Source organism: Burkholderia sp. MR1-5-21 (assembly GCF_053427715.1).
Window position 1 is genome coordinate 1 of record NZ_JBSAXD010000054.1, and the last position, 43,248, is coordinate 43,248.

The window sequence follows — 43,248 nt, forward strand, 5'->3', positions numbered from 1 at the left end:
TCGGGAGATGCTGGCGCTGGGCGCCCTGGAAGCGGACGCCAGAGAGGTGGCCGCAAATAGCAGACGCTGGTGGCGCAACAGCCGCCTGCGGCTAAACCGGGTGATGCCCATCGCCTACTTCGACCGGCTCGGTTTGCCCCGGCTCTCATAACCTCAACTGCTCGAACCGCCCGGTGCGGACCCGCATGCCGGGTGGTGTGGGAGGGGATCGGTCAGTCTTCCTGACCGCCCCTATCCCGATTCTGCGCGGCAGTATCCGGTGGCGTGGCTGTGGCTGTCGCGCCGACCGCCGACCGCCGACCGCTGGGCCGCCGACCGCCGACCGCAGACCGCAGACCGCCGGCCGCAGACCGCAGACCGCTGGACCGCCGGCTGTAGCCTGCACCCCGCAGTGCGGCCGCCGCGTCGTCAACCGTCCTTCAGCGCCAGCGCGCGCGCATACAGCGCGTTGCGCGGCGCGCCCGTCAGCGCGGCCGCGAGTTTCGCCGCGCTCTTCACCGGCACTTCCTCCAGCAGCAGCTTGAGCAGCGCATCGTGGGCGGTGTCGTCGGCCGTGCCGTCGTCGGCCGGCGCGCCTTCGACGACGAGCACGAACTCGCCGCGCTGCCGGTTCGCGTCACCTTCGAGCCATGTTATCCCTTCGGCCAGGGTGCCCTGGAACAGTTGCTCGTGTAGCTTGGTCAGTTCGCGCGCGATCAGCAGCCGGCGCGCGGGGCCGAATGCGTCTGCGAGCGCGGCGACCGTCTCGACGATCCGGTGCGGCGCCTCGTAGAACACGAGCGCATACGGATGCGTGGCCAGCGTCTGCAGTTCGGCGGCGCGCTGCTTTGCCTTCGGCGGCAGGAAGCCTGCGAACGTGAACGTGCCGGCCCAGTCGCCCGCGACGCTCACCGCGGTCACGGCCGCGCTCGCGCCCGGCAGCGGAATCACCGCGAAGCCGGCCGCGCGCACCGCGTCGACGAGCCGCGCGCCCGGATCCGAGATGCCGGGCGTGCCGGCATCCGACACATATGCGATGCGCTCGCCGGCGCGCAGGTGCTCGATCACGCGCAGCGCCGCTTCGCGTTCGTTGTGTTCGTGCGCGGCGACGAGCGGTTTCGAGATGCCGTAGCGGGCAAGCAGCTGGCCCGTGTTGCGGGTGTCTTCGGCGGCGATGCGGTCGGCGAGGCCGAGCACGTGGAGCGCGCGCAGCGTGATGTCGGCCGTGTTGCCGATCGGCGTCGCGACGATGTAGAGCGCGGCGGCCGGGTAGTGCTGCGTGTGTGCAAGTTCGAGGAGGGCAGTCATGGCGGCGGGCAACGCGCGCGAGCGCGGCGCAAGCGGAACAAGGTCGGCATTGTGCCACGGGGCGCGCGCCGGATCGGGCGGCGGCGGGCGCGATCCGGTGCGCGCCGGGGCGCAGGCGGCTGCGCGGAACGCCAACGGCGACGACAAATTTTCCGGCGCGGCGCGATCCAAGTCGGTCGGTGCGGCGTTCGAGGCACGGGCGCGGCAGTTTCTCGAACGCCGCCGGCTCGCATTCGTCGCGGCGAACGTGACGATGCGCGGCGGCGAACTCGATCTCGTGATGCGCGAGCCGGACGGCACGCTGGTGTTCGTCGAGGTGCGCGCGCGGCGCAGCGTCAGGCACGGCGGTGCGGCCGCGAGCATCGGCTGGCGCAAGCGCCGTCGGCTCGTGGCGGCGGCGCAGCGATACTGGGTGCGGCATGGGGCCGGCGCGCCGTGCCGCTTCGACGTGGTCGCGTTCGAGGCCGGGCAGCTGGTCTGGCTGCGTGACGCATTCCGTGCCGACGACGGATAGCCGCGCTTGCCAGGATGGCCGAGAGCTGTGACGAGATGTAAAGAGTTCTTGCAGCGCCACCGGACGAGGCCCCGGAGTACGGTAAACTCGCCGCACTCATGATGCCGCGCGATGTCCATCACGCGTTGTACCCGATCAGGAATCGATGTCAGTCGAACGTATTCAGCAACATTTCCGCGACAGCACCGCGCTTCACGTCGAAGCAGCCGACGCGTTGTCGCTGCCGATCGCAGCCGCGGTCGACGCGATGTTCGCCGCGCTGGCGAACGGCAACAAGATCGTCGCGTGCGGCGACGGCCCGTCGGCCGCCGCCGCGCGATACCTCGCCGTGTCGCTGGTCGGCGGCTTCGAGCGCGAGCGGCCGGGCCTGCCCGCGATCGCGCTGGCCACCGATGCGTCCCATGCGGGCCTGACCGGCGCGATGGCACCCGAGCAGCTGTTCGCGCAGCAGGTGCGCGTGCTCGGGCAGACCGGCGACATCCTGCTGGTGCTCGACCCGACCGGCGCATCGCCGCGCGTGCTGGCCGCCGTGGACGAGGCGCACGAGCGCGAAATGACGGTGGTCGCGCTGACGGGCGGCAGCAGCCATGCGCTCGCGGCCGCGCTGTCCGACACCGACATCCCGATCAGCGTGCCCGCCGAACGCGCGGCGCGCATCCACGAAGTCCATCTGCTGACCATCCACTGCCTGTGCGACGGCATCGACGCGATGCTGCTGGGCGAGGATTGAACGAAGGAGAGCCGTCGATGAAGAAAAGCCGCGTCAAACAGACGCTCGTCAGAACCACGCTGCTGGCCGCGCTGGCGGCGGGCGCCGCGATGTCGCTGCAGGGCTGCGTGCTCGGCGTGCTGGGGGCGGCAGCCGGCGGCGGCGCGCTGATCGCGACCGATCGCCGCACGCTCGGCGCGCAGACGGAGGACCGCGAGATCCAGGTCAAGGCGCTGTCGCAGATCAAGAGCGGGCTGCCGGACGAGTCGCACGTGAACGTGACCGTGTTCAACCGCCGCGTACTGCTGACGGGCGAGGTGCCGAACGACGCATCGAAGCAGCGCGCCGAGGAAATCGTGCGCGGCATCAACAACGTGAACGGCATCATCAACGAGCTGTCGGCCGAGCCGGCCGCATCGCTGTCGTCGCGCGCGAACGACTCGTACCTCGAAGGGCGCGTGAAGACCGCGCTGATCGCCGAGAAGGACATCTCGGCGAACAACTACAAGGTCGTCAGCGAGCGCGGCAACATCTATCTGCTGGGCCTCGTGACGGTCGACGAAGGCAATCGCGGCGCGGAAGTCGCGAGCCAGGTGCCGGGCGTCGAGAAGGTCGTGAAGGTGTTCCAGTACATCAAGCCGGCGGACGCACAGGCGCTGCAGGTGGCGATGCCCGCAAGCGGCACCCCGGCGGCGTCGGCTGCGCCGGCGGACAACGCGACGGTCGGCGCAGTGCCCGATACGTCGGTGACGGCGACGCCGCTGCAGCCGCCCGCGCCGATCTCGAACTCGTCCAGCGTGCACCCCGGCAATCCGAAGGCGACGCCGCAATGATGGTCAGGCAGATGAAGCAGATGAAACACTGGATGGTGCAGGGCGCCGCGGCCGCGGCGCTCGTCGCCGGCACGTTCGGCGCGGTCGCGCACGCGGACGTCGGGGACGGTATCAAGGTCGCGCGCAGCAATGCGTGCATGGGCTGCCACGCGGTCGACCGCAAGCTGGTCGGCCCGTCGTTCAAGGACATCGCGGCGCGCTACAAGAGCGACCCGCAGGCGGTGGCGAAGCTGTCGAAAAAGGTGAAGGAGGGCGGCTCCGGCGTATGGGGCGCGATCCCGATGCCCGCGCATCCGCGGATGAGCGACGCGGACATCCGCTCGGTCGTCGAATGGGTGCTGGCGGGGGCGCCGACGAAGTAACGACCCCTATTGCCAAGCGCGCAAATGCGTGTGTATGATCTGTGTTTGTTGGGGCGGTAGCTCAGCTGGGAGAGCGTCGCGTTCGCAATGCGAAGGTCGGGAGTTCGATCCTCCTCCGCTCCACCAACAGTATTCGAAGGGCTCGATCACAAGATCGAGCCCTTTTTGTTTGTGCATCGGCAGACGAGCCGGGCAGCAAGCCGGCGGCCGAACGGCGACCCGCTCAGCAGCGAGTGGATTGTCGTGAACGCCGGAACCGACAGCGCGGCGCCGCGCTGTCCGTCGTCACCATCCATCACCCCCGCCCGAAACTCGGCCGCTTCGGATCGTACGTCCACCCCGGCACGAGGTAGCGCATCGCGATCGCATCGTCGCGCGCCGTGCCGCCGACCTGCCGGTACAGCGCATGCGCCGCTTCCACCTGCGCCATGTCGAGCTCGATCCCGAGGCCCGGCCGTTCCGGCACCGCCACCTTGCCGCCGACGATGGCCAGCGGCTCGCGCGTGAGCCGCGCGTCGCCTTCCTGCCAGATCCAGTGCGTGTCGATCGCGGTGATCGTGCCAGGCGCGGCGGCCGCCGCGTGCGTGAACATCGCGAGCGACACGTCGAAGTGATTGTTCGAGTGCGAGCCCCACGTGAGCCCCCAGTCGCGGCACAGCTGCGCGAGCCGCACCGAGCCCTGCATCGTCCAGAAGTGCGGATCGGCGAGCGGGATGTCGACCGCCTGCAGGCGCACCGCGTGATCCATCTGCCGCCAGTCGGTCGCGATCATGTTGGTCGCGGTCGGGATGCCGGTCGCGCGGCGGAATTCGGCCATCACCTCGCGTCCCGAATAGCCGGCTTCCGGCCCGCACGGGTCTTCCGCGTACGCGAGCAGGTGGCCCTGACCCCGGCACAGGGCCACTGCCTCGTCGAGCGACCACGCGCCGTTCGGGTCGAGCGTCACGCGCCCGTCCGGAAAGCACGACTTGATCGCGGCAATCGCCTCCATCTCGTCGGCGCCCGCCATCACGCCGCCCTTCAGCTTGAAATCGGCGAATCCGTAACGCTCGACTGCCGCCTCCGCCTGCCGCGCGATCGCCGCGGGCGTCAGCGCTTCCTCGTTGCGCAGCCGGAACCACGCGTGCTGCGCGCCGGTTTCGCCCCGATACGGCAGGTCGGTACGGCGCCGGTCGCCGATGTAGAACAGGTAGGCCAGCATCGGCACCGCGTCGCGCTGCTGGCCTTCGCCGAGCAGCGCCGCGACCGGCACGTCGAGGCACTGGCCGAGCAGGTCGAGCAGCGCGGCCTCGATTGCGGTGATCACGTTGTCGAGCCGCAGGTTGATCTCGTGCGGCTGCCGCAGCACCGCCGCTTCGCCGGCCGACGTCACCTCGTGCCGGATCGTGCGGCCGGCCGCCGCGCCGTTGCCGGACAGCGCCGCGCGGACCGTGTTGAGCGTCGCCTGGTAGCGCCCGATCGGCTGGCCGACGACGAGATCCGTCATCCGCTCGAGCGCCTGCCGGATCCCTTCGCCGCCCGGGACTTCGCCGACGCCCGTGCGTCCGCTGCTGTCCGCGAGGATCACGAGATTGCGGGTGAAGAACGGCGCATGCGCACCACACAGGTTGAGCAGCATGCTGTCGCGACCGGCGACGGGGATCACCTGCATGCGCGTGACGCGCGGGGTGCCCGGCGGGGCGCCGGCACTGCGGGATTCGGACATCGATTCGCTCCTGGCTGGCGGCCGGGCCGGCCGGACGCGCCGGCGCGGCCCGCCGCGTTCAATTCAGCTCGACGCGGCGGATCTCGCCGACGACGAACACGTAACAGATCACCGCGACGAGCGCGTGCGCGACGACGTAGACGAGTGCGCCGTTGAACGAGCCGCTGCGGTCGACGATGTAGCCGATCGCGATCGGCGTCGTGATGCTGGACAGGTTCCCGCAGGTGTTGAGCAGCGCGCCGCTCAGGCCGGCGATCTGGCGCGGCGCGGTGTCGGCGTTGACGGCCCAGCCGAGCGCGCCGAGCCCCTTGCCGAAGAACGACAGCGCCATGAACAGCACGACGAGCACGTGCGAGTCGGTGTAGTTGCAGATGACCATCGACATCGACAGCAGCATGCCGACGACGATCGGCACCTTGCGCGCGATCGACAGCGACTGGCCCTGCTTCAGCAGCGCGTCGGAGATGATCCCGCCGAGAATGCCGCCGAGGAACCCGCACACGGCCGGGATCGACGCGACCAGTCCCGCGTTCAGGATCGACATCCCGCGCGCCTGCACGAGGTAGACGGGAAACCACGTAATGAAGAAGTAGGTCAGCGCGTTGATGCAGTATTGCGCGACGTAGACGCCGATCAGCATCCGGCTCTTCAGCAGCGCCTTCACGTGGCGCAGTTGCGGGCCGCCGTCGCGCTGGCCGGTCGCCTGGTCGATGTTGACGAGCGCACCGCCTTCGGCGAGGTAGTCGAGCTCCGCGCGGTTGATCTGCGGATGATCCTTCGGGTCGTACACGGTGCGGTTCCACACCAGCACGAACGCGAAGCCGAGCACGCCCATCACGGCGAACACCGATTGCCAGCCGAACGCGTGCACGAGCCAGCCCATCAGCGGCGCGAACAAAACGGTCGCCGCGTACTGCGCGGCGTTGAAGATCGCCGACGCGGTGCCGCGCTCGGGGGCCGGGAACCACGCGGACACGATCCGGCTGTTGGCCGGGAACGACGGCGCTTCGGCCGCGCCGACGCAAAACCGCAGCGCGAACAGCAGCGCGAACGCGGCGCCGCCGCCGAAGAACCCGATCGCGCCCTGCAGCAGCGTGAACAGCGACCAGAAGAAGATGCTGAATGCATAGACGACGCGCGACCCGTAGCGGTCGAGCAGCCACCCGCCCGGCAACTGCGCGATCACGTATGACCAGCCGAACGCGGAGAAGATGAAGCCGATCTGCACGTGGCTCAGGTGCAGCGCGCGGGCGAGGCTCGGGCCCGCGATCGCGATCGCGGCGCGATCCGCGTAGTTGATGGTCGTGACCGCGAACAGCACGGCCAGCACGAGCCAGCGCACACGGGTGCGCCGGGCCGTTGCCGACGCGGACGCCGGCAACGCGTGGAGCGGATTCATGTCGTCTCCTCCGAGAGCGGAAGGTGCCGTCGTGCGGCTGGCGCGTCGGGCGCGCTCGATGTGGTGTCGGGTGCTGCCGGCCGGGGGCGGATCAGGCGGAACGCTGTCCGCCCGCTGGCCGGACGCCGTCACCGCCGTCGCGAGTCACGGCGATGCTGGTCGTCCAAGGCATTCTTGCATGGCGAAATCGCGCGTTTCATGCCAATTCCTGACTTGATCGATGCAGGTTTTGAATCGATGCGTCACCGCGCGCGCAGCGCGTCGACGATGTTCATCCGCGCGGCACGCATCGCCGGCAGGAACCCGCCGATCAGGCCCATCGTCACCGAGAACAGCAGCGTCTTCACGACGATGCCCGGCGTGAGCACGAAGCGGAACGACAGATCCGAGAACGTCTGGAAGTTGGTCGTGGAAAACGACACGAAGCCCATCAGCGCCGCGCACGCGAGCCCGGCGACGCCGCCGACGAAGCCGAGCAGCAGCGCCTCGAGCAGGAACGCCGCGAGCACGTTGGCGCGCTTGAAGCCGAGCGCGCGCAACGTGCCGATTTCGGCGACGCGGTTCGCGACCGACGCATACATCGTGATCATCGCGCCGATCATCGCGGCGATCGAGAAGATTGTCGACAGCGTCATGCCGAGGATGTTGATGAACCTCGACAGCGTCTTCGACTGGTCGCCGTAGAAGGTCTGCTCGCGCTTGGCCTCGTCGGTGAGGCGCGGGTCGACGTCGATGTCGGCCTTGAAGCGCGCGAACGCGTCCGCGCCCGGGATGCGCACGACCATCGACGAATAGCTGGTGCGGCGAAACGACTGCATCAGCTGGTCGACGTCGCCCCAGATCTCGGAGTCGAAGCCGCTGCCGCCGGCGTCGAAGCGGCCGACGACGGTCCAGTCGCGCTGCGCGAAATGCAGGCGGTCGCCGATCTGCGTGCCGCTGAAGCCTTTCGCGATCGCGCTGCCGACGACGATCTCCGACGAGCCGGCGGTGAACATGCGCCCGGCGACGAGGTTCACGCGCGGCCGCAGCCCGAGGCCCGTCTGCGACACGCCGCGAATCACGACGTTCGACGGCTTGCCCGTCGAGCGCTTCACGAGCGAGATCAGCACGACGGTTTCCTTCGACGCCATCGGCCGGCCGCCGGCGCCGAGCGCGACCGACGGATGCATTTCCAGCGCGTTCGCCTGCTGGTGGTCGATCGCGCTCTGCACCTCGGTTTCCGCGCCCTTGCGGATGATCACGACGTTGTCGGGCTCGCCGGTCGACACCAGCGTTTTCGTCAGGCCCGCGTCGAGCATCAGCACGGTCGCGAACACGAACACGACGAGCGCGAGGCCGCCCGCGGTGAGCACGGTGGTGAGCCGGCGGGCCCACAGGTTGCGCGCGATGTACGTGAGCGGGATCGCCATGGCGGGCTCAGCCGATCGCCCGCAGGCCTTCGACGACGCGCACCCGCGAGGCCTGCCAGGCCGGCACGATCGCCGCCGCGACGCCGACCGCGAGCGTACACGCCGCCTGCAATGCGAGCGTCTGCGCGGACACGTTGAACACGGGGAACACGCCGCCCGTCGCCTGCTTGAACAGGTGCGCGGCCGGCGGCATCGCGAGCATGCCGAGGCTGCCGCCGATCGCGGCGATCACGAGCGACTCGCCGAACACGAGCAGCGCGAGGAACCCGGGGCCGAAGCCGAGCGCCTTCAGCGTCGCGTATTCGACGGTGCGCTCGCGCGCACTCATCGCCATCGAGTTGGCCATCACCGCCATGATGATCAGGATCACCACGTACGACACGACGCGGATCGCCGCGATGATCTGGTTCGACATCGCGACGAAGCCGAGCTGGAACGCCTGTTCCGTTTCGGTGAGGGTCTCGGCGAGCGAGTTCCTGAAGATCGCGTCGACGTTGCGGGAGATCGAGGCGGCATCGTCGGGGTTCGCGATGCCGAGCACGTACACGCCGACCTGGTTGGCCTGGCGGGGCGTCGTCTTGCGCATCGACTCGTTCAGGTAGTCCCAGTGGAACACGAGCTGGCGCGTGATCGTCGATTCGTCGCGGCCGTCGAGGATGCCGCGCACGACGAAATCCCAGGTGCCCGGGTAGATCGTGCCTCTCAGCGGAATCACGTCGCCGACCTTGAAGCCGAACTGGGTCGCGAGCTGCCGGCCGATGAGGCAGCCCTTGCGGTCGCGCTGGTAGTCGTCGCGCTGCTGCGCGCCCAGGATGAACTCCGGGTACAGGTCGAGATAGTTGTCCGATACCGCGAAGCTCGCGAAGAAGTTCTTCGGGTCGCGGTAGATGCCGCCGAACCAGTTCGAGCGGACGACGGCCGTCACGCCGTCCACGCCGCGAATCCGGTTCTCGTAGCTCACCGGCAGCGGAAACACGAGCGAGATCGCATTGCGCGTGACGAGCCGCGCGCTCGATGCCGCGGCGGCGCCCGCGTACCACGCGTCGACCACCGTGTGCAGCAGCCCGTATGCGAGCACCGCGATCGTCAGCCCGAGCACGGTCAGCAGCGTGCGCAGCTTGTGCCGCAGCGCGTTGCGCGCGATCAGCTTCAGCACGTACATCGCGCGGCTCCGCGACGGCGCTCAGCCGGGCTGCCCATCGATCAGCTCCCCTTTTTCCAGATGCACGAGCGCTTTCGCCGCGGCCGCCGCGTGCGCGTCGTGGGTCACCATGATGATGGTCTTGCCGAGGTCCGCATTGAGCCGCTGCAGCATCGACAGCACTTCGCTCGCGGATGCGCGGTCGAGGTCGCCGGTCGGCTCGTCGGCGACGATCAGCGCGGGGTCGGTGATCAGCGCGCGCGCGATCGCGACGCGCTGCTGCTGGCCACCCGACAGCTCGGACGGGTAATGGCTCGTCCGGTCGCCGAGATTCACCATGTCCAGCACGAGCTCGACGCGTTCGCGCCGCTCCTTGCGCGGCAGGTTCGTCAGCATCAGCGGCAGCTCGACGTTCTCGTACGCGGTGAGCACCGGCATCAGGTTGTAGAACTGGAAGATGAAGCCGACGTGCGCGGCGCGCCACTCGGCGAGCGCCGCTTCCGCGAGCCGCGTGATGTCGAGGCCGCCGACGCGCAACTCGCCGCTGTCGGGCCGGTCGATGCCCGCGACGAGGTTCAGCAGCGTGCTCTTGCCGGAGCCAGACGGCCCCATCAGCGCGACGAAGTCGCCTTCGCCGATGTCGAGCGTGATGTCGGTCAGCACCGGCACGGTCTGCACGCCGCGCCGGTACGACTTCGCGACGTGGCTGATCTCGACGAGCGGGGCGGGCGGCGCGTTCACGCTACTTTTTCGCGACGGTCACTTTCGCGCCGTCCGCGAGTTTCGGGCCCGGTGCGAGCACGAGCGTGTCGCCGGGCTGCACGCCGCGGATCGCGACGAGTTCGCCGATCCGCGCGCCGGTCGTCACGGCCGTTTCGCGCACCGTGTCGTCCTTCACTGCGAACACGAGCTGCCGGCCGCCGCGCTCGACGACGGCGCTCGCCTGCACGGCCGTCACCGGCTGCCGGTCCTGCGCGGACACGGGCTTCGACAGGAACGCGATCTTCGCGCTCATGTCCGGCAGCACGCGAGCGTCGCGGTCGACGAAGCGCACCTTGACCAGCACGGTCGCCTTCGACCGGTCGACGGTCGGCACGATGCGCGACACCAGGCCGGCGAAACGCTGGTCGGGCAGCGCGTCGAGCTGGATCTCGCACGGCTGGTTCGCGCGGATCCGCGCGATGTTCGATTCGGCCACGTCCGCTTCGACTTCGAGCGTGTCCATGTCGGCGATCGTCACGACGGCGCCCTTGCTGTCCGACGCGGACGAGAACGGCGTGATGTTGTCGCCGACGTTCGCGTGCTTTTCGAGCACGACGCCGTCGAACGGCGCGCGGATCGCGGTCTGGTCGACGGCGACCTGCGCGGCCTGCGCATTGGCCTCGGCCGACACGATTGCGGCCTCGTCGCTCGCGACCGACGCACGGGCCTTGTTCACGCGGGCGACGTCGGAATCGTATTGCGCGGCCGGCAGCGCACCCTTCGGCACGAGGATTTCGCTGCGGTGCAGGCTGATCAGCGCGTCCTTCAGTTCCGCCTGCTGCAGCGCGAGGTTGGCACGGGCGACGCCGACCTGCGCGACCGCCTGCGCGAGGGCCGCCGCGACGTCGCGGCTTTCGAGGCGCGCGATGATCTCGTCCTTCTTCACGTGCGTGCCTTCGAGCACGCCGAGCCACTCGACGCGTCCCTGCGCCTTCGACGCGACCGCGGCCTTGCGCTGCGGCACGACATAGCCGGTCGCGTTGAGCATCGTGTCGTTCTGGAACGGGTACGCGGTGGTCACGGCCGTCGTCTCGACCGCCGGCCGGCCGGTCAGTACGATGCCCGCGCCGATCGCCACGGCGACGAGCGCGGTAACGGCCGCGTAGCGGAGCCACGGGCGCCGTCGCGGGGCGGTTGCGGTCGGCCGCCGGTCGATTTTCAACCTGTCCAGATTGTGATCAGGCAATTTGGGGTGCCTCGTGCCGGCGGCGCGTTCGCGGCGGCACCGTGCGGCATGGGCCACGACCGATCGCGATCCGGTTTCCGGGGTTCCGAGGAAAGGGACGGAAGAAGGCCAGTATAGCGTCGCCGCGGCCGCGCGCGAGCCTGCTTCCGGCGTGTATCTTCATACCGGTCATGGCCCGGCGGACGCGGTCGCGCGGGCATGTCAGGTGCGCATCAGGGAAAGCCCGGATCTCGCAAGCAGGCTGTCAACTCAGCGCGAACGCGGTGCGTTATGGAGCCAGTACGTCAGTTTTCGCTGCGACAGGAATGCGCAAGCCGACCTGCCGGGCAGCGACCGGAAACCCCGGCGTGGCTGGCGTTCCGATGCGAATGCCTCGCATCTTTTCACCGGTACGTTTGATTTTTTCCCTGTTAAAGGAAGAACAATGAAGAAGACGCTCGCTTCGATCATGACCGCAGCATTCGCACTCGCATCGGTTTCGGCATTCGCACAGGCTTCGGCGCCGGCCGCTGAAGCACCGGCCGCCGCATCGGCACCGATGAAGAAGGATCACACCAAGCCGAAGCACCAGCTGAAGCAGCATGGCTCGGCGAAGGGCAAGGCGAAGGCCGCTGCGGCATCCGCTGCAGGCACGAACGACACGGGCACGCAGAACTAAGTCGTTCGCCCGGGGCCGGGCTGCCGGCCGCCAGACACAACCCCGCATGTTCCGGCATGCGGGGTTGTGTTTTTTCAGGCGCCGGGCGATACCGCGCGCATCGCGTCGACCACCGTACGCATGCGCCGCCAGTGCGAGCCCTCCCAGAACACCCGCTGGCACACGTCGCACGCGGCGAAGCGCCGGTGGCGCTGCCGGACGCCGGCCGGCACGCGCGCCGCCGCATCTTCCGCGCTCAACGGGTGCAGCGGCGCGTTGCAGCGCAGGCACAGGCGGAACGGCCGCATGTGCGGCGCGAGATCGAGCCGCGCGAACAGCTCGCGCAGCTGCGCGGCGGGCTGCAGCGCGTGCAGGTAGCAGCCGCGGGCCACCGCGCGCCGCTTGAGCAGCTCGCGGTCGCGGGTGAGCACGACGCGGCCGTCATGCGCGCAGAGCGCGGCGATCTCGTCGTCGCTGAAATGGTTGTCGTAGCAGGTGTCGAAGCCGGCGAGGCGCAGCAGTTGCGCGAGGCCGCCGAGGTGCGCGTCGGCGACGAAGCGCCATTCCGCGTGCGCGGGCGTTGGTGCGCCAGCCGGTGCGCCATCCGGCAGCGGCCGCGCGCGCTCCGGGTAGACGTCGACGCAGTCGCCGTCCGCAAGCCGCCGGTCGAGCGGCGCTGCCGCGCCGTTGACGCGCAGTTGCCCGACTTCCGTATGAGGAACGCCGAGTGCCTCGACCATGTGCTTGACCGTCGCCTCGCTCGCGCACGCGCGGGCAAACGCACGGTCGCGCTGGGTGCGCGCGAGGAACGCGTTCAGTTCGCCGTGGAAACGGAAGGTCGCGGTCGCCATGCGCGCAGTATCGCATCGCGCGCGCCGGCGGTGCCTGCAAGTTGCACGCGGCTGTGTTTAACTCCGGGCTTCACTTGTCGAAGGAGCGAGCGATGGATCTCGGATTTATCGGACTGGGCGAAATGGGGCTGGCGATCGCGGCGAACCTGCTGAAGGCGGGGCACCGGGTGCGGGTCTGGAACCGGTCGCGCGAGCGGGCCGCGCCGCTTGCCGAACTCGGCGCGCAGGTCGTCGACGCGCCGGCCGACGCATTCCGCGGCGATGCGGTCTTCTCGATGCTCGCGGACGACGCGGCCGCGCGCGCGGTGTTCGACGACGCGCTGCTCGCGCAGGCGCCGCGCGGGCTGATTCACGTGAACATGGCGACGATCTCGGTCGCGCTCGCCGAAGCGCTCGCGCACGCGCATGCGGCGCGCGGTCTCCACTACGTTGCCGCGCCGGTGATGGGGCGGCCGGACGTCGCGGCCGCCGCACGGCTGACGATCATGGCGGCCGGCCCGGCGGAAGCGCTCGAACGGATACAGCCGGTGTTCGACGCGATCGGCCAGAAGACCTGGCGGTTCGGCTCGCTGCCGCAGCACGCGAACGTCGCGAAGCTCGCCGCGAACTTCACGCTCGCGTCGGCGATCGAGACGCTCGGTGAAGCGTCGGCGCTGCTCGCGGGGCACGGCGTCGCGATGCGCGATTTCCTCGACGTGATCACGAGCAGCGTGTTTCCTGGGCCCGTGTACGAAGGCTATGGCGCGATGATCGCCGAGCGGCGCTACGAGCCGGCGCGCTTCAAGGCGCGCCTCGGGCTGAAGGACGTGCGGCTCGCGCTCGAGGCCGGCGACGCGGTGTCGGTGCCGCTGCCGGTCGCGAGCCTCGTGCGCGACAACCTGCTCGACGCGCTCGCGCACGGCGGCGGCGAGCTGGACTTCGCGGTGCTCGGCGAAGTCGCGTCGCGCCGCGCGGGCCGCTGACGCAGGGCGTGCGGCGCGGGACAAACCCGCGCCGCACGCGGCATAATCCACCTTTCGGTTTCCTTCGGGGAGAGGTGGGGATGAGCTTGCATACGTGGTGGCTTTTCGTGGCGACGGTGTTCGTCGTGTCGGCGATTCCGGGCCCGAACATGCTGCTCGTGATGACGCACGGCGCGCGGCACGGGCTGCGGCGCTCGTCGGCGACGATGGCAGGCTGCCTGAGTGCGCTGGTGCTGATGCTGTCGGTGTCGGCGGCCGGGCTCGGCGTGTTCCTCGAAGCGTGGCCGGCGATGTTCAACGTGCTGCGCTTCGCCGGCGCGGCGTACCTGATCTACCTCGGCGTGAAGGCATGGCGCGCGCGCGTCGACGACGCGCCGGCCGCCGACATCGAATCGGTGGCGCGCCAGGCCGAGCCGGCGTCGCGCTGGGTGCTGTTCCGCAACGGCTTCATCGTCGCGGGCAGCAACCCGAAGGCGATCCTGTTCGCCGCCGCGCTGCTGCCGCAGTTCATCAACGCGTCCGAGCCGACGCTGCCGCAGTTCGGCATCCTGGTCGTGACGTTCGCGGTGATCGAGGTGAGCTGGTATCTCGTCTATGCGTCGTTCGGCACGCGAATCGGCGCGACACTGAAGAGCCAGAACGTCGCGAAGGCGTTCAACCGGCTGACGGGCGGCCTGTTCGTCGGCTTCGGCGCGATGATGGCGCTGGTTCGACACTGACCGGCGAGCGCCGCCGTTACGGCCTCGACGGCCCGCCGTCGTCAGCAGGCGGCGCGTCACGAGATCGTCAGACCGATCCCCGCATGGCGGACTTCGCCATGCGGGGATTTTTCATTGGGCGCCCGTTGTTTCGGACGGTGCTTCAGGCACGGCCGCAGGGGCGGGAGGGGCGGGGCGTCGATCCATCGCGATCCCGAACACGCCGGCCGCGCCGGTGAACGCGAGCGCAACGCCGCACACGCCGTGCCAGCCGGCCCACGCCCAAGCGCTGCCCGCGAGCGCCGCGCCGAGCGCGCCGCCGACGAAGAACAGCCCGACGAAGAGTCCGTTCAGGCGCCCGCGCGCGGCCGGGCTCAGCAGGTTGATCGCGCGGCGGCCGAGCGTCTGGTCGGTGACGACACCCGCGTCGAGCAGCGCCGCGCCGGCCACGAGCAGCGCGACTGCGGCGCCGCGATGCGCATGCGCGTCGAAGCCGCCCCAGCCGGCGCCCGCGATGCCGATCGCGACGAGCGCGACCAGCATCGCCGCATGCGCGATCCGCAGCGCGGCCGTTCCGTGACCGCGGTCGCCGGCGCGGCCCGCGAGCGGCGTGACGATCGCCCCGCTCGCGCCGGCGAGCGCGAACAGCGCGATCCCGTGCAGCCCGAAGCCGAACGGCAGTTGCGCAAGCCGCAGTCCGATCGCCGTCCAGAACGCGCTGAACGCGGCCATCACGAGCGCGGCGGACAGTGCATGCCGCCGCAGCACCGGCTCGTCGGCCAGCAGGCGTCCCATCGACACGAGCAGCGCGCGGTAGCCGGTCGTCGCGTGCGGCCGCCGCACCGGCAGCCGGCGCGCCAGCACCACGGCGATGCCGGCGTTCGCGGCCGCCGCGACGCCATAAAACGTGCGCCAGCCGGCCGATCCCGCGATCAGGCTCGCGAGCGGCCGCGACAGCAGGATGCCGAGCATCAGGCCGCTCATCACGTTGCCGACCGCACGGCCGCGCTGCGCATCGGGCGCCATCGACGCGGCGATCGGCACCAGCATCTGGATCACGCTCGATGCGGCGCCGGCAATCAGCGTCGCGAGCAGGAACACGGCGCCCGAGTGCGTGATCGCCGGCAGCGTCAGCATCGCCGCGCAGACGGCGAGCGTCGTCACGATCAGGCGGCGGTTTTCCAGCAGGTCGACGAGCGGCACAAGCAGGACCAGCCCTGCCGCATAGCCGAGCTGCGGCAGCATCGCGACGAGGCCGGCGAGGCCCGACGGCAGATGCAGGTCGGCGCTGATCGGGCCGGTCAGCGGCTGCGCGGCGAACAGGTCGACGACGATCACGCCGACCGTCGCGGCGAAGAACAGCGTCATGCCCGCGCTCAACGCGGGCGTCTTGCTGCCGGGCAGGTGCACGGTGGCGGGGTAGAGGTCGGCAGGGCAGGTCATGGTCAGCCGCTCGGGAAGGGGGAAGTCCTCATCGTAGGCGGCCGATGGTTATGCGACAATTGAAATATGTCTAACATGATTATGCGAGCTTGTTTTGAATACGCGCGATCTGCAGGCATTCGTCGCGGTGGTCGACAGCGGGTCGATGGTGGCCGCGGCCGCGAAGCTCCATCTGACGCAGCCGGGCCTGACGCGGCGCGTGCAGAACCTCGAAACGCTGCTCGGCGTGCCGCTGCTCGAGCGGCAGAGCAAGCCGCTGAAGCCGACCGCTACCGGGCGTGAGGTCTACGCGCTCGCGCGCAACGTGCTGTGTGCGGTCGACGAGCTGGTCGCCGTCGGCGCGCCGGACCGCGAGCCGTCGGGCGAGCTGCGCATCGGCGTGCCGCCGTTCCTGTCGGAGCTGGCGCTCGAGGAGCCGATCGACCGGCTGCGTGACGCGTTCCCGCGGCTGACGCTGCGCGTGACGGCCGGCTGGTCGCCCGCGCTGTTGCAGAGCGTCGAGCGGGGCGCGCTCGATGCGGCCGCGGTGATGGTGCCGGTCAGCGCGACGCTGCCGGATGCGCTGACGACGACGCTCATCGGCATGCAGCCGGCCGTGCTCGTCGCCGCGCGCGACTTTCCGTTGCCGGACGGGCCGCTGACGCTCGATGCGCTATCGCGTTTTCCGTGGGTGCTGAGCCAGGACGGCTGCGGGATGCGCTCGGCGCTGAGCCGCGCGCTCGGCGCGGCCGGGCTGCCGTTCGACGTGGCGGTCGAGGCGTTCGGCTCGGATCTGCAGCTGTCGCTCGTCGCGCGCGGCGCGGGGATCGGCATCGCGTCGCCGGCCGCGCTCGCGCGCAGCGCGCATCGCGGCGCGCTGCGGGTGGTGCAGACCTCGGGGCTGGAAACGCGGATCAACATCTGGCTCGTGCACGGCGCGCTGCCGGGGCGCCTGATGCGGCCGATCGCGCTGCTGCGGGACGAGCTGACCGAGGTGATCGGCCGGGAAAATCTGATGGGGTCAGAAGAAAAGGCCGTTTAGAGTCGGCATTCGAGGGAAAATCCTTATTTTCTCTACGGAAATGTTGCATTGCGGAAACCGTTTCGCTATAGTTGCACCTGTCTCCTCCATGTCTCCTCTGATATGGATTCAGCCCGCCTCTTAGGCGGGCTTTTTTTTGCCCGTTTTTTCCCGGCAGCCGTCAGAACTTGTACGACATCGCGATGTAGCTGATGATCGGATCGGCCTTCAGGTCCGATTTCGACTCGGCCAGCGTCGTGCCGTCGGCTGCCTTGATCGTCACTGTCGACGTCGTCTTCAGCGGGATGTAGGTCACCGACGCGACGAGCCCGAAATGCTCGGTGATGTTGTACTGCAGGCCCGCGTTGAACACCGGCTGCCACGACGATGACGCCTTTGCCTCCACCGACGTCAGCCCCGGCTTGCCCGCGCCCGCGGCGAGAATCGCGCCGAGGTTCTCCTGCGTCTGCTTGATGAAGTTCGTATTGAGCTGCAGGTCGCTGAACCAGTTGTACGACACGCCGAGGCCGAGGAACGGCCGGAACCGTGCATTCGCCTGTGCGAAGTAGTACTGAAGGATCACGGCCGGACTCCACTGGCGTACGCTCTTCACGATCGGGTTCACCGACGCGAGTCCGATGTTCTGCGTGCCGAGCGCGCCGGCAGGGCCGGGCGGCTTGATCGTGCCTTCGCCCGACACCTTGAACACCGGCGGCACGCCGGCCACCGACGTCACCGCGATGTGGTCGGTCAGGAAGTGGCTGACCGTCAGGCCCACGGTGTCGGCGCCGCTCGTGTGCAGCCCGGTGCCCGGCGACGTGAACGACGGCGGCAGCCGCAGCGGCGTGTTGATCGGCGTCGGTGCGACGTTGGTCGTCATCGGCGTGCTGCTCTGCTGCGGCATCACGTGGAACCAGCCGAGCGTGACGACGTTGCTGCCGGCGCTCTGCGCGTGCGCCGCGAGGGGCGCCAGCGCGGCGGCGCCGGCCGCCGCGCAGAGTAGGGTCTTGTTGATCACGGCTCCCCTCCGCTTACTGGACGAACGCGCCGATCGTGAAATACGGCGTCGAACTCGCGTTGTCGAGGAAGCCGAACACCCCACCCGTGAAGATGAACTTGCCGGTCGGCGTCGTGCTGCCCGAGCCCGAGTGAACCGTGGTGACCGTACCCGGTACCTTCTGCGTGTAGTCGAGGTCGAGCGCGGTCGCGAGCGACGCCTGCGACGGCTGGAACGGATCGAGCAGCGTCGCCTGGTTGTTGATCAGCGCGGTGGTCCGATAGTTGAACGCGCTGTCGACGCCGATGTACTCGCCGTTCTGCGAGCCGACCGTGACCGCCGTCTGCGGCGCGAGGATCGAGATGCTCGATTCGTCGTCGGCGGTGAGGCCCGGCACGCCGTTGCTGTCGGGCGTCGGGTTCGGGTTCGCGACGCCGGTGCGCACGAGGATCGGCACGAGCTGGTTGCGCAGCTTGCCGACGATCATGAAGCCCTTGCCCTGCGGGAGCGTCGACAGCGTCGGCTTGATCTGGCTCTGGTAGTTGTTGGTCTGGAACGCGCCGCTGCCGTCCGTCGACTGCGCGAGGTTCGTGCCCGGCTGGCGGCAGCTGCCCGCGAACTGGCCGGTCGAATCGCACTTGGTCCACGTGCCGTCGGCGTTGATCGTGACCTTCGCGTCGATCGACACCGGCGCGAAGTTCTGCGACGGCACCTCACCGAAGCCGACGTGGCTGTACGTGCCCGCGACGTTCGCGATATTCGTCTCGATCGACGAGAAGCCGATGAACGGGTAGTACGGGAATTTCGTGTCGGGCACCGCGGCCTGGCCGAGCACGCCGCCGAACTGGATCTCCTTGCCGGGGATCGTGCCGCCCGCGACGCCGTAGCCGACGAAGATGCGCGCCGGGCGCGTCGAATCGAGGCTCGCACCGTTCAGGCGGAACGCGCACTGGTTGAGCTTGTTGGTCGGCAGCAGCGTTTCCTGCGTGAGCGTGCCGCTGTCGACGGTGCCCGCGCGCGTCGGCGTGACGGTGCCGGTCGTGCGCGGAACCGGCGATTCGACATAGGTGACCTGCCAGGTCATCTTGGTCGTGTCGAGCTGGAGCTTCACGAGCTCGCCGCTGCCGGCGCCGCCCGTGTAGACGGTGCTGTAGTCGAGCGTCGCAGGGCAAAGGCGATCCTCGACGAGCGGCGGCGGATCGTCGCTCCCGCCGCCGCCGCATGCCGAAAGAAGGGGCGCGGCACATGCCGCCGCCAGAATGAGGTTCCGCTTCATGATGCTCCTCCAGGATTTGTCTTGTGTGGCGGCCGGCTCCCTGTCGGCCGCTTCTCTTGCTTGTGCTTCGCCCTGCCGGGGCGGTGCCGGGCGCCTCGTTGCGGCGGCTCGCGCCGCCGCGTCGCCTGGTGCCGCGTGCCGCTATTTGCTGATCTGCGCGCCCACGCCGAAGTACGGTGCCGACGACGTGCTCGCATTCGCCGACGTCGACGTGACGCCGCCGTTCACGGTGCCCTGCACGAGCGCCGCATACAGCCCGCCCGTGGCGATCACCACGCCCGATCCGGCCGCATAGCTCGCGCCGCTCGGCGGCATCGTCGTCGCGTTCAGGAGGCCCGGTGTCGACTGTCCGTAGTCCAGCGTAAAGCCGTCTTCCTCGGCTTGCGTCGTCGGGTTCACGAACGTGCCGTTCGTGCCGCGGATCAGCGCGGCCGTGTACTTGAAGTTCGAGTCCGCGCCCGCATAGCCGCCGTCGATGGCGCCCGACGTGATCGCCGTCGCCTTGCCGAGCACTGCGATGCCCGATTCGTCGTCGACCTTCGCGTCGGTGTGCAGCGCTGCGTCCGTGCCGAGATACACGCTGCCCGTCCGCACGATCACCGGCACCGTCGCGCCGTTCAGCTGGCCGATCACCATATGCGCGGTCGCCGACTTGCCGGTCGCGCCGATGATCGGCAGCTTCGTCTGCGGCAGGATCTGCGGTGCGCTGGTGCTGTCGAAGTAGCCGCCGTTCGCGCTCGTCGTCCACGGATTGCCGGTCGTCTCGCAGCCCGACGAGCCGGTCGACGTGCACGCGCCGTTCGCATCGAACGTCTCGCTCGAGTTCGTGCCCTTCGTCGCATAGTTGCCGGACGGCACGAGGTGGTAGATCAGCGCGTTGTACGTGCCCGGCAGCTTCGTCAGGTCCGTCGTCGTGCTCGCGAAGCCGAGGAACGGATAGAAGTCGAAGTGGCGGTTCGGCACCTGGCCGACGTTCTGGTAGAGCGGAACGCCGGCAACGGAAATCGTGAGCCCGTTGTACTGGATCGTCGCGCCCGGAATGCCGCCGCCCGCGACGCCCATGCCGATGAGCAGCATCGGCGGGTTCGCCGGGTTGAAGTCGGCGGCCGTCGAATAGGCCGAGCCGTTGCCGGCCGTTCCCGTGCCAGGCGTGAAGATGAACGCGCAACGGGTCTGCTCGGCAGTCGGCAGCGTGCCGGTCGGCGGGTGCATGACCTTGCCCGTGATCGTCGTGCCGACGCGCGTCGGCGTGACGGTGCCTGTCGTCAGCGGGATCGGCGACTCGAGCCACTTGAGCGTGTAGGTCATTGCGACCGCATCGATGTTGACGCTGACGATCTCGCCGCTACCGGCGCCGCCGAGATACGTGCTCTTCACGATGTCGGCGTCGGCCGGGCACAGCGACGCGTTGACGGGCTGCGACGCCGGCGGCCCCTGCGTGCCGCAGCTTGAACCGGAACATTGGGGCGCTTCGATCGGGGCGGGCGAGCCGCCGGAATCCCCCCCACCACATGCAACGAGCAAAGGGGCGATGGCAAAGGCCGTTGCCACCCCCTTAGATAAGGCGTGCGACATGCAGCTGTCTCCAATCGTTTAATTGTGCGAGCTAATGTCGCTGCACGGATTTTTGCTGTCAATTGATGAACCCGTCTAAAAAAGGCGATTGAAACAGCGGGCGTCGATTGAAGCCTTTCGAGAAGCGGATTTCAGTAAGAATTAAAACGCGGCGAAGGCTGCGGGGCGCCCCCCGGCGTGGCCGTCACGCGACGCGCTCGGCAGGCCCGACGCGCCCGCGCGTATATCGGCAGCGTTTAAATCGGCGGTATCCGGTTTATCCCTATTCGGGATTTGCAGGAGGAATATGTGTTAAATTTTATTAAATGGAAGGTGGCAATAGAAGGATTGCAAATTTTTGTAACTGTGCGGATTAAAGGCTTGAAGTTGCCTGTTGTGATCGAATGGAAAGGAGGGTAGGCCTCGGTATTGCATGGCGTGCAAAGCGTTCATGCAGCGAGTTTTCGTGTCGGGTGGCAGTAACTGTAGTGCCGAACGTGCCGACCGGATGCGTTGTGACGGTCAAGATCCGAGAAGGTCTGTCAGGACGCGACTTCGGCTGGTAGCGGATCGATGATGTGGCCGCGCCGATTCGTCAATCGTGCGAAGTCGCGTCGCGGTGCGACAGCGAGGCGTGTGGGCGCCATGCGCCAAGCTCACGCACGCTCTAGTGCGGCAAGTTGTCTTCATCGACGTGAGCGATGTTGCAGTCGCCACTCCAAGAAAATGCAGTAAATGAAAAGTACCGAAGTGATGAATCCTAGTCGCCAGATGCTGAGGTTCACTGCAGTCCAGAGATAGTTGACTAATGCAACAAAACAACCAAAAAAAGACGCTCTGATCGCGGCGCCGATCAGAATGCCGAGCCATCCGCCGCCAAATCGTCTGCTTAATGGGGCGGGGAATATTCCAAAGCAGAGAAATCGCTTTAAGGCATTGATTAAATCATGGATTTGCATGGGGTTGCGTTGATCAATCGGGTGGGTTTTAGGTTGTATGAAATTGGGGATCGGGCATGAATGCCCGATCGTGTCTATTGATTTTTATGGAGTATCAGAATCTGCAATTCCAGCTTTGGGCCAAAAAGTCCACGCCTGCGGTGATCAAGGCTACTTTGGGCCCGCCGACTGCTAGCCCGCCCAAGGCCAATGCACCGAGTTGAGCGAGATTGATCGGATTCGGATTCAGTGTGCAGGTAATGGCGCCGCTGACTTTCGTTACTTCGTTAGTGGTAATTTCTCGCGTTGCTAAAATCTCCTTGAGAAGCGAAGGCGCGAAAATCGATCAAGGAATTTCGTCGATAACCGCGAGGGAGAGCATAGCGTACGGTGCCAGTCATGAAAATATGGAATTTCTCATGGTTTTTTTTGAGATATTGGGGGCGTAATGCCGAGCGCTATCAAAGCGAATGGAATTGGCACACCTTCATTTGATTGAAGCCGATGCTTACCAGATTGCCGTGGTGAAACCGGGTGAATCGGAGCCGGGCCTTTGTAGGTTGGACGGGATATGCGGTTGAACGCGAATGGGACTCGTCGGTCAGATCGCGCGGGGCGCGTCGAACTTGCGGAGAATGGGTGTGGAGTGAAGGGATGCGGACATCGGCGGATGTGTCTGCCAGTGTCGATGTTGCGAACAGCCGGTGAATCAATTGGTGCGGGATTCTTGACTGAGCCAGGCGAACCGCTTTCGCGGGATGTGGCTGCGTGAACGGAAATCGCCGGTCCGTTCGCTTGGCGCCGCACTCTAGGGCGCCAAGCGGAATGTATCGATGGTCAGCGCTTGAGACCCGTGTCCTCGGCCACGCCGATGTTGAGGTTCATGCACTGGATCGCGGCGCCCGACGCACCCTTGCCGAGATTGTCGAGTCGCGCGACGGTGACGAAGCGCTCTTCGTTGCCGAACACGAACAGGTCGACGCGGTTCGTGTCGTTGTTCGCCTGCACGTCGAAGAAGCCTGCATCGAGGTTCTCGTCCGCATTGAACGGCGCGACGCGCACGAACGCTTCGTCCGCGTAGTACTCGGCGAAGATGCGCTGCACGTCCTGCGGCGTCGCGCGCTTCGCGAGCTGGGCCGGCGTGAAGTACGTGGTCACTGCGAGGCCCTTGAGGAACGGGCCGACGATCGGCGTGAAGATCGGCGCGGTCGCGAGGCCCGTGTGCGCGGCCATTTCCGGCAGGTGCTTGTGTGCGAGGCCGAGCGCGTACGGACGCGGGCTCGCGAGCGTGGTCGCCAGCGCGGGGTTCTCGTAGTCGGCGATCATCGACTTGCCGCCGCCGCTGTAGCCGGTGATCGAATGGCTGTGCGCGGCGAACGTCGGCGCGACGACGCCGGCGTCGACGAGCGGACGCATCGCGAGCACGAATGCCGACGCGTGGCAGCCCGGCACCGCGATGCGCTTCGACGTGCGGATCTTCTCGCGCTGCGCGCGAGCCAGTTCCGGCAGGCCGTATGCCCAGTCCGGATTCGTGCGGAACGCGGTGCTCGCGTCGATCAGCGTGGTGTCGGGGTTCTCGACGAGCGATGCCGACTCGCGCGACGCGACGTCGGGCAGGCACAGGAACGTGACGTTCGACGCGTTGATCAGGCGGCGGCGCTCGTCGACGTCCTTGCGCTTCGCTTCGTCGATGCGCAGGATTTCGATGTCGCTGCGTGCGGACAGGTATTCGAAGATCTTGAGGCCGGTCGTGCCTTCCTGGCCGTCGACAAAAACTTTGGTGCTCATCTCGCTCTCTCTGAAACGGGGCCACGGCGCTCGCACGCCGGAAAACAGCCATTTTAAGACGTCATGCGGCGGGCCTGCACCGCACGGGGCGAAAAAAAGACGGCCCGCAGGCCGCCTTGTGTCCCTTTATCGGGGGAAGCGGTTCAGCGTGCGCCCGCGAGCCAGCGGGCCGTCGCGTCGGCGACGCGCTTGCCGAACGCCTTCGCGGTGTCGAGGTCGCCCGGCAGCGGCGCTTCGTCCGGCGACGCATCCGACGGTGATTGCGCGAGCAGGCCGGTGAAGCCGCCGACGAAGTTGATGTCGTTGCGCGTGGCCGACTTCGTGTTGGCCGGCATCAGGCCCGTGCCGACCCACACCATCCCATGCTGCATCGCCAGCGTGACGAAATATTGAATCGTCGAGAACTTGTCGCCGTTCATCGTCGCGGAGTTCGTGAAGCCCGCGGCGATCTTGTCCTTCCATTTCTGCGTGAACCACGCCTTCGACGTCGCATCGGCGAAGGTCTTGAATGGCGCCGACGGGCCGCCCATGTAGGTCGGCGCGCCGAAGACGATCGCGTCGGCCGCGTCGAGCGCGGTCCAGCCCGCGTCGTCGAGGTCGCCGACCGCAACGAGGCGCGCGTGCGCGCCGGTGTCCTGCATGCCGTCCTGCACGGCTTCGGCGAGTTTCTTCGTGTGACCGTAACCGCTGTGATAGACGATGACGATGTTCGACATGAAGCGTTCTCCGGAAAGAGGCGAGGGCGGCCAGCGCGTGCTTGCCGCGTCGGATGCCGGTGCGCGGCCATGTGCGGCGATGCGCAGCGCCCGGGCATCGAGAGTCTAGCAAGGCGACATGATGCGAATGTGCGCGAAACGTGACGCGGTGAATTTCTTCGCTGAATGCAATCGCGCCGCGCGGTGCAACGCAGGTTCACCGGCCGGAGCCGGCGCGGGCGGGCGCTACTGGCCGTAGCTGACGGTGAGCGTGGCAGTGCCGAGCGTCTCCGTATCGATCTCGTGCTCGAACATCGGCGCCGGACGGCCCGGGCCGACCCGCAGGTCGGTACCCTTCAGTGCGTACACGGTGATCACGTAGCGATGCGGCTTGCCGGGCGGCGGGCAGGGGCCGCCGTAGCCGTCGATGCCGAAGTCGTTGCGCGCCTCGCTTGCGCCGATGCGCCGCAGGAAGCCCGATGCGCTCGCATCGGCAGGCAGGCTCGTGACGGTGGACGGGATCACCGCGACGGCCCAGTGCCACCAGCCGTGGCCCGGCGCGTCCGGATCGAACATCGTGATCGCGTAGCCGCGCGTGCCGGGCGGCGGGTTGCGCCACGACAGCTGCGGCGAGCGGTTCGCGCCCTTGCAGTCGCCGCGGTCGAAGACCTGCGCGGCGCTGACCCGCCCGCCAGGCGTCAGGTCGCTGCTCGAGACGGTGAACGCAGTGTCAGCATGGGCCGGCGGGCATGCGAAGCCGACGGCGCAAAGGAAGGCGAGGGCGAGCGGGGACGGGCAACGCGATGACGCAGGCGGAGCGATCTGGCGACCCACACGCATATGGCGCTTCTCCCGTCACGTGCGCCGGGCCGCCGAGCCCGGCATCGTTGTTGTTGCGAAGGTGACTGCGGTGATGGGTCAAGTCTAGCATTAGGGTTCGATGAACGATGCAGGCAATGACGCATGATCGCCGTCGGTTTCCCGGCGTGCGGCGGAGCCGCCGGCGGCGGGAGCCGGCAACAGCGGGCGTGGCGCGCACGAGCGGCGAGGGCCGGGAGCCGGCGCGGGCGAAAAAAAACCGCCCGCCGGATGGCGAGCGGCTCGTCGAGCCGTGCGGCCGGCGTATCCGCCGGCGCGGCATTACTCCTGGGCGCCCGTCGCGCCGCCGTGCGCAGCCGACCACTCGGCCGGCGCGTGCAGGAATTTCTCGACTTCGTCGAGCGTCTTCGTCTCGAAGTAGCCCGACGCCTTCGCGACGCGCAGCACGTCCCACCAGGTCGCGAGCGCGTGCAGGTCGACGTCGATGTCCTTCAGGACCGACACGCTTTCCTTGAAGATGTTGTAGTGGAACAGCACGAAGCAGTGGTTCACCGTCGCGCCTGCCGTGCGCAGCGCGTTGACGAAGTTGATCTTGCTGCGGCTGTCGGTCGTCAGGTCCTCGACGAGCAGCACGCGCGAACCTTCTTCCAGGTGGCCCTCGATCTGCGCGTTGCGGCCGAAACCCTTCGGCTTCTTGCGCACGTACTGCATCGGCAGCATCATCCGGTCGGCGATCCAGGCCGCGAACGGGATGCCGGCAGTTTCGCCGCCCGCCACCGCGTCGATCTGCTCGAAGCCGACGTCGCGCAGGATCGTCGCTTCCGCCATTTCCATCAGGCCGCGGCGCACGCGTGGATACGAGATCAGCTTGCGGCAGTCGATATAGACCGGGCTGGCCCAGCCGGACGTGAAGATGAACGGTTTCTCGGCGTTGAAGTGCACCGCCTGCACTTCGAGCAGGATTTTGGCGGTCGTGTCGGAGATCGTCTGACGATCGAAGCCTGTCATGGGCATTCCTTGGATGGTGAGCGAGGAGCGGGCGCTGGCCCGGTGGCGCAGCAAGGGGAACCGGCCCGCGAGGGCCGGGGCGCGTCCGGGGGACCGGCCGCATCGCTGCGCGCGTAGCCGGCTATTTTACCCGATTCAGGGCGGTTTTCGGCGCCTTTGCGCGCGCTTGCCGGCGTGTACGGAACAGTCCGGAATAAACGGGGCTTGATCGGTGGGCGCCGCGAGGGCCGCGATGCGGCAGCGCAGTAACGTTCGTCATGCGTGGGGTGTACACTAGGCGACCCTAGAATAATCGCTCAGTACTTTGTACTTTCCTCTTGCCACCCGCCGAGGTTCGATCGCGCGCCAATCCGGCGCGCAGCGGCCGTTGCAGTCGATTACCCCCTCGATCCACGCACACGCGGCTCAAGGTGCTGCGTACTGAGCACTCGCATTTCTCTTTCGCATGTCTCTCGCAGGTCAATCATGGACGAACAACTGAAGCAGGCAGCCCTCGCTTATCACCAGAACCCGAAACCCGGCAAGATTTCGGTCACGCCGACCAAGCCGCTGTCGAACCAGCTCGACCTGTCGCTCGCGTATTCGCCGGGCGTCGCGGCCGCGTGCGAGGCGATCCACGCGGATCCGCTCGACGCGCAGAAGTACACGTCGCGCGGCAACCTGGTCGGCGTCATCACGAACGGCACGGCGGTGCTGGGCCTCGGCAACATCGGCCCGCTGGCTGCGAAGCCGGTGATGGAAGGCAAGGGTTGCCTGTTCAAGAAGTTCGCGGGCATCGACGTGTTCGACATCGAACTGTCGGAGTCTGACCCCGACAAGCTCGTCGACGCGATCGCGATGCTCGAGCCGACGCTCGGCGGCATCAACCTCGAGGACATCAAGGCGCCGGAATGCTTCTACATCGAGCAGAAGCTGCGCGAGCGGATGAAGATCCCGGTCTTCCACGACGATCAGCACGGCACCGCGATCATCGCGTCGGCGGCGATCCTGAACGGCCTGAAGGTGGTCGGCAAGACGATCGGTGAAGTGAAGCTCGTGTGCTCGGGCGCCGGCGCGGCGGCGATCGCGTGTCTGGACCTGCTCGTGAAGCTCGGCCTGAACAAGGCGAACGTGCTCGTGTGCGACTCGAAGGGCGTGATCTACGAAGGCCGCGGCAACCTCGATCCGTCGAAGCAGCGCTACGCGGTGACGACCGACGCGCGCACGCTCGGGGATGCAATCGTCGGCGCCGACGTGTTCCTCGGCTGCTCGAGCGCCGGCGTGCTGAAGCAGGACATGGTCAAGGCGATGGGTACCCGTCCGCTGATCCTCGCGCTCGCGAACCCGGAACCGGAAATCCGCCCGGAAGATGCGAAGGCTGCGCGCTCGGACGTGATCATCGCGACCGGCCGTTCGGACTACCCGAACCAGGTCAACAACGTGCTGTGCTTCCCGTTCATCTTCCGCGGCGCGCTCGACGTCGGCGCGACGACGATCACGGAAGAGATGAAGCTCGCGTGCGTGCGCGCGATCGCCGAGCTGGCCGAGGAAACCGACCAGAGCGAGGAAGTCGCGAAGGCGTATGAAGGCCATTCGCTCGAATTCGGCCCCGACTACCTGATCCCGAAGCCGTTCGACCCGCGCCTGATCATCAAGATCGCGCCGGCCGTCGCCCAGGCCGCGATGGATTCGGGCGTTGCGACGCGACCGATCCAGGACATGGACGCGTACCGCGAGCAGCTCGGCGCGACCGTCTACCGCACCGGCATGGTGATGCGTCCGGTGTTCGCAACCGCGAAGAAGAAGCAGGCCCGCATCGTGTTCGCCGAGGGCGAGGACGAGCGCGTGCTGCGCGCCGCGCAGTTCGTGCTGCAGGAGAAGATCGCGAAGCCGATCATCGTCGGCCGTCCGTCGGTCGTCGAAATGCGTCTGCAGAAGATCGGCTCGAAGCTGAAGGCCGGCGTCGACTTCGAGATCGTCAATCCGGAAGACGACACCCGCTATCACCAGTACTGGGCGGCGTATCACGAGATCGGCGCGCGCGACGGCGTGACGCCGGAAGTCGCGAAGGCGGCGCTGCGCAAGTTCAACACGCTGATCGGCGCGATGCTCGTCCACCTGGGCGACGCGGACGGCATGATCTGCGGGATGATCGACACGTACCACAGCCACCTGAAGTTCATCGAGCAGGTGCTGGGCCGTGCGAAGGGCGCCGAGCACTTCGCGGCGATGAACCTGCTGATGCTGCCGGGCCGCAACCTGTTCGTGTGCGACACGTACGTGAACGAGCAGCCGAGCGCCGAACAGCTCGCCGACATGACGATCCAGGCCGCGGCCGAGATCGAGCGCTTCGGCATCACGCCGAAGGCCGCGCTGCTGTCGAACTCGAACTTCGGCAGCGCGCCGTCGGCGTCGTCGCGCCGGATGGCCGAGGCCCGCAAGCAGATCGTCGCGCGCGCACCGCACCTCGAGGTCGACGGTGAAATGCACGGCGACGCGGCGCTGTCCGAAGTGGTCCGCAAGGCCGCGTTCCCGGGCACGACGCTGACGGGCGAAGCGAACCTGCTGATCATGCCGAACGTGGAAGCGGCGAACATCGCGTACAACCTGCTGAAGATGGTCGGCGGCGAAGGCGTGACGGTCGGCCCGTTCCTGCTCGGCGCGGCGAAGCCGGTCCACATCCTGACGCCGGCCGCGACCGTGCGCCGGATCATCAACATGACGGCTGTCGCTGCCGCGAACGTGAACACGAAGTAACGCGTTCGCGCCGACGGCGTGTGCCGCGCTGCTCGCGCGGCGCAAAACAAAACGCCACGGAACCCGTGTTCCGTGGCGTTTTTTCATGGCGAGCCACTTGCTGAGCCGGCCGGCGCAAACCGCGCGCGCCGGCCGGGCACCGCGTCACGCGACCTGCTGCCGGCTCTGGCCGCCCGTCGGCGAACGCCACTGCGCGAGCAGCGTGTTCCACTTCTGGCGCACCGCGCGCAGGTTGTTCTCCTTCACGTGGCCGTAGCCGCGGATGCCGTCCGGCAGCGCCGCCAGTTCGAGCGCGAGCGGCCGGTTCGCCGCGTTCAGCGTGCCGATCAGCTCGCCGACCAGCGCCTCGTACTCGCCGATCAGCGCGCGCTCGGTGCGGCGCTCGTCGGTGCGGCCGAACGGATCGAGCCCCGTGCCGCGCAGGACCTTCAGCTTCGCGAGCATCCGGAATGCCGACATCATCCACGGGCCGTACGCCTTCTTCACCAGATGGCCGTGCGCGTCCTTCTTCGCGAACAGCGGCGGCGCGAGGTGGAATTTGAGCTTCCAGTCGCCTTCGAACTGCGCGGACAGGCGGGCGAGGAACGCCGGGTCGGACTGCAGCCGCGCGACCTCGTATTCGTCCTTGTACGCCATCAGCTTGAACAGGTTGCGCGCGACTGCCTCGGTCAGCAGCTCCTGCTCGGTGCCGCCGTCGGCCAGCGCGCGCTCGGCAGCGCGCACCTTGTCGATGAACGTCGCGTAGCGGGCCGCGTAGGCCGCGTTCTGATACGCGGTGAGGAACTCCACCCGCTTCGCGATCAGCGCATCGACCGACTTCTTCGTATGCAGCGCGATCACCGTCGCACCGGCCTGCGCGTCACGCGCGTCGCCGGCCGCGGCCTGCCGCACGCTGGCGAGGTCGTGCGCGGCGCGCCGGCCCCAGTCGAACGCCGCGCGGTTCTTGTCGACCGACACGCCGTTCAGCTCGATCGCCCGCTCGAGCGACGCGAGCGTGAGCGGCAGCCAGCCCTTCTGCCACGCGTAGCCGAGCACGAACGGGTTCGTGTAGATCGCGTCGCCGAGCAGCGCGACCGCAAATTGGTTCGCGTCGACGAGGTCGACCGCGTCACCCGCCGCCGCGCGGATGTCCTGCTCGGCGGACAGGCCCGGGAACGCCCAGTTCGGGTTCTTGATGAACTCGGCGGTCGGCGTCTTCGCGCTGTTGACGACCACGCGCGTCGTGTTGTGCCGCATCCGCGACGTGCATTCGTCGCCGGCCGTGACGAGCGCGTCGCAGCCGATCACGAGGTCCGCCTCGCCCATCGCGATCCGCGTCGCGTGGATGTCGGTCGGCGCGTGCGAGATCTGCACGTGGCTCATCACGGCGCCGCCCTTCTGCGCGAGACCGGTGACGTCGAGCACGGTCACGCCCTTGTTTTCCAGGTGCGCGGCCATGCCGAGCAGCGCGCCGATCGTGACGACGCCCGTGCCGCCGACGCCCGTGACGAGCACGCCGTACGCACGGTCGATCGCCGGCAGCGTCGGTTCCGGGATCGGCGTGAGCGCGCTGCCGTCGACCGATACGGCCTTCGGCTTCTTCAGCTGGCCGCCTTCGACCGTCACGAAGCTCGGGCAGAAGCCCTTCACGCACGAGAAGTCCTTGTTGCAGCTCGACTGGTTGATCTGGCGCTTCGTGCCGAATTCGGTCTCGAGCGGCTCGACGGACAGGCAGTTCGACTGCACCGAGCAGTCGCCGCAGCCTTCGCACACCGCGTCGTTGATCACGACGCGCTTCGCCGGGTCCGGATACGTGCCGCGCTTGCGGCGGCGGCGCTTCTCGGTCGCGCAGGTCTGGTCGTAGACGAGGATCGTCGTGCCTTCGATCTCGCGCAGCGCGCGCTGCACGTCGTCGAGCTGGTCGCGGTGATGGATCGTGACGCCCGGCGCGAGCAGCGACTTCGTGTCGTCGTACTTCTCCGGTTCGTCGGTGACGATCACGATCTTCTTCGCGCCTTCCGATGCGAGCTGGTGCGTGATCTGCGGTACGGTCAGCACGCCGTCGACCGGCTGGCCGCCCGTCATCGCGACCGCATCGTTGTAGAGGATCTTGTAGGTGATGTTCGCCTTCGACGAGATCGCGGCGCGCACCGCGAGCAGGCCCGAATGGAAGTAGGTGCCGTCGCCGAGGTTCGCGAACACGTGCTTCTCGTTCGTGAACGGCGCCTGGCCGATCCACGGCACGCCTTCGCCGCCCATCTGGCTGAACGTGCTCGTGCTGCGGTCCATCCACACGGTCATGTAGTGGCAGCCGATCCCGGCGATCGCGCGCGAGCCTTCCGGTACGTTGGTCGACGTGTTGTGCGGGCAGCCCGAGCAGAACCACGGCTTGCGCTCGGCCGTCACGTGCGGCTTCGCGAGCGCGGTTTCCTTCGCGTCGATCACCGCGAGCCGCGCGGCGATGCGCGCGCGCACGTCGGACGGCAGCTCGAACTTCTCGAGGCGCGTCGCGATCGCCTTCGCGATGATCGCCGGCGACAGCTCGTAGTGCGCGGGCAGCAGCCAGTTGCCCATCGGCACCGACCATTCGCCGCCGGCGCCGTCCTTCTCGTCGAACTTGCCGAACACGCGCGGCCGTTGCGCGTCGGGCCAGTTGTACAGCTCTTCCTTGATCGCGTATTCGAGGATCTGGCGCTTTTCTTCGACGACGAGGATTTCGTCGAGGCCGTGCGCGAACGCGTGCGCGCCCTGCGCTTCGAGCGGCCACACGCAGCCGACCTTGTACAGGCGGATGCCGATGCGCGAGCAGGTTTCGTCGTCGAGGCCGAGGTCGGTCAGCGCCTGGCGGACGTCGAGGTACGCCTTGCCGCCCGTCATGATGCCGAAGCGCGCATGCGGCGAATCGATCTCGATGCGGTCGAGCTTGTTCGCGCGCACGTAGGCGAGCGCCGCGTACCACTTGTAGTCAAGGAGGCGCGCTTCCTGCACGAGCGGCGGATCGGGCCAGCGGATGTTGAGGCCGCCGTCCGGGACGATGAAGTCCGTCGGCAGCACGATCTCGGTGCGATGCGGGTCGATGTCGACCGATGCCGACGATTCGACGACGTCGGTCACGCACTTGAGCGCGACCCACAGGCCCGAATAGCGGCTCATCGCCCAGCCGTGCATGCCGAAGTCGAGATATTCCTGCACGTTCGACGGGAACAGCACCGGCAGGCCGCACGCCTTGAAGATGTGCTCGGACTGGTGCGCGAGCGTCGACGATTTCGCCGCATGGTCGTCGCCGGCGAGCACGAGCACGCCGCCGTGCTGCGACGAGCCGGCCGAGTTCGCGTGCTTGAAGACGTCGCCGGTGCGGTCGACGCCCGGACCCTTGCCGTACCACATGCCGAACACGCCGTCGTACTTCGCGCCGGGGAACAGGTTCACCTGCTGCGAGCCCCATACGGCGGTGGCGGCGAGGTCTTCGTTGAGGCCGGGCTGGAAAACGATCTGGTGCGCGGACAGGTGCTTCTTGGCCTTCCACAGCGACTGGTCGAGACCGCCGAGCGGGGAGCCGCGATAGCCGGAGATGAAGCCGGCGGTGTTCAGGCCGGCGGCGCGGTCGCGTTCCTGCTGGAGCATCGGCAGGCGCACGAGGGCCTGGATGCCGCTCATGTACGCGCGGCCACGTTCGAGCGTGTATTTGTCGTCAAGCGTGACGGATTTCAGCGCTTCTTCCAGCGACGCGCGTTGGCCTGCGTCTAGCGGGGCATTCATTGATCAGTCTCCTCCACCCACCGTTTGGGATCACCAAAGCTTCGATCGCGTCGGCGTCTTGTGGACGCGTCGGCAGTGGCCGGCATATTGGCCGGTTTTAGCCGATGGTAGCACTGGGATAAACCCGCCGCTTGTCGTCATAATTGCCGGGTGGCGCCGCACCAAGAGAAGAAATGACGCGTTACAGCATGTAAAAGCATGTAAAGCCGCTCAATTCGACGGCCAATTGCCGTTAATCTGTGCGGCCTGTCGGAGGTGCCCGCTGGCGTCGATTCTCATGACGAAAGCGGGGAGGCGCCGGCAGTTCAAATGGAGGTACCAATGAACACACGTCATATCCAGAGTTTCCTGATCGTGTCTGCCGCGTTCTTCGCGATGACCGGCCCGGTGCATGCGCAAGGTGCGAGTGCACTGGCGGCAGCCGGCGCGCAGATGCGCCGGATCGCGCCGGCGCAGGACGCCGTCGCACCGCCGTCGTACGCGCGCGTGGCCGCGCCGGGGGCGAAAGCGCGTTGATCCGGCCGCGTGGCCGTCCGGCCGCGCCGACGCAAAAAGGGCGGGAATCGAAAGATTCCCGCCCTTTTTTCATTGGGCCGGACGCCCGCGCGGGCGGTGCGTCCGTGACCGCGCGTCGGACCGTGTCCGTCAGTCCTTGTCCTGCACGACGCCGCGGCGGATCTGGTCGAGCTCGATCGATTCGAACAGCGCCTTGAAGTTGCCTTCGCCGAAGCCCTGGTTGCCCTTGCGCTGGATGATCTCGAAGAAGATCGGCCCGATCTGGTTTTCGGTGAAGATCTGCAGCAGCAGGTCGTCGCGTGCGCCGTCGATCAGGATCTTGCGCTTCTTGAGCTCGTCGAGCGGCTCGCCGTGGTTCGGCACGCGGCGGTCGACGAGTTCGTAATACGTATCGATCGTGTCGAGCAGCTTCACTTCCTTGGCGCGCAGGCCGTCGACCGCGCGATAGATGTCCGACGCGCCGAGCGCGATGTGCTGAATGCCCTCGCCGTGATAGGCGTCGAGGTATTCCTGGATCTGGCCGGCCGTTTCCGAGCCTTCCTCGTTGATCGGAATGCGGATCTTGCCGCACGGCGACGTCATCGCCTTCGACTTCACGCCGGTGACCTTGCCCTCGATGTCGAAGTAGCGCACTTCGCGGAAGTTGAACAGGCGCTCGTAGAACTCCGCCCATTCCTGCATGCGGCCGCGGTGCACGTTGTGCGTCAGGTGGTCGATGTACGTGAGGCCGTGGCCGAGCGGGTTCGGGTTCGCGCCCGGGATCGGCTCGAAATCGACGTCATAGATGCTGATGTCGCCGATCGCGCCCGGCTGCGCGCCGTTCTTGCCGCGCCAGCGGTCGACGAAGTAGATCAGCGAATCGCCGATGCCCTTGATCGCCGGAATGTTCAGCTCCATCGGGCCAGTCTTGTTGTCGAAGCCCCATGCGCCGAGGTCGAGCGCGTGCTTGTAGGCCTTCGCGGCGTCCTGCACGCGGAATGCGATCGCGCAGATCGACGGGCCGTGCAGGCGCGCGAAGCGCTGCGCGAACGAGTCCGGCTCGGCGTTGATGATGAAGTTGATGTCGCCCTGGCGGTACACCGTCACGTCCTTGTGACGATGGCGTGCGATCGCGGTGAAGCCCATCCGTTCGAACAGCTGGCCGAGCGCCTTCGGGTCCGGCGCCGTGTATTCGATGAATTCAAAGCCGTCGGTGCCGACGGGATTGTCCCAGGTGGGGATCTGCATGTATGTCTCCAATGTCGACCGGGGGCGGCGCTTTCGCGCGCACTCCGGCTCCATGCCGAGGTTGAAGCGCGCCGCGACGCGCGCGATGAATGAGTGCGTGCGACAAAGTGTAGCGGTCGAGGCGGAGCGGAAACTTGCGAACTTGATTGCACGTGACTACGATGGCGCAATTTCCAGTCTCAAATTTACGTGTTGGAGGCAGAAGATGGCGCAGGTCGAATTGGATGCCATCGACCGGCGGATTCTCGCGATTCTTCAGGAGAACGGGCGCCTGTCGAACCAGGAGATCGCCGAGCGGGTGAACCTGTCGCCGAGCCCGTGCTTGCGGCGGATCCGGCGCCTCGAGGAGATCGGCGTGATCACCGGCTACGTCGCGCTGCTGGATCCGCAGAAGCTCGGGCTCGACCTGCTCGCGTACGTGAGCGTGCGGCTCGAGAAGCGGGGCGGGCTCGCGCCGGTCCGCGTGGACGAGACGTCGGCGCGTGCCGGCGCGACCCACGCGGAGCTGTTCCGCGCGGCGGTGCAGGCCTGGCCGGAAGTGGTGGCCTGCCATGCGATGACGGGCGACATGGATTACCTGCTGCGGGTGCAGGTCGAGGACATGGCGCATTTCTCCCATTTCGTGCAGGAGCAGCTGCTGCACCATCCGTCGGTGATCGACGTGAAGACGAGCTTTTCGCTCGAATGCTTCAAGGAGACGACGGCGCTGCCGATCCGCACGACGCGATAGCGTGCAGCGGGGTACGGGCGGCGGGGCGGAAGGCGCGCGCACGCTTGCGGCACGCAACGACGCGGGCCGACGGGCGCCTGACGGGCGGTGGGATCGACGATTGCGAAGGAGAGAAGGCTGCGGGCAGTCCCGCGAAGGAACCGGGCGCGCCGCGCGGGCTCGTGGCCCGGGCGGACGCGGCCTGATCGGCCGGTTCAGGCCGGTGTTACGCCGTCAGCGCGGCGGGCATCAGCGATTCGATGAACTTCGACGTGCGGCGCGCCTGGCGCTTCATCGCGTAGTCGAACACCGCGGCCTGTTCCTGCAGCATCTCGGCGATGATCGTCGAGTGGTCGGCGGGCGGCAGCGACAGGTACGCATCGGCTTCGCCGTACGCGTACTCGATCCGCATCCCGGACTTCTTCGCGATGTGCATCATCGTCGCGTTGCGCGACAGGCAATGCATGTACAGCATCGTCACGTGCGTGTTGCGGCTGCGGATCGCCGCACGCTCGAACAGCTTCGAGCCGACGCCGCGGCCGCGCGCGCTTTCGAGCACCGACACGCCGAATTCGGCGGTGCGCTTGTCGCCTTCGGCCGGCAGGTAGGCCAGGTGGCCGACGCCGATCAGCGCGAGTTCATGGTCGAACACCCCGAATACGGTGTCGCGGCCGAAGTCGATCGTGCGGACGTAGTTCTCGATCACGTGGTCGGGCACCATCTGGCCGAAGCGCAGCAGGCGGTCCTCTTCGTCGAGCGAGAGAAAGTGGGTGAGCATCTGCTCACGGTCTTTGGAAGCCAGTTCCCTGACGAGAACCGGCGCAGCACCGGCGGTGCCGACGACATCGGCATGGCCGTGGAAATGCGTGTTCATCGTGGGTTCCTCAATGTGTGACCGTACAGCGGGTTGTGCAACGCAGCAGCATTGTACCCGACCGCAGGCCTCAGGATTGGGGAAAACCCGAATGCGATTTCGAGCGGAAATTCTAAATACGCTTAATTCAGCGCGCAAGTCATTGATTTTTAGTGATTTTAAAATTTGTCATATGAAAAGCGCGGCAGCCTGACGCAGTGTTTCGATCACGCAACGCATGCTGCCCTGCGGCAATCAGGCCGGCGAAGACAGCCCGCTCTCGATCATGCCGATCACCTGTTCGGCGAAGTCGCGGTAGCCGAGGCGTCCGCCCGGCTTGAGCCAGGTGAAGGTCCAGTTGATCATCCCGAATACCATCATCGTCACCGACGTCTGGTTTTCCTTCGAGATGCGTTCCGGATACGCGCGGGCGAGCTGGCGCGCGAAGGCCGCGACGATGTCGCGCTGGCGGTCGAGGACGATCTCGCGTTGCGCGTCCTCGAGGTACTTCACGTCGTTGAGCAGCGCGACATGGCGGCTGTGCGACGTCTCGTATTCGGTGAGGAACGCGCGCACCAGTTCCGCGAACGCCTCGCGCTCGGTGAGGCCGCGCCGCTGGCTCGTGCCTTCGACCTCGGCGATGATCAGCATCAGCCGCTTCGTGTAGCGGTCGAGCAGGTCGAACAGGATCGCTTCCTTGCTTTCGTAATAGTGATAGAGGCGCGCCTTCGACGTGCCGCTCGCGGTGGCGAGATCGGACATCGACGTGCTCGGGTAGCTCGTCTGCGCGAACTTTTCGGCGGCGAGATCGAGGATCTGCTCGCGCTGGGATTCGTGGTCGGGGGCTCGGGTGCGGGCCATGGTCGAATGCGGGGATTAACGATGCGGCGCGGCGGCGCGGGCCGCGCGCACCTGCGTGGAATGAAGGTCGGCGGTGTCGTCCTGCAGCTCGAGGCGGCCGGCCACGGCCAGTTCGCGGCAACGCCACAGTGCGATCGAATCGCTGACGAACAGCCCGCCGCGGTCGGCGGCGGCCATCACGCTGCCGGCAAGACGTCGCGCCGGCAGCCAGTCGGCCTCTGCGTGCGCGAGGATCAGCGCGTCGAGATCGGCGTAGTGCCCGCTCTTGATCGTGTTGCTGACCCAGTAACGGAGTTCGGCATCCAGGTGCTTGGCCTCCTGCCATTCGAGCGCGAGCCGGCCGATGCGCAGTACCGAGATCGGCGCGGCTTCCGGCAGCTTCGCGCGCAGTTGCGCGGGCGAGAACATGCCGGTCGTGCACGCGCGGTCGGCGCGCGGCGACGCGGCGCCGAGATCGGCCTCCGACAGCCGCACCTCGTTCAGGCGCTGCGGCACGTTGCGCAGATGGTAGGCGACGCGCCGCAGCAGCAGCTTGTTGCCGACGCTCGGCGCGTGCCAGACGACCACCTGGCCGGTGTCCATCGCGAGCAGGTCGAGGCGCGCGAATTCGCGTTCGATTTCCGCCTTCCAGTCGGGGATCTGGTCTCCGAGCACGCGCTGCCAGAAGGCGGCGCGGGTTTCCGGCGTCTCGTCGACGCCCTTGAGCGGCCCGACGGCCAGGTCGTCGAGCAATCCGACGACGCGCTCGTCGCGTCCGGCTTCCGCGAGCGCCTCGCTGAGCGACGCGGCGGCGGTGCCGCCCTGAATCACGTGAATGGTACTCATCGGCCTGTCGTCAACAAAGGAAAAACCGCCGGCGAGCCGGACGCTGGATGGTCCGGCCGGCGGGCGGCCCCTAGTGTAAGCGAGATGTGTGACGCGAGAAACCGTTCGGCCGGTCGGCGCCGGACAGCGTACCGCCCGGCGGGACGGCGCTCAGCGCTCGTCGTAGCTGACCACGACCTTGTCGCTGACCGGGTGGCACTGGCAGGTGAGCACGAAACCGTCCTTCACCTCCTGCTCCTCGAGCGTGTAGTTCTTCTCCATCCGCACTTCGCCCTCGAGCACCTTCGCGCGGCACGTGCAGCACACGCCGCCCTTGCACGCGTACGGCAGCGAGAGGCCGGCGCGCAGGCCGACGTCGAGCAGGCTCACGCCTTCGTACGGCAGGCGCAGCTTGCGCTTCTTGCCGTCGAGGACGATCTCGAGGTCGGCGGCGGGCGTGTCGTCGGTGATCTCGACCACCGGCACGCCCGCCTGCGGCAGCGGCGTGCCGAAGCGCTCGACATGGATTTTCGCCTGCGGCACGCCGGCCGCCTTCAGCGCGGCTTCCGCCGCATCCATCATCGGCGCGGGCCCGCAGATGAACGCCTCGTCGATCGCGTCGGCCGGCATCAGCGTGTCGAGGAACGCCGCGCACTTCGCCTGGTCGAGCACGCCGTTGAACAGCTCGACGTCCTGGATTTCGTCGGACAGCACGTGATACAGCACGAAGCGGTTCATGTAGCGGTTCTTCAGGTCCTCGAGCTCTTCCGCGAACATGATCGCGTCGACGCTGCGGTTCCCGTAGATCAGCGTGAACGTGCTGCGTGGCTCGAGTTCGAGCGTCGTCTTCACGATCGCGAGCACGGGCGTGATGCCGGAGCCGCCGGAGAACGCGACGTACTGCTTGCCGTGCTCCGCGTTCAGGTGCGTGAAGAAGCGGCCGTCCGGCGTCATCACGTCGATCGTGTGGCCGGGCTTCAGCGTGTCGAGCGCGAAGTTCGAGAAGCGCCCGCCGCGCACGCGCTTGATGCCGATGCGCAATTCGCCGTCACGGTCGTAGTCGGTCGTGCCGACGCAGATCGAGTACGAGCGGCGTGTTTCTTCGCCGTCGATATGGGTTTTCAGCGTGACGAACTGGCCTTGCGTGAATCGGTAGGCGTCGCGCAGCTCGGGCGGGATCTCGAACGAGACGGTCACGGCGTCGGCGGTCTCGGGCCGCACGTCGCGGATACGCAGCGGATGAAATTGCGGGGTCGTCGACCCCCGCCGGGCCGCCCCGAGTGATGGATCCGCTTCCGGGGAATGGGGGGGCTTCGCCCCCCCAAGCGAACGAAGAGAGCGTGGGGGTTGTTTCATCTCAGTAGGGTTTGAAGTAGTCGAAGGGTTCGCGGCAGTCGACGCAGCGATACAGCGCCTTGCATGCCGTAGACGCGAATTGCGCGAGACGCTCGGTGCGCGCAGAGCCGCAGCGCGGGCAGACGGGCGCCGCGACCGGCCGCGGCACGAAGCGCACGACGTTTTCACGTGGCGCGGCGCTGCCGCACTGGCCGACCGGCGGCGCGATGCCGTACGCGCGCAGCTTGTCGCGTGCTTCCTGCGTGATCCAGTCGGTCGTCCACGCCGGCGCGAGCACCGTCTCGATCCGGTGCGGCGGCAGGTCGGCCTGCTGCATCGCGGCGGCGATGTCCTCGGCGATCTGCGACATCGCCGGGCAGCCCGAGTAGGTCGGCGTGATCACGACCTCGAGCTGGCCGTCGTCCGCACGCCGGACGTCGCGCAGGATGCCCAGCTCGCGGATCGACACGACGGGGATTTCGGGATCGGGCACCGCTTCCAGCACTTCCCACGCGCGCGCGAGCAGCGGATCGGCGTGGTGCGGGGCGGTGGTGCCGGGCGCGGCGGTCGGGACGGACATCGTGGGGCTCCGGTGAGTCGTTGCGTTACCAGGTCGCGCCGGGGTGCTGGCGCGCAAGGCTCTGCATTTCGGCGAGCAGGTAGCCCATGTGTTCCGAGTGCTCGCCCTGCTTGCCGGTCGGGACGTGCTGCACGGGCGCCGGCAGTACGAGCGTGGCTTCGGCAAGCGCATCGTCGACGTCCGCGCGCCACGCCGCTTCGAGCGATGCCGGTGCCAGCCCGATGCGCTCCGCGGTGACCGCGTCGTCGACCGGGTCCGCCGCGAAGAATTCGCGCGTGTACGGAATCAGGTAGTCGAGCGCAGCCTGCGCGCGGCGATGCGATTCGTCGGTGCCGTCGCCGAGGCGCACGAGCCATTCGCGGGCGTGATGCACGTGATAGCGGGTTTCCTTCACCGATTTCGCGGCGATCGCGGCGAGCGTCGCGTCTTCGGACGTTTCGAGCGCGGTCCACACGTGCAGCATCAGCATCGTGTACAGGAAATTGCGCACGATCGTCACCGCATAGTCCTTGTCGGCGTGCGCGGTGCCGGACACAGGGCCGTAGTGCGGCAGTTCGGCGAGCGTGAAGTTCGCGAACTCGCGCTCGGTGCGGAAGTACGCGTAATCGTCCTCGGTCTTCGCCGCGCCGTTCAACTGGCGCTCGAGGTCGGCCGCGTGCGTATACAGCATGCGCGCCTGGCCGATGAGGTCGAGGCTCATGTTGGTGAGCGCGATGTCTTCTTCGAGAATCGGACCGTGGCCGCACCATTCGGCATTGCGCTGACCGAGGATCAGCGCGTTGTCCGCGAGGCGCAGCACGTAGGAGAGGTGTTCGGGCGTGATCGTCATGGCGCGGGCCGTTACATGTGGTTGACTTCGTCGGGCAGCGTGTAGAACGTCGGGTGACGGTAGATCTTGTCGCCCGCCGGCTCGAACAGCTCGGCCTTCTCGTTCGGATCCGACGCGGTGATCGCCGACGACGGCACCACCCAGATGCTCACGCCTTCCTGGCGGCGCGTATAGACGTCGCGCGCCATGCGCAGCGCCATCGACGCGTCGGCGGCGTGCAGGCTGCCGCAATGCTTGTGGTCGAGGCCCTGCTTGCTGCGCACGAACACTTCCCAGATCGGCCATTCCTTGTTCATCACTTTCTCCTGTCGGGCCGAGTTAGCGCTTTGGCGCTTACTCAGGTCCCATGCTTCGCGGTCGGTCAGAGCAGACGCTTCGGCGCGCGCTCCGGCCCCATGCAATGTTGAATTCGATGTGTGCCGGCGCTGCTACGCGTCGCCGGCGCGTGCCGCTCAGGCGGCGTGTTGTTCGGCGCGCTCGCGGCGCTTCGCTTCGTGCGCGAGCGCGGCTTCGCGCACCCATGCGCCGTCGTCGTGCGCCTTCACGCGGGTCGCGAGGCGCTCCTTGTTGCACGGGCCGTCGCCGTTGACGACGCGCCAGAATTCTTCCCAGTCGATCGTGCCGTAGTCGTAGTGGCCGCGCGATTCGTTCCATTTCAGGTCGGGGTCGGGCAGCGAGACGCCGAGCACCTTCGCCTGTTCGACAGTTGCATCGACGAACTTCTGCCGCAGGTCGTCGTTCGTGATCCGCTTGATGCCCCACTTGGCCGACTGGTTGCTGTGCACGGAATCGGCATCGCTCGGGCCGAACATCATCAGCACCGGCCACCACCAGCGGTTCACGGCCTGCTGGACCATCGCGCGCTGCGCGTCGGAGCCCTTCATCATCGACAGCAGCGCGTCGAAGCCCTGGCGCTGGTGGAACGACTCTTCCTTGCACACGCGGATCATCGCGCGCGCATACGGGCCGTACGTGCAGCGGCACAGCGGGATCTGGTTCATGATCGCGGCGCCGTCGACGAGCCAGCCGATCACGCCGACGTCGGCCCAGGTCGGCGTCGGGTAGTTGAAGATGCTCGAGTATTTCGCCTTGCCTGCGAGCAGCGCGTCGATCAGCGCATCGCGCGACACGCCAAGCGTTTCGGCCGCGCTGTACAGATAGAGGCCGTGGCCCGCTTCGTCCTGCACCTTCGCGAGCAGGATCGCCTTGCGCTTGAGGCTCGGCGCGCGCGAGATCCAGTTGCCTTCGGGCAGCATGCCGACGACTTCAGAGTGCGCGTGCTGCGAGATCTGCCGGATCAGCGTCTTGCGATAGGCATCGGGCATCCAGTCCTGCGGCTCGATCTTGCCGTCCGCGGCCATGACCGCGTCGAACCGCGCCTGCTCGGGCGACTCGGCCGCGGCGTCGAGCGGGGCGACGTTGCCGGGGATGTCGAGGGATTGCGTGTACATGGCGAGACTCTCGTCCGGTTGAATGTGTGCGCAGTATAAACCAACCGACCGGTCGGTTAATAAATTATTTTGGCGATTCTGCACGTGATGCGGGTAAACGAGAGGCGTGCGCCCGGCCGTTTTACGGGGACGGAACTGGCGGCATGCGGTGCATGCGTGCTTCTGCGGCACAATGCCCGCTTTCCGATGAGGATTTTGCCGATGTCATTTAGAAGCAGTCTTGCCGCGGTCGTGCTGGGTGCGTCCGTTCTCCTGTTGCCACCTGGGGCCGTGGCCGCGCCCGCGGAATGGGTTGCCGCGTGGGCGACCGCGTTGCAGCCGATTCCCGACCTGGCTGCGCCGCCGCCGCTTTACCGTGCGCCCGACGTGGCTGGCAGGACTGTGCGTCAGGTCGTCTATCCGACGGTTGCCGGGCGAGCGGCGCGTATTCGCGTGAGCAATGCGTACGGGCGCGCGCCGCTGGTGATCGAGTCGGCGAGCCTGGCTCGGGCGGCTGACGGTGGCGCGCTGGCGGACGGCGCGGCGGCACCGATCCGATTCGGCGGCAAGGCGTCGATCACGTTGGCGCCCGGTCAGGAGATCGAGAGCGACCCGGTCGCGATCGACGTGGCGGCCGGGCGGCCGTACGCGGTGTCTCTATATATGGGTGCCGGCCAGCGGATGACAGTGTGGCATCGGGTGTCGAACCAGCTGAATTATGTGTCGGGGGCCGGCGATTACACGAAAGACGCGAGCGCTGCCGCGTTCCGGACCCGCTTTACCCAATATGCTTGGGTGACCGAGCTGGCAGTCGAGGGCGGCGCGGCGCGGGCGAGCGTCGCCGCGATCGGCGACTCGATCACGGACGGGTTGCGCTCGAGCCTGAACCGGAATCATCGCTGGCCGGACGCGCTCGCACGCCGGCTGGGCGCGTCGGGTGCGGATGCGCTCGGCGTGGTGAATCTGGGGATCAGCGGCAACCGGCTGCTCAGCGATTCGGCGTGCTACGGCACCGCACTGCAATCGCGTTTCGAGCGCGACGCGCTGGCGCGCTCGGCGGTGAAGGCGGTGATCCTGCTGATCGGCATCAACGACATCAACTTCGCAGCGATGCCGCCGCGTGCGGGTCTCGATTGCGACCACCCGCACACCCAGGTTACCGCGGAATCGCTGATCGACGGTTATCGACGGCTGATCGACGCGGCGCATCGCCAGGGCGTGAAGGTCTTCGGCGCGACGCTGACGCCGGCGGCGCTGCCTGCCGGGCGGGAAGCGATCCGGCTGGAGGTGAACCGGTGGATCCGGAGCGGCGGCGCGTTCGACGGCGTGGTCGATTTCGATCAGGTGCTGCGCGATCCGGCGCGTCCGAGTGTTCTGCAGCGCCGCTACGATAGTGGCGACGGCATTCATCCGAGCGATGCGGGCTATGCCGCAATGGCCGAGGCTGTTCCGGTCGAGCGGCTGCAGGCGGCGGTCGCGGGGAAGTGACACGTAAACGCGGCAACGCGCTGCGTTTCTCTATATAGCGTAGAGAGATCGATGTGAATCGACCGCGCGTGTGGCGACGCCCGATTCATCTACATAAAAGCCCCCGTGCGCGGCAGCGCACGGGGCTTTTAAATTTATTTCACCAACCCCTTGCGCATCTCGAAAGAGC

At 67.5% G+C, this 43,248-nt stretch carries 38 protein-coding genes, 1 tRNA gene and 1 pseudogene; 14 read left to right on the forward strand and 26 right to left on the reverse strand.

The genetic code is table 11. The features are described 5' to 3' along the window. Positions 1-151 (forward strand): annotated as a pseudogene (locus ACV229_RS38930) (group II intron reverse transcriptase/maturase); the annotation flags it as partial. Between the two features lie 257 nt (positions 152-408). Here the strand turns inward: ACV229_RS38930 and rsmI are convergent. Beyond that, positions 409-1,287 (reverse strand): 16S rRNA (cytidine(1402)-2'-O)-methyltransferase, encoded by an 879-nt coding sequence (rsmI, locus tag ACV229_RS38935; protein WP_448088366.1) that lies wholly within the window; start codon positions 1,285-1,287, stop codon positions 409-411. Between the two features lie 49 nt (positions 1,288-1,336). Here rsmI and ACV229_RS38940 point away from each other — a divergent pair, with 49 nt between their 5' ends. The 5 genes from ACV229_RS38940 (at position 1,337) to ACV229_RS38960 (ending at position 3,831) form a co-directional block, all read left to right on the forward strand. Beyond that, positions 1,337-1,801 (forward strand): YraN family protein, encoded by a 465-nt coding sequence (locus tag ACV229_RS38940; RefSeq protein WP_448088397.1) that lies wholly within the window; start codon positions 1,337-1,339, stop codon positions 1,799-1,801. Between the two features lie 145 nt (positions 1,802-1,946). Then, entirely contained in the window at positions 1,947-2,531 is a 585-nt protein-coding gene (locus ACV229_RS38945; RefSeq protein ID WP_448088367.1) for an SIS domain-containing protein, read from the forward strand. 17 nt (positions 2,532-2,548) lie between these two features. Beyond that, positions 2,549-3,343: a BON domain-containing protein gene (locus ACV229_RS38950; RefSeq protein WP_448088368.1), complete on the forward strand. Its 795-nt coding sequence runs from the start codon at positions 2,549-2,551 to the stop codon at positions 3,341-3,343. Between the two features lie 11 nt (positions 3,344-3,354). Then, a complete protein-coding gene (locus ACV229_RS38955) occupies positions 3,355-3,705 on the forward strand; it encodes a c-type cytochrome (protein WP_448088369.1) in 351 nt (116 codons plus the stop codon). A 50-nt stretch (positions 3,706-3,755) separates the two neighbouring features. Further along, positions 3,756-3,831 (forward strand) — tRNA-Ala (locus ACV229_RS38960). 169 nt (positions 3,832-4,000) lie between these two features. Here ACV229_RS38960 and ACV229_RS38965 read toward each other — a convergent pair. The 6 genes from ACV229_RS38965 to ACV229_RS38990 all read right to left on the reverse strand — a co-directional run bounded on the left by ACV229_RS38965 (position 4,001) and on the right by ACV229_RS38990 (position 11,307). Then, positions 4,001-5,410 carry an enolase C-terminal domain-like protein gene (locus tag ACV229_RS38965; RefSeq protein ID WP_448088370.1) on the reverse strand — a complete coding sequence of 470 codons (1,410 nt, stop codon included), beginning with the start codon at positions 5,408-5,410 and terminating at the stop codon, positions 4,001-4,003. A gap of 58 nt (positions 5,411-5,468) precedes the next feature. Then, complete coding sequence (locus ACV229_RS38970) at positions 5,469-6,809, reverse strand: MFS transporter (RefSeq protein WP_448088371.1); 1,341 nt, start codon at positions 6,807-6,809, stop codon at positions 5,469-5,471. Between the two features lie 242 nt (positions 6,810-7,051). Beyond that, positions 7,052-8,218, reverse strand: a complete 1,167-nt coding sequence (locus ACV229_RS38975) for an ABC transporter permease (protein WP_448088372.1) — start codon at positions 8,216-8,218, stop codon at positions 7,052-7,054. 7 nt (positions 8,219-8,225) lie between these two features. Next, the gene (locus tag ACV229_RS38980; RefSeq protein WP_448088373.1) at positions 8,226-9,380 is read right to left on the reverse strand and encodes an ABC transporter permease; all 1,155 of its coding nucleotides are present in this window, start codon (positions 9,378-9,380) and stop codon (positions 8,226-8,228) included. Positions 9,381-9,401: 21 nt separating this feature from the next. After that, positions 9,402-10,100 (reverse strand): ABC transporter ATP-binding protein, encoded by a 699-nt coding sequence (locus ACV229_RS38985; protein WP_448088374.1) that lies wholly within the window; start codon positions 10,098-10,100, stop codon positions 9,402-9,404. 1 nt (position 10,101) lies between these two features. Further along, the gene (locus tag ACV229_RS38990; protein WP_448088375.1) at positions 10,102-11,307 is read right to left on the reverse strand and encodes an efflux RND transporter periplasmic adaptor subunit; all 1,206 of its coding nucleotides are present in this window, start codon (positions 11,305-11,307) and stop codon (positions 10,102-10,104) included. A gap of 424 nt (positions 11,308-11,731) precedes the next feature. Between ACV229_RS38990 and ACV229_RS38995 the strand changes: the two genes are divergently transcribed. Continuing rightward, a complete protein-coding gene (locus ACV229_RS38995) occupies positions 11,732-11,965 on the forward strand; it encodes a hypothetical protein (RefSeq protein WP_448088398.1) in 234 nt (77 codons plus the stop codon). A 74-nt stretch (positions 11,966-12,039) separates the two neighbouring features. Here ACV229_RS38995 and ACV229_RS39000 read toward each other — a convergent pair whose 3' ends face one another. Further along, positions 12,040-12,795, reverse strand: a complete 756-nt coding sequence (locus ACV229_RS39000) for a Mut7-C RNAse domain-containing protein (protein ID WP_448088376.1) — start codon at positions 12,793-12,795, stop codon at positions 12,040-12,042. Between the two features lie 92 nt (positions 12,796-12,887). Here ACV229_RS39000 and ACV229_RS39005 point away from each other — a divergent pair, with 92 nt between their 5' ends. Both ACV229_RS39005 and ACV229_RS39010 read left to right on the forward strand, forming a co-directional pair. Beyond that, entirely contained in the window at positions 12,888-13,757 is an 870-nt protein-coding gene (locus ACV229_RS39005; protein WP_448088377.1) for an NAD(P)-dependent oxidoreductase, read from the forward strand. Between the two features lie 80 nt (positions 13,758-13,837). Beyond that, on the forward strand, positions 13,838-14,476 hold the full coding sequence (locus tag ACV229_RS39010) for a LysE family translocator (RefSeq protein WP_448088378.1): 639 nt from the start codon (positions 13,838-13,840) through the stop codon (positions 14,474-14,476). 111 nt (positions 14,477-14,587) lie between these two features. Here ACV229_RS39010 and ACV229_RS39015 read toward each other — a convergent pair whose 3' ends face one another. Continuing rightward, positions 14,588-15,898, reverse strand: a complete 1,311-nt coding sequence (locus ACV229_RS39015) for an MFS transporter (RefSeq protein WP_448088379.1) — start codon at positions 15,896-15,898, stop codon at positions 14,588-14,590. A 94-nt stretch (positions 15,899-15,992) separates the two neighbouring features. On the opposite strand from ACV229_RS39015, the gene ACV229_RS39020 reads away from it, so the two are divergent. Beyond that, complete coding sequence (locus ACV229_RS39020) at positions 15,993-16,919, forward strand: LysR family transcriptional regulator (RefSeq protein ID WP_448088380.1); 927 nt, start codon at positions 15,993-15,995, stop codon at positions 16,917-16,919. A 160-nt stretch (positions 16,920-17,079) separates the two neighbouring features. Here the strand turns inward: ACV229_RS39020 and ACV229_RS39025 are convergent, their stop codons facing one another. The 7 genes from ACV229_RS39025 to ACV229_RS39055 all read right to left on the reverse strand — a co-directional run bounded on the left by ACV229_RS39025 (position 17,080) and on the right by ACV229_RS39055 (position 25,973). Continuing rightward, entirely contained in the window at positions 17,080-17,913 is an 834-nt protein-coding gene (locus ACV229_RS39025) for an OmpW/AlkL family protein (RefSeq protein ID WP_448088399.1), read from the reverse strand. Between the two features lie 16 nt (positions 17,914-17,929). Beyond that, positions 17,930-19,171: a DUF2957 domain-containing protein gene (locus ACV229_RS39030; protein ID WP_448088381.1), complete on the reverse strand. Its 1,242-nt coding sequence runs from the start codon at positions 19,169-19,171 to the stop codon at positions 17,930-17,932. A 141-nt stretch (positions 19,172-19,312) separates the two neighbouring features. After that, entirely contained in the window at positions 19,313-20,746 is a 1,434-nt protein-coding gene (locus ACV229_RS39035) for a DUF2957 domain-containing protein (RefSeq protein ID WP_448088382.1), read from the reverse strand. Between the two features lie 1,754 nt (positions 20,747-22,500). Then, positions 22,501-23,451 (reverse strand): N-acetyl-gamma-glutamyl-phosphate reductase, encoded by a 951-nt coding sequence (gene argC / locus ACV229_RS39040; RefSeq protein ID WP_448088383.1) that lies wholly within the window; start codon positions 23,449-23,451, stop codon positions 22,501-22,503. Positions 23,452-23,594: 143 nt separating this feature from the next. Then, a complete protein-coding gene (locus ACV229_RS39045; RefSeq protein ID WP_448088384.1) occupies positions 23,595-24,167 on the reverse strand; it encodes a flavodoxin family protein in 573 nt (190 codons plus the stop codon). A 225-nt stretch (positions 24,168-24,392) separates the two neighbouring features. Then, a complete protein-coding gene (locus ACV229_RS39050; protein WP_448088385.1) occupies positions 24,393-24,986 on the reverse strand; it encodes a YbhB/YbcL family Raf kinase inhibitor-like protein in 594 nt (197 codons plus the stop codon). Positions 24,987-25,286: 300 nt separating this feature from the next. Further along, a complete protein-coding gene (locus tag ACV229_RS39055) occupies positions 25,287-25,973 on the reverse strand; it encodes an orotate phosphoribosyltransferase (protein WP_124598787.1) in 687 nt (228 codons plus the stop codon). A gap of 465 nt (positions 25,974-26,438) precedes the next feature. Here ACV229_RS39055 and ACV229_RS39060 point away from each other — a divergent pair, with 465 nt between their 5' ends. Further along, positions 26,439-28,709 (forward strand): NADP-dependent malic enzyme, encoded by a 2,271-nt coding sequence (locus ACV229_RS39060; protein ID WP_448088386.1) that lies wholly within the window; start codon positions 26,439-26,441, stop codon positions 28,707-28,709. Between the two features lie 144 nt (positions 28,710-28,853). On the opposite strand, the gene ACV229_RS39065 is transcribed toward ACV229_RS39060, so the two are convergent. After that, positions 28,854-32,447 carry an indolepyruvate ferredoxin oxidoreductase family protein gene (locus ACV229_RS39065; protein ID WP_448088387.1) on the reverse strand — a complete coding sequence of 1,198 codons (3,594 nt, stop codon included), beginning with the start codon at positions 32,445-32,447 and terminating at the stop codon, positions 28,854-28,856. A gap of 321 nt (positions 32,448-32,768) precedes the next feature. Between ACV229_RS39065 and ACV229_RS39070 the strand changes: the two genes are divergently transcribed. After that, positions 32,769-32,963 (forward strand): hypothetical protein, encoded by a 195-nt coding sequence (locus ACV229_RS39070; protein ID WP_448088388.1) that lies wholly within the window; start codon positions 32,769-32,771, stop codon positions 32,961-32,963. Between the two features lie 129 nt (positions 32,964-33,092). Here ACV229_RS39070 and hppD read toward each other — a convergent pair whose 3' ends face one another. Then, a complete protein-coding gene (hppD, locus tag ACV229_RS39075) occupies positions 33,093-34,190 on the reverse strand; it encodes a 4-hydroxyphenylpyruvate dioxygenase (RefSeq protein WP_448088389.1) in 1,098 nt (365 codons plus the stop codon). Between the two features lie 205 nt (positions 34,191-34,395). Between hppD and ACV229_RS39080 the strand changes: the two genes are divergently transcribed. Further along, positions 34,396-34,920, forward strand: coding sequence for an Lrp/AsnC family transcriptional regulator (locus tag ACV229_RS39080; protein ID WP_448088390.1), 525 nt, complete (start codon positions 34,396-34,398; stop codon positions 34,918-34,920). Between the two features lie 205 nt (positions 34,921-35,125). On the opposite strand, the gene ACV229_RS39085 is transcribed toward ACV229_RS39080, so the two are convergent. The 8 genes from ACV229_RS39085 to paaA all read right to left on the reverse strand — a co-directional run bounded on the left by ACV229_RS39085 (position 35,126) and on the right by paaA (position 41,612). Beyond that, positions 35,126-35,773 carry a GNAT family N-acetyltransferase gene (locus tag ACV229_RS39085; protein WP_448088391.1) on the reverse strand — a complete coding sequence of 216 codons (648 nt, stop codon included), beginning with the start codon at positions 35,771-35,773 and terminating at the stop codon, positions 35,126-35,128. Positions 35,774-36,007: 234 nt separating this feature from the next. After that, positions 36,008-36,613: a TetR/AcrR family transcriptional regulator gene (locus ACV229_RS39090; RefSeq protein WP_448088392.1), complete on the reverse strand. Its 606-nt coding sequence runs from the start codon at positions 36,611-36,613 to the stop codon at positions 36,008-36,010. A 15-nt stretch (positions 36,614-36,628) separates the two neighbouring features. Next, a complete protein-coding gene (locus ACV229_RS39095) occupies positions 36,629-37,438 on the reverse strand; it encodes a DUF3658 domain-containing protein (RefSeq protein WP_448088393.1) in 810 nt (269 codons plus the stop codon). 150 nt (positions 37,439-37,588) lie between these two features. After that, positions 37,589-38,653, reverse strand: a complete 1,065-nt coding sequence (paaE, locus tag ACV229_RS39100) for a 1,2-phenylacetyl-CoA epoxidase subunit PaaE (RefSeq protein WP_448088400.1) — start codon at positions 38,651-38,653, stop codon at positions 37,589-37,591. A gap of 121 nt (positions 38,654-38,774) precedes the next feature. After that, entirely contained in the window at positions 38,775-39,332 is a 558-nt protein-coding gene (gene paaD / locus ACV229_RS39105) for a 1,2-phenylacetyl-CoA epoxidase subunit PaaD (RefSeq protein ID WP_448088394.1), read from the reverse strand. Positions 39,333-39,357: 25 nt separating this feature from the next. After that, on the reverse strand, positions 39,358-40,161 hold the full coding sequence (gene paaC / locus ACV229_RS39110) for a 1,2-phenylacetyl-CoA epoxidase subunit PaaC (RefSeq protein ID WP_448088395.1): 804 nt from the start codon (positions 40,159-40,161) through the stop codon (positions 39,358-39,360). An 11-nt stretch (positions 40,162-40,172) separates the two neighbouring features. Then, positions 40,173-40,457 carry a 1,2-phenylacetyl-CoA epoxidase subunit PaaB gene (gene paaB, locus ACV229_RS39115; protein WP_010092957.1) on the reverse strand — a complete coding sequence of 95 codons (285 nt, stop codon included), beginning with the start codon at positions 40,455-40,457 and terminating at the stop codon, positions 40,173-40,175. Between the two features lie 156 nt (positions 40,458-40,613). Then, entirely contained in the window at positions 40,614-41,612 is a 999-nt protein-coding gene (gene paaA, locus ACV229_RS39120) for a 1,2-phenylacetyl-CoA epoxidase subunit PaaA (protein WP_448088396.1), read from the reverse strand. Positions 41,613-41,813: 201 nt separating this feature from the next. On the opposite strand from paaA, the gene ACV229_RS39125 reads away from it, so the two are divergent. Beyond that, positions 41,814-43,079, forward strand: a complete 1,266-nt coding sequence (locus tag ACV229_RS39125) for an SGNH/GDSL hydrolase family protein (RefSeq protein ID WP_448088401.1) — start codon at positions 41,814-41,816, stop codon at positions 43,077-43,079. Positions 43,080-43,248 lie beyond the last annotated feature (169 nt).

What these genes read in the sequence shown, in the direction of transcription:
- ACV229_RS39045 (WP_448088384.1), bottom strand. Translation starts at nt 24,167, where the DNA reads ATGTCGAACATCGTCATCGTCTATCACAGCGGTTACGGTCACACGAAG.
- ACV229_RS39000 (WP_448088376.1), bottom strand. Translation starts at nt 12,795, where the DNA reads ATGGCGACCGCGACCTTCCGTTTCCACGGCGAACTGAACGCGTTCCTC.
- ACV229_RS39010 (WP_448088378.1), top strand. Translation starts at nt 13,838, where the DNA reads ATGAGCTTGCATACGTGGTGGCTTTTCGTGGCGACGGTGTTCGTCGTG.
- ACV229_RS39035 (WP_448088382.1), bottom strand. Translation starts at nt 20,746, where the DNA reads ATGTCGCACGCCTTATCTAAGGGGGTGGCAACGGCCTTTGCCATCGCC.
- paaC (WP_448088395.1), bottom strand. Translation starts at nt 40,161, where the DNA reads ATGACGATCACGCCCGAACACCTCTCCTACGTGCTGCGCCTCGCGGAC.
- ACV229_RS39055 (WP_124598787.1), bottom strand. Translation starts at nt 25,973, where the DNA reads ATGACAGGCTTCGATCGTCAGACGATCTCCGACACGACCGCCAAAATC.
- ACV229_RS38950 (WP_448088368.1), top strand. Translation starts at nt 2,549, where the DNA reads ATGAAGAAAAGCCGCGTCAAACAGACGCTCGTCAGAACCACGCTGCTG.
- ACV229_RS38955 (WP_448088369.1), top strand. Translation starts at nt 3,355, where the DNA reads ATGAAGCAGATGAAACACTGGATGGTGCAGGGCGCCGCGGCCGCGGCG.
- ACV229_RS39030 (WP_448088381.1), bottom strand. Translation starts at nt 19,171, where the DNA reads ATGAAGCGGAACCTCATTCTGGCGGCGGCATGTGCCGCGCCCCTTCTT.
- ACV229_RS38995 (WP_448088398.1), top strand. Translation starts at nt 11,732, where the DNA reads ATGAAGAAGACGCTCGCTTCGATCATGACCGCAGCATTCGCACTCGCA.
- ACV229_RS39125 (WP_448088401.1), top strand. Translation starts at nt 41,814, where the DNA reads ATGTCATTTAGAAGCAGTCTTGCCGCGGTCGTGCTGGGTGCGTCCGTT.
- ACV229_RS39015 (WP_448088379.1), bottom strand. Translation starts at nt 15,898, where the DNA reads ATGACCTGCCCTGCCGACCTCTACCCCGCCACCGTGCACCTGCCCGGC.
- ACV229_RS39065 (WP_448088387.1), bottom strand. Translation starts at nt 32,447, where the DNA reads ATGAATGCCCCGCTAGACGCAGGCCAACGCGCGTCGCTGGAAGAAGCG.
- ACV229_RS38970 (WP_448088371.1), bottom strand. Translation starts at nt 6,809, where the DNA reads ATGAATCCGCTCCACGCGTTGCCGGCGTCCGCGTCGGCAACGGCCCGG.
- argC (WP_448088383.1), bottom strand. Translation starts at nt 23,451, where the DNA reads ATGAGCACCAAAGTTTTTGTCGACGGCCAGGAAGGCACGACCGGCCTC.
- ACV229_RS39080 (WP_448088390.1), top strand. Translation starts at nt 34,396, where the DNA reads ATGGCGCAGGTCGAATTGGATGCCATCGACCGGCGGATTCTCGCGATT.
- ACV229_RS39085 (WP_448088391.1), bottom strand. Translation starts at nt 35,773, where the DNA reads ATGAACACGCATTTCCACGGCCATGCCGATGTCGTCGGCACCGCCGGT.
- ACV229_RS38980 (WP_448088373.1), bottom strand. Translation starts at nt 9,380, where the DNA reads ATGTACGTGCTGAAGCTGATCGCGCGCAACGCGCTGCGGCACAAGCTG.
- ACV229_RS38965 (WP_448088370.1), bottom strand. Translation starts at nt 5,410, where the DNA reads ATGTCCGAATCCCGCAGTGCCGGCGCCCCGCCGGGCACCCCGCGCGTC.
- ACV229_RS39060 (WP_448088386.1), top strand. Translation starts at nt 26,439, where the DNA reads ATGGACGAACAACTGAAGCAGGCAGCCCTCGCTTATCACCAGAACCCG.
- ACV229_RS39005 (WP_448088377.1), top strand. Translation starts at nt 12,888, where the DNA reads ATGGATCTCGGATTTATCGGACTGGGCGAAATGGGGCTGGCGATCGCG.
- ACV229_RS38945 (WP_448088367.1), top strand. Translation starts at nt 1,947, where the DNA reads ATGTCAGTCGAACGTATTCAGCAACATTTCCGCGACAGCACCGCGCTT.
- paaD (WP_448088394.1), bottom strand. Translation starts at nt 39,332, where the DNA reads ATGTCCGTCCCGACCGCCGCGCCCGGCACCACCGCCCCGCACCACGCC.
- ACV229_RS39090 (WP_448088392.1), bottom strand. Translation starts at nt 36,613, where the DNA reads ATGGCCCGCACCCGAGCCCCCGACCACGAATCCCAGCGCGAGCAGATC.
- paaA (WP_448088396.1), bottom strand. Translation starts at nt 41,612, where the DNA reads ATGTACACGCAATCCCTCGACATCCCCGGCAACGTCGCCCCGCTCGAC.
- ACV229_RS39050 (WP_448088385.1), bottom strand. Translation starts at nt 24,986, where the DNA reads ATGCGTGTGGGTCGCCAGATCGCTCCGCCTGCGTCATCGCGTTGCCCG.
- ACV229_RS38975 (WP_448088372.1), bottom strand. Translation starts at nt 8,218, where the DNA reads ATGGCGATCCCGCTCACGTACATCGCGCGCAACCTGTGGGCCCGCCGG.
- ACV229_RS39070 (WP_448088388.1), top strand. Translation starts at nt 32,769, where the DNA reads ATGAACACACGTCATATCCAGAGTTTCCTGATCGTGTCTGCCGCGTTC.
- hppD (WP_448088389.1), bottom strand. Translation starts at nt 34,190, where the DNA reads ATGCAGATCCCCACCTGGGACAATCCCGTCGGCACCGACGGCTTTGAA.
- paaB (WP_010092957.1), bottom strand. Translation starts at nt 40,457, where the DNA reads ATGAACAAGGAATGGCCGATCTGGGAAGTGTTCGTGCGCAGCAAGCAG.
- rsmI (WP_448088366.1), bottom strand. Translation starts at nt 1,287, where the DNA reads ATGACTGCCCTCCTCGAACTTGCACACACGCAGCACTACCCGGCCGCC.
- ACV229_RS39095 (WP_448088393.1), bottom strand. Translation starts at nt 37,438, where the DNA reads ATGAGTACCATTCACGTGATTCAGGGCGGCACCGCCGCCGCGTCGCTC.